Consider the following 48,175-nt stretch of genomic DNA (forward strand, 5'->3'; position numbering starts at 1 on the left):
CGCCCTTGCCGGAAAGTATACCCGGGCCCAGGGACTTTTTTATACCGGCGAAAATGACCCGGACTACAGTCAGGTGCTTGATTTTGACCTGTCGGCCGTAGCCCCTTCGGTAGCCGGACCGGCACGGCCCCAGGACCGGATCGAACTGAAAAACCTCAAAACAGCCTTCGCCGCGCAACTGGCGGCAACTGACACGCAGGCGGCATCGACCGCGTCAGCATCACTGGAAACCAGGCCATCCGTGTGGGATACCACCCATCGCAAAACCTGCCACGTGGATCTTGACGGTCAGGACGTGCGAATCGGAAACGGAAGTATCGTGATCGCCGCCATCACCTCCTGTACCAACACGTCCAACCCGAATGTGGTACTGGGCGCAGGGCTTGTCGCAAAAAATGCCGTCAGAAAAGGTCTGCGCGTCTCCCCCCATGTAAAGACCACCTTTGCCCCCGGTTCCCGGACCGTCGGCAGATACGTTGAGGATGCCGGACTGATGCCTTACCTGGAAGCACTGGGCTTTCATTTGTCCGGATTCGGCTGCGCCACCTGTATCGGAAACAGCGGCGCCCTTCACCCCGGCCTGGAAAAGGCCATCACCGACAACGGACTGACGGTGGCATCGGTTCTTTCCGGAAACCGGAATTTCGAAGCCAGGATACACCAGCGGATCAAGGCAAATTTTCTCATGTCCCCGATGCTGGTCGTGGCCTTTGCCATTGCGGGACGAATCGACATTGATCTGACGACAGAGCCCGTGGGATTTGATCCGAACGGCACCCCGGTTTACTTAAAAGACCTGTGGCCCTCCAACCGGGAAATCCGAAAGCTGGTTCATGACCATGTGACCCGTGACGGGTTTGAAACCGGCTATCATGACATTTTTGCCGGAGACCGCTTCTGGCAGGCGCTTGCCGAAGAAAAAAGCACGACGTTCCCGTGGGATGAGCACTCAACCTATATCAAACACCCGCCATATTTTGAAAATTTCGATCTTCATGTCGGGCCCTGTCCGGATATCCATGAGGCAAAACCGCTCCTGATGCTGGGAGATTCGGTCACAACCGATCATATTTCACCGGCAGGGGCCATCCCGGCGCATTACCCGGCAGGCCAGTACCTGACCGGGCACGGACTGACGCCGGAAGCGTTTAATACCTACGGATCGCGCCGGGGGAATCACGAGGTCATGATGCGCGGCACCTTTGCCAACATCCGGATCAAAAATCAACTGGCGGCCCCGAGCGAAGGCGGCTACACCCGAAAATTTCCTGAAAAGGAAAAGATGTTTATCTTTGACGCGGCGGATCGATACCGGCACGAAGACATCCCGCTGATTGTGCTGGGCGGAAAAGAATACGGTACCGGATCCTCCAGAGACTGGGCGGCCAAAGGCACCCTTCTGCTGGGGATCAAAGCGGTGATCGCAGAAAGCTATGAACGCATCCACCGCAGTAATCTCGTGGGGATGGGGGTGCTTCCGCTGATATTCACCGCCGGGCAAAGCTGGAGGAGCCTCGGGTTGAACGGATCAGAAACCTTTTTTATCGACGGCATCGATACCGTATCTCCGGGAAAAGTGCTGCAGGTTACCGCCGGGAAAACAGACGGCAGCCGAATCCGCTTTGAAGCCATCGCCCGGCTGGATACGCAAATCGATGTGGAATATTTCAAGCACGGCGGCATTCTGCCGTATGTACTGCGGAAACTGATAGCTGAAGACTCACGGCCCACGCCTCACGGCTGAAAATTATGCTTTTAAAAAAGAAAATCTTACTGTCCCATCTGAGTATCATTCTCATAACGGCGTTAACTCTGGGAGTGATCAGTTACGACGTGATGATGGAATCGCTCCGGAAGGTCGAGCGGGACAGAATGCTTCAGACCGCCGCATATGGGGCTAAATCACTGGATTTATTCTTCACCGATACGGTTAAAGTCATGCACCGCCTGTCCGGGGGGAAAGCGGCTTCCGGCTACCCCCCGCAAGATGAAAAAAACACGCTGATTGAGTATTTCTTAAAATTCAGTCAGGTATTTCCACTGATTATATTTGCCGACAAAGAAGGCATCGAGCAGATTAAAGTCCTGAACGAAAAAGCCTTTACCGAACACAATAAAATCAGCTACCCGGTCATTTTCAATAGGGCCATCGGACATCCCAACGAGGTCGTGTTATCCGAAATTCTCCCGATCAGGGAACTGGGAGAACCCGGCCTTTTTTTTGCGATAGCCAGATACGACAATTTTGACAAATTAAGCGATCTGATCCTGGGGGCAGTTCCCCTTTCGAACATCACGAATACTATTTTCAACACCAGCGATACGCCATATGAGGCTTCCTACCTGATCGATCATGACGGCACCCTGATAGCCGCACCCGACCCCGGTCAGGTCATGACCCCAATAACCCTGTCCGCCTTTCCGGAAAGCGACTTTCAGACGTTTCTGAGCCAGGCTGTATCCAGCAAAACCTGGTTCTGCAGAGCCGACATCATGGGCTGTGACAGCCTTATTGCCGGCAGCACTCTGACATATCGCAACTGGGCGGTTCTGGTCACCCTGCCGTACAAGACCTTTATTGCCCCTCTGAATACGTTACGATCTACCGGAATTGCGATTACGCTCTTCATTATTTTAATATCCTCGGTGATCGCCCTGGCCTTATCCGAAAGCATCACCCGGCCCCTGAGCCGGCTGATCCATATTACCGAATCGGTTGCCGGAGGCAATCTGTCCGAACGGCTCACGATCACATCCAAAGACGAACTGGGCGTGTTAAGCCGGTATTTCAACACCATGATCGACGATCTGGATACATCCAGAGCCGACATCATCGAAGCCAAAGACAGGCTGCAGGACATCATCTCCTCCATGATGGAGGCCCTGATCGTTCTGGACCCGGAATTTACCATCAAAATGGTGAATTCCTCGGCATGCAATCTGCTCCACTACACGGAACCGGAGTTGCTGGGAAAGCCCGTCTCCATGATCTTTGCCGCCGGAAATGAGGTCATCAGCGAATTTGCCGGACCGGGCGGCATCCATAATACGGAAAAGACGCTCAGATCCAGGTCCGGCAAGAAAATTGAAACCCTGTTTTCCGGATCGATCATCCGCGATACACGGGGAACCATTCAGGGCATGGTCTGCGTGGCCAGAGACATCACGGACCGTAAAATGATGGAGCAAAAACTGCGGGAATCCGAGCACAAATACCGCAGCCTCCTGGAACGGGCCAACGACGGGATTATCATCCTTCAGGATTCAATCATCGGCTATGCCAACCCCCGGATAACCACCATGCTCGGATACAGCATCGATGACATTCAGGGGGCTCCCATTGACCAGATTATGGCCCCAGAAGAACGAAACCTGCTGATGAATGTTTATTCATACGCGGCAGCCCGTAACAGAACCCTCCCCATACAGGAAACCACGCTGGTTCACAATGACAGCCATACGATTCAGGTTGAAATCAACGCCGGACTCATCAACTTCCGGGACCGGCCTGCATATCTGCTCATCATCCGGAATATTACCGAACGCCTGCAGCTGCAGAAAGAGCAGATGAAAGCCGAAAGGCTCGAGTCCATCGGCATTCTCGCCGGCGGTATTGCCCATGATTTCAACAACATTCTCACCGGTATTCTGGGCAATATCAGCCTGGCAAGGCTATACCTCCCGAAAGGAAACAGAGCACTTGAGAAATTAACCGCATCCGAAGAGGCCGTATCAAAAGCGCAGGACCTTACGTCCCGGCTGAGAACATTTGCAAAAGGCGGGGCTCCTCAAAGGCAGCTGCTTCATATCGGGCATTTAATCAGAGAAACCGCCGAATCCGTATTAAACCAGACCCCTGTCACCGTCCGATATGATACGGCAGACGATCTGTGGCTGACGGAAAGTGATCCGGAGCAGATGCATCTCGTGTTTAAAAATCTGTTCCTCAACGCCACGGAAGCCATGGACAAAGTCGGCGTCATTGACATTTCAATACAAAACATGCCCGCTGCGGATCGGGAATATATTCCGGATAGCTTTATGGATTATATTCAAATTTCCATCACCGATCATGGAAAAGGTATTCCGGCCCATCACATGAACAAACTTTTTGATCCGTATTTCAGCACCAAACAACGGGGGACACAGAAAGGAATGGGGCTCGGCCTGACCATCGTTCATTCGATTATCACCCGGCACGGCGGTACGATCAGGGTCCGGTCCCATGCGGGCATCGGAACGACATTTACGCTGTATCTGCCGGCGATAAAGCCATCGAAACAAACAGACTGACCGGCTCAAACCGGTCGACATTGATCAGGCCCCTGTCCGTAATCTTCAACCGGGGAATCACCGGGAGCGCCAGAAATGACAAGGCCATAAACGGGTCCGCCAACACCGATCCAAACGCTCGGGCAACTTGAATCAGCCGGTTCAACCGTGCTTCCACGCTCAACACCGGCTCATCGGACATCAGACCGGCGATGGGCAGCGCAAGACTGGCCGCAATCCGGCTGCCCCGCGCGGCGACCAGACCTCCCCCCATTTGAATCACACGCGATGCCGCGGCTTTCATGGATTCGTCATCAACGCCCACGACAATGATATTATGGGAATCATGGGCCACGCTCGATGCAAGCGCCCCGTGTTTGAGGCCAAATCCCCTGACAAATGCCCGCCCGGTTCCCGCTCGTCCCGTATAGCGTTCGACCACCGCAATCTTGAGCATATCCCGGTCAGGATCGGATACGGCCAGACCATTTGATATGGCGGCCTCCATGATCCGCTCATCCGTAATCAGCTGCCCGGCAATGATATCGATAACCCGGACCTGCCTGCCTTCGGCCGGAATTGAAAAATCCAGCTGATCCGGCCTCAGGTTCATGGCAGAGGAGACGGCAGCCGACGCCGGCTTTCCGATTTCCGGCCGCATGACGCCATTTTCCGCCACCAGGACCCCGCCACAATACACCTGCCCGATTTTCAGATCGTTCAAATCGGAAAACACGACCATGTCCGCGCGTTTGCCGGGCGCGATGGCCCCGATGTCGCGAAGTCCGAAATACTCAGCCGGATTTAAGGTCGCCATCCGGATGGCAATCACCGGATCGAGCCCGGAGCAGATAGCCTCCCGAACCATGGAATCGATATGCCCCAGCTGCAGAAGATCATGGGGATGACGGTCATCGGTACACCACATCATCCGACGCCACGTCCGTTGATTGACAACCGGCAGCAAATCCTTCAGATTTTTCGCACCCGTGCCCTCCCGGATCATGATATGCATGCCGGCGGCCAGCTTCTCCATGGCCTCGGTCGCTGTAGCGCACTCATGGTCGCTGGTGATGCCCGCGGCGATATAGGCATTCAGATCCCTTCCGGTCAGCCCCGGCGCATGGCCATCCACCGGCTTTCCGACGGCCCGGGCCATCCTGATTTTCCGAAGCACCCCCGCATCTTCGTAAATCACGCCCGGAAAATTCATCATCTCGCCCAGCGCCACGATCCGCTCATGGGCCATGAAGGGTTCGAGCGCCTCCGCATCCAGCACCGCGCCCGAAGTTTCCATATGGGTGGCAGGCACGCATGACGGAAGGCCAAAATACAGGTTCATGGGCTGATGCTCGGCCGAGCGCAGCATATAGTCGATGCCTTCTTTTCCGAGTACATTGGCAATCTCATGCGGATCGGCCACCACGGCGGTCGTGCCCCGGGGGAGCACGGCCCGGACAAATTCGGTGACGCGGGTCATGGCGCTTTCAATGTGAACATGCGCGTCGATAAAACCCGGCGCGACAAACCGGCCGCCCAGATCGATGGTCCGCCCGGCAGGATAGTCCCCCAACCCGGCAATATATCCGCCCGAGATGCCGATCGATGTCGATACGATTTCACCCGAATACACATTGATCACGCGGCCGCCTGTCAGCAGCAGGTCAACCGCCTCCTGCCCCCGCGCCGCCTGTATCCGCTGATTAAGTGTCATGTTGTTGAACCTTTCCATAAAAATAATAGTCGAGAGTCCGTGAGTCGTGAGTCGTGAGTCAGAGGCCAGAAGTCGACTGCCCCCATCCGATCCATCCCCTGCCCCTCTTTTCTGTCCCCTCTTTCCTACCGTATGCCCTATACCTCGTACCCCGCACTTTTTCACTCAGTCCCCAGTTCTCAGCACTCCGTCCTCTTCTTTCCCCTCAGCACGAATCGCTCCGGCAATCCGATTGACGTTTTCCATAATCTCCTCCACATCCAGCGTCAGTACCTGCCGGTTTCTCACCAGAACCCTGCCACCCACGATGACATCCCGCACGTCCGAACCCTTTGCCGCGTAGACAATATGGGATTCGGGATGATACATCGGCACCAGGTGGGGTTTTGCCATATCGAGAATCATCACATCCGCCTGTTTGCCGATCTCGAGCGAACCGGTTTCCCGACCCAACCCGATGGCTTTGGCCCCGCCGGCAGTGGCCATCGTCAGAACGGTGCGGGCATCTGCCGCTACCGGGTCCAGGGTGCTGACCTTGTGCAGCTTGGCGGTCAGGTCCATTTCATGAAGCAGGTCCAGATCATTGTTACTGGCGCAACCGTCGGTTCCCAGGCCCACACAGATCCCGGCGCCTATCAGTTTGGGCAGCGGAGATATCCCGGAAGCCAGCTTCATGTTGCTTTCCGGGTTATGAGATACCCGGGCCCCGGTTCTGGCTATGATGTCAATATCCCCGTCACTGATCCACACGGCATGCACCAGCAGCGTCTTTTCATCCAGAATGCCGATCCGGTCCAGATACGCGATGGGCGAGATGCCGTGATCCGCATAAGACCGGTCCACCTCCCCTCGGGTTTCCGCCACATGGATCTGAAACAGCACCCCGTTTTCATCCGCCGCCTGTTTGGCCGTTTTCAAGGTCTGTTCCGTACAGGTATACGGAGAATGGCAGAAAATGGACGGCCGGATCAATGAAGACCGGGACCGCCATGTGTCAGTAAAATGAACCGCCGCAAGGATGTTCTCTTTCGGATCGGCGACTCCCGGAGCCGGAAAATCAATCACCCCCTGACCCAGGACCGCCCGCATGCCGGATTCAACAACCGCTTCGGCCACCTCATGCTCCAGAAAATACCCGTCACAGCAGCAGGTGGTGCCGGACAGCAGCATTTCGGCACAGGCCAGCCGGCTCGCCCATTTTACGTTTTCCGGATGGATAAAGCGGGCTTCGGCCGGGAAAATATGCTCGTTGAGCCACTGCATCAGCGGAAGATCATCGGCCAGCCCCCGGAACAGGGTCATGGGCAGATGCGTGTGGGTGTTCACCAGCCCGGGCATGACAATGCCGCCCGCCGCATCGATGACCTGCGCTGCCTCAGGCGGGGAAAAACCTTCCGGCTCGGGGCCGACCTGAACCAGTTTCCCGCCGCTGATACAGATACAGCCGTTGCCGATGATTTCAAAACCGGGATTGACCGTGACAATCTGTCCGTTATGAATGACAAGATCAAATGGCATAACTTTTCCTTTGACTGTAAACGGTTGATAATCTGATGGTGACATGTTGTGCTGAACGGTATGTTTTATATCATAATCCAGGGGCAGATACCTGCGAAAAATGGGGTTGTTATTTTTCTTTCAGCTTTTTGCTGATCCTGCGGAAGGGTTATGAAATGTGGCTCACGCAAAGGCGCCAGGGCGCAAAAAGAATATGGTGTCCGAAAATTTAAATCGTACAACGTGTTGTATTTTTATAATATTTTTTTCATCTGAAGTACATGGTGAAACCGGCCGCGCTCATTTATAAACTGTTTGGCCGCTAAAATTTCCAATATATCTATTTCCTTAATTTGACTTGACATTTTATCTGAAAGTAATAAACCGGTAGATGGCCGTCGGGATAAATTCGGAAATTACAGCGCGAACTGACAACCGGCATGAAATTGTCCTACTTTTCATCTATATGTCAATATCAGGGCAAATGTACCGGATAATCAGTGGTTGGGTTCTTTATGAAACGAAGTTTAAACAACCCAAAAATACACCATTATGTGACTCAATCGTATTTAACTCGATTCACTGATAAAAAAGGTTTTCTGCATGTCTTTGATCATTTACCCCGTTCATTTAGAAAACAAAGGCCGAAAGAAGTCATGAAGATCGACTCTTACTATCGCCAAAAATGGTCACTGGCTGGAGTCGACCCAAACATAATAGAAAAAACATTTGGGGAATGGTTCGAGACAAATTCAAAGGATTCAATTAATCAATTGATTAACTGTCCTGCTGAATTGACAGATGACGGCAGCACAACCCTTCTTACCTATATCGAAATGCAACGCATCAGAGTTCCCAGGCAGGCAGGCAGATATGGCTAAAGAGCTAATTCAATCCACCATTCTACGTTTAGCACCACCTGATGCGGGGTCCGAAATTCACGCCGGGAAAGTCTTACTAACAATGAAATACTCTGCTCGATTTGACTACATTCGTATGATCATTGGGGTGCTTTATCCATGGTTTGGACAGATGGAATGGGAGGTTTTTGAGGCAGAAAGCGGCTCCGCATTTATCACAACTGGCAGTCCTGTATCCTTTTATAACCCAGAAGTTCCGCCCCCAGCCGAAGCGGGTCTTGCGCTTGCTGGAACGTTTGTGTTTTTTCCGCTTAGTTATAGTTATGCTCTACTTATGCGACATCATGAATTTCAAAAAAATTCAAATATATCTGCCTTGACCGTGCTGCCTGATCCGCCAAACGAAGATAGCCAGTTATCGATTACCCACGGGGCAGTATGGAACCAAAGGCTTGTTAACAATTTTAACTGGAAAATGGCGCAGCTTTCTGATCGCCTTGTTGTGGGAGAAAGCAAGGACATATTGGAAGCATGTACATCAAGCTAAGCGTTACCATGTAAATGTTGTAGTCAAACTCGGCGCTAAACTCAGCCGGATAGTGCCGGGGCGTTTGAACGGCCGTGTTGTCAACATTCTTTTGGACTTTTCCAGAAGGCCGTGGTTATTAAACCGCCGCTGGTTAGCTCTCAGATAGAAAGCAAACAAATGTTCAGAGTAGACGAAGACGAAATTGACAAATTAGAAATTGAACTGGGAATTCCTAAAGGATTCTTTAATTCACTCCTGGAAGATAACGACTGGGCTTTCGTTGTTAAGTTGCACGCCTTTTTGGAGAGCGCAGTCACTTTTCTTCTGGCTGAAGCAGTTGACCCTAAATTAAAAAGGGTTTTGGGCCAATTAGAAATAAGCAACAAGAAGACGGGGAAGTTAGCATTTTTATCGGCTCTTGAGATTCTGGAATCGCGTAGTTATCGGTTTATTTCAAAACTTTCGGAGCTTCGAAATGAACTGGTTCATAACGTGAAAAACATTTCTTTCAGTCTGCCAGAGTACGTCAACAATATGGACAATCAGCAATTAAAGAGCTTTATGATAAATTATTGCCCTTTTGGGGACGAGGGATTTGAAAAAAAAGATAAGTGGGTCAACTTTGCGAAAACGGAGCCAAGAAAGTACATATTTAACGGTGCCACATACTTATTCACAAGGATCTATAATATAAGGCAAATTTCATTCAATGAAAAAGAGACCGCTCGCCTCATAAAGGAGCTTCCTAACGAGGCTTGATTGTCACTGGTGTCACATCGGGAATAGTGAAATAGCATTATACGAGAATATTATTTCGTTATTTACAGCCATTGCGGGCTTATCAGGGAGATATATGATGGAAAGTATGACAGGCGATGACGAATTGTTTGCGGTCATCAATGAAATATTCAACGAAAAGATCCCGTTCAATAAAGTGCTTGGCCTTAACGTTGATTCGATCAGTTACGGCGGCGTCAAAATTTCATTTGAAATGCGGGACGAACTGATCGGAAATTACATGCGCGGAACATTGCATGGCGGGGTCATTTCATCGGTCATCGATGTGACCGGCGGGCTGGCAACGCTTATGGGCCTCCATGAGAAAATGGCTGGAGAGACGCTGGAAAAAAAACTGGCAAGATTCGGCAGGATAGCCACCATTGATCTGCGTGTGGATTATCTGAGGCCGGGTTTCGGCAAGCGGTTTGTTTGCCGGGGCTGTACGCTGAGAACGGGGAACAAGGTTGCCGTGACAAGGATTGAACTCCATAACGATCAGGATGATCTCATTGCCGTCGGCACCGGCTCCTATGGGGTTTCCTGAACGACAACGCACACACTATCCGGACAGTATCCATATGACTGAAAGCAGAAAATTTCAAATCGGAGATTCCGTCAGGGTTAAGACGGGTACAAAAGACCCTGACTTTGGGATAGATATCAGCGGCTGGCAGGGCAGGATTTCAGAAACAGATGATGACCTTATCTGCATAATCTGGGACAGCATCACCTGTTCATCATTTCCGGAGAAACACATTTTTCAATGCGAAGAAGATGACCTGGATTGGCAGAGAATATATCTGGAAGCAAATGAGGTTGAACCTGCTGGCCCTCGGGATACAGCAAAAAATGTAATTGAAAAAAGCGAAGAAATCCAATCCATACATCGCTGGGACGATTTAGGGGCGTCCGGGAAAAGAATCCAAAAAATTCTGAAAAACGTTGATCCGGCTGATGACCTGGAAGCTTTAAATGTCTGGGAAACGTATCTGACCGATTCGTTATCTTTTCCATTTGAGGCTGAAATATCAGAATGCCTGGACGACGGTCCATTACAGCAGGGGGACAAAATAAGAATCCACGGCATTATGGGAAGTGACGATTGGTACGGTATTATTATCAAACTCAGACTCGGTAGAAAAGTATATCATACGCCCCTGTGTGAGATTGAAGTTTTGGATAAAAAATCAAATAATTATACCCTTGTAGATGATTACATAAACTGGTTTGGCGGTAGATGAATCGGGTTTGGCCATAAAACTTCGGCCACGTTGTCGCAGCTCCCGGTCTGCAGGCCTGCCCAGGCAGACCATTTACAGCCTTTTCGAAAGATGCAGCGCACTGGCCCGGGAATTGCTGCCGTTCATCGCGCTGACTTGCTTTTTAAACCAATAATGATTATGATCCAGCCATTATGAAAAAATATAATGAAAAAATACCGGGCCCCGAGGAACTTGAAAAAGAAATCGGAAATTTTTTAACAAAAAAATTCGGCCAGGGGATAAAGGTTGTCACGCCGGCCGTTTTGCCTCACGCCATGTCCGATGAACAGGAAGAGGCAAAAGCCGGCCACCGCAAATTCTCAATCAATTTTGATTTAAAACCCGAACAGCTGATCGCCTATCTCGATCAATATATCATTAAGCAGGACAGCGCCAAATCCATTCTCGCCACAAAAATCTGCACTCATTTCAACCGGATCAAACGGATTGAACGATCACGTGCGGAACTCAACGACATCGTCGGGCTCATCAAGAACAATATCTTAATGATCGGCCCTACCGGCGTCGGCAAAACCTATATGATCAAATTAATCGCCAGAAAAATCGGTGTTCCGTTCATCAAGGGAGATGCGACCAAGTTCAGCGAGACCGGTTATGTGGGGGGCGATGTGGAAGATCTGGTCCGCGATCTGGTCCGAGAGGCTGACGGAGATATCGAACTGGCTCAGTACGGCATTATTTATATCGATGAAATCGACAAAATTGCTTCAAGCCACAATGTGGTCGGTGCGGATGTATCCAGAACCGGTGTTCAGAGGGCGTTGTTAAAACCGCTGGAAGAAACCGAGGTCGATCTGAAGGTACCGCATGATCCGATCGCCATGATTCAGGAGATCGAACAATACCGGAAAACCGGCAAAAGTGAAAAACGTGCGGTCAACACCAAAAACATCCTGTTTATCGTCAGTGGCGCTTTCAGTGAGCTGGTTCAACTTATCCGAAAACGTATCATCGACAAAGGAATTGGCTTCGGTGCCAGAATTTCTACGGAAGAAGCGCAAAACCATATTCTGCAGCAAGTCAAATCTGAAGATCTGATTCAATACGGATTTGAATCCGAATTTGTCGGACGGCTGCCGGTTCGAGCCGTGTTTGACAAGTTGACCGAAGACGATTTGTACAGCATCCTGAGAAACCCCAACAACCCGATTTTGCTGGGGAAAAAGCTTGACTTTGACGCTTATGGAATCCGGATCAAATTTGAAGACGCCGCGCTGAGAACACTGGCCCGCCAGGCATACATGGAAAATACCGGCGCAAGAGGACTGGTCAGTGCAGTTGAAAAGGCGTTGCTGTATTTTGAAAAAACCCTGCCGTCTATCGATATCCAGCATTTTCCCGTAACCAATGCCATCATTGATGACACAAATAAAACGCTCCGGTCCTTAAACGAACCGGATACCCGCCATCGATGGGAACTCGAATTTGACCGGGTGTGCCGTGAAGAAAAAAAAATCGTCAGACAGTATATAGAATGCAACAAATCAAGACTGGGCGACAAACACAACCTGGCGTTAAATGAATCCCGCATCGACACCATTTCAGATTTTTATTGCAAAAAAATCCTGGATATCGACTATGCGGTCACAACCATAAAATCTTATTATGACCACATCAAGCAGATCGAATTACAGTTTTTCAAAAACCATGATATAAATATCGTTTTTGAAGAAGATGCTATTGATTTTATTATCGAACAACTGATAAATGACAAGGTCACCGTCGATAGCATTTATAATCGACTGACAGGTGACTTTCAGTACGGTCTGAAACTGATTGTTGAAAAAACAGGTAAAAATCGCTTCTTTATCAGTAGAGAAGCCTTGAAATCACCGGAGGCATATATCAATAATATAATCAGAGATGAAATGCGTAAGGATCGCGAAAAACAATAAGTCCGCAACGATCGCGCCGAATTGTGTAATTTATTCTTTTTCGCGAGCCCGAGTCTCACCACTAAATTAAAGGGGCTATGGTAAACCATGATTGGAATTTCAAAACTTTACTGCGGAACGGTAGAACCATCCGATGCGCTGCGATACGGACGCAACTCCTCGGAGCTACCCTCCCACCTGCTCCAGTTCTCCAAAGACAAACGGCCGGTAGTGGTCTGGAACATAACAAAACAGTGCAATTTAAAATGTGTCCACTGTTACGCCCAAGCCAAAAACCTGCCGGCAGTCGGTGAACTGACAACCGAGGAAGGCAAAGCGCTTCTGGATGATCTTTCTCAATTCGGTGTTCCCGTGGTCCTGTTCTCCGGTGGCGAACCCCTGGTGCGAGAGGACCTTCCCGAGCTGGCCGGCTATGCCGTCAAAAAAGGCATGAGAGCGGTGATCTCAACAAACGGCACATTGATCACGCCTGAAATGGCCAGAATTTTAAAAGATATCGGACTGTCATACGTTGGCATCAGCCTTGATGGCATGGAAGAAATTCACGACCGGTTCAGAGGCGTCAAAGGCTCCTTTCAAAAAGCCCTGGAAGGAATTGAAAACTGTAAAGCCGCCGGGATCAAGGTCGGTCTCCGGTTTACCATCAATAAAGCCAATGCAAAAGAAATCCCCGCGATCTTTGATCTGCTCGACAACCTGGATATCCCGCGGGCCTGCTTTTACCACCTTGTCTATGCGGGACGAGGATCCAAACTGGTAAAAGACGATTTAACCCATGAAGCGTCACGACGGGTTGTCGATCAGATCATGGACTTGACGCGTCAGCTGTACGATCAGGGAAAGGAAAAAGAAATTCTGACCGTAGACAATCACGCAGACGGCCCCTACCTCTATCTCAGGATGTTGAAAGAGGATCCTGAACGGGCCGCGGAAGTGCTGGAACTGCTGCAAATGAATGAAGGAAATAATTCCGGCAGGGGTTTTGGATGTATCAGCTGGGATGGCGAAGTGTATGCGGATCAGTTCTGGCGTCATTACAGCTTTGGCAATGTCAGGAAACGTGGTTTCTCGGAAATCTGGTCCGACCTTTCCGAACCGTTAATGGGCAAACTCAAGGAAAAGAAAAAACACGTCACGGGACGATGTGCCACCTGCCGCTGGCTGGACATCTGCGGCGGCAATTTCAGGGTTCGCGCCGAAGCGGTTACCGGCGATGTCTGGGCACCGGACCCGGCCTGTTATTTAACCGATGAGGAAATTGCCCGATAACGCTGTGGCATCTGTTTTACGCTGATTGAAATATTAACATCTATCCGGTGCCCGAACGCAGATCCGGTAATGCTCCAGATTCATGATGGACGAAAATATTTTTCGCAGTGCTACCGAACCCTGTGCTGAGGAGAAAAATCCGAGTCTCCGCAGGAATCGAAACGGTTGACGGTTCTCGTTCAGGCACTGTTCAAGAAAGGACATATGATGCTGTTTCCAGATTACAGGCCCAGGCGATTGCGCCAGAATGAAGCATTCCGGAGAATGATTCGGGAAACCATTCTAACGACAAGCGATCTGATATTGCCTCTGTTTGCCATTGGCGGCAAAAACATACAAAACCCTATCCAGTCAATGCCGGGCCATTATCAGCTGTCCATTGACAACCTGATAAAAACGGCCAGAGAGGCTTATGAGCTGGGCATCCCGGCCATAATGATCTTCGGAATTCCCGATAAAAAAGATGCGCTGGGAACCAGCGCGTATGCGAAAACCGGAATTGTACAGAAAGCCGTTAGTGCCGTAAAACAAAGCCTTCCGGAGCTGGTTGTCATCACGGACGTCTGCCTGTGCCAGTATACCGACCATGGCCATTGCGGTATTGTGGAAGGAAATATAATCGACAACGACTCCACACTTGATCTTCTGGCACGCACTGCCGTATCCCACGCAAAAGCCGGAGCCGATATGGTTGCCCCTTCGGATATGATGGACGGCCGGGTAACGGAAATCCGCAATGCCCTGGATGAAAATAATTTGAGCAATGTTCCGATCATGTCCTATGCCGCCAAGTACTGCTCTGCTTACTACGGACCGTTTCGTCAGGCCGCCGATTCAGCACCGCAGTTCGGGGATCGCCGAACCTATCAGATGGACCCGGCCAACGCGCAGGAAGCCATCCGTGAGGTAACCATGGATATCGAGGAAGGCGCCGATATTATCATGGTCAAACCCGCCCTTGCCTACCTGGACATCATTTGCCGGGTACGGGATGAAATTGACCTTCCGGTTGCGGCCTACAATGTCAGCGGAGAATATTCCATGATCAAAGCCGCTGAAAAAATGGGCTGGATTGACGGCAAGGCCGTCATGATGGAAACACTGACAGCGATCAAACGAGCCGGAGCAGATATGATACTGACATATTTTGCCATTGAAGCCGCCCGGGAGCTGAAGAATCGTTAGCCGCCTGTCAAACAACTCAAGGAAACCCATATATAATGAAACAGCATCATCAATCAGATTCAAACCGCCCCCCCCACCCGCATCATGAAGCAGCGCTTCGCCTGGTCGCCTGGGAAATCACCAGAAACTGCAATCTGTCATGCGTCCACTGCCGGGCAGCCGCAACCATGGGACCCTATCTCGGTGAATTGGACACAAAAGCGGCGTTGCGCCTGCTGGATCAAATTGCCGACGTGGGCGATGCAATCATCATTCTAACCGGTGGAGAACCGTTGCTTCGGTCTGACATTTTTGAAGTCGCCGCCTACGGCACTCAAAAAGGCCTCAAAATGGTTATGGCGCCTAACGGAACGCTCATGACAAAAGAATCTGCCGCCAGGATGGTTGACAGCGGCATCAAACGCATCAGTATCAGTCTGGACGGTGCCTCAAAAGATACTCACGATAAATTCAGGGGGGTGGATGGTGCATTTGATGCCGCACTGAGAGGGATAAAATTTGCAAAAGCGGCCGGGATCGAATTTCAGATCAACACCACCATCACGAAGGCCAATCTTGAACAGATCCCCAAAATCCAGGCCCTTGCCGAAAAACTCGGCGCAGTTGCGCACCATATTTTTCTGCTGGTTCCCACGGGCCGCGGCAAATACATTGTCGATCAGGAAATCACCGCCGATGAATATGAACGCACCCTGAACTGGTTTTATGACCAAAGAGAAAAAACAACCCTTCAGCTGAAAGCCACCTGTGCACCGCATTATTATCGGATTCTCAGGCAGCGGGCCAAACTGGAGGGCAAATCCGTCACCGTTCAAACCCACGGGATGGATGCGGTCACCCGGGGATGTCTGGGAGGCACCAGTTTCTGCTTTATTTCTCATACGGGCATTGTTCAGCCATGCGGATTTCTGGATCTGAACTGCGGAGATGTCACCCAGACCCCATTTCAGGACATCTGGCATCATTCCGAACCGTTTTTATTGCTCCGGGATTTTGATCAATTAAAGGGAAAATGCGGTCGCTGTGAATACAAAAAGGTATGCGGGGGATGCAGAGCCCGTGCCTTCGAGGCCACCGGTGATTTTATGGCCGAAGAGCCTCTGTGCAGTTATCAACCCGTTTCATAGCCACTGACTCCGGGCAGGATTCTGAGACCAGCCGGCAGATTGATCTCCTTTATACACAGAAAGGATGGATACATGAAAATCAGATCCCTGATGATATCCGACCCCATTACGGTTACCGAAAAAGCCACCATCACCGATGCCATGGAAGTGATGAAAAACCATTCGATCCGTCATCTGCCGGTCGTTGGAGAAGGCAATGTTCTTATCGGTTTTTTAACCCTGTCTGACCTGAAACAGGGGTTGATTCCATCTCTTCTGGGGGAAGTATCCCTCGCTGATTTGATGATTAAAAATCCGATTGAGGTGGGTCCGGACGATGATATTGAACTGGCCGCTCAGCTGCTGTACAAATTTAAAATTGGTGGAATGCCGGTTGTTGAAAACCGGAAACTGGTCGGGATCATCACCGAATCGGACATATTGATGACGTTCATAGAAATGATGGGGATTCTAACGTCAAGTTCCCGAATTGATGTGGTAATCAATGACGAACCCGGCGCGCTGGAAAAAGCACTGCAAATTATCCACGGGAGCGGAGGGGAAATTATCAGCATCGGTCAAATCAGCCGGGAAACCGGGAAAAAAATCTTCTTTTTCCGCCTGGCTCCCTGCAAAACCCATCAGATTGTTCAGACCCTCGAACAGCAGGGATTTGAAATCGTCGACACAATGGGCTGACGTCACCGGTTCGAATCCGCATAGCAACCGGCCGCCGCAAGCCCCCTCAAGCAGGGGGCTTTCACATCCGCAGGAAAAGGTCTAATCAAGGCTGAGACCTGATGTCAGTCTGCCCGCGCCACATTGCCCAGTGAATTCAAAAGCAGCGTTATGGGGCGGTCTTCTTCACTTTTACCGGTAAAGCGGATAGGCCCCGGACGCCGGTAATCATCTTCCTGTCCATTGGCCGCCAGCCATTTTTCCCTCAAGGCCTTTGCCACCTGAAACGAGGGAGATTCCAGATTAACGATACATTTTTCCAGCACAAGGGTTAATTTTCCTTTTCGTTCTTCCAGGTGCATCAAGGGCGCAATCGGAATGCCGACCGGTTCCCATTTAGAAAAATCCATTTCCAGATTTTTAATGGCCGCCATCTGTCCGGTCGCGCCGTTGGCAATCAAACTGAACACGGTCTGTCCCAGATTATACGTATAAATGCAGTCAAACCGGGTGGGATCACTGCCCCGGCCGTCATATCCGTAAAAATGGGTCTGGGTTTTGAATTTGGGAACCGTTTTTTCATAAATTTTCTCTATGGACGGTGGAACGGGATCATTTGTCCCGATCACGCCTCCGCTGACCAGCGTCTGCCTGAGGGTTTTCAGCGAGATTATGGAAGACTTTCGAAGCATAAAGCCCTCACTGCTGTAATTTTCGAACATGATCGGGCCAAAATAATCCGGATGCAAGCCTTCCCGTTCAAGAGTTTTTCTGAAATATGCTTTATTGATTCCTAATCGATAGGCGCCTTCTTCCATTAACCGACTCAGATAATCCGTCACCAGCCCCATGATGACCTTGTCGGTTTCCACCTGAGAAAACTGAAAATTGCCATGGCTGTCACGTTCGGTCAACAGCCCCTCCTGAAAAAACTCCGGCAGGTCATTAAACAGGTCATCATCGCGGGTATGCCAGATCTTGAACGACTTATCTTCACGGGAGCGCCGGGCCATCCTTCTCAAGTATTCCCGTTTTTCATCCAGCGCCGGAAAATCCGCGTGAAAATCGGTATCATGCGTCGAATTATACTCTGCGATAATCGAATTCAACTTTATAATAAATATCTGTATTTCGTTAATAAATTCAAGAATGCCCTCTGGAAAGACAATGACACCGAAATTTTTACCCACATCGGCTCTCCGGACAATCCCGTTGCAAATCACTCTGGACAAATGGCGCAACGTCATCCCGTAGGCAGTATAATCAAGCATCTCGGATTTTCCCAGCCGCCTGTAATCCACGTAATCCGCAAGGTCCTCTCCGATAAAAGCCATATTGGCATGGGTCTGCAGGGCCACTTCCAGCGCCAGATGGCTGGCGGCCCTTCCCATCACTTTGCAGATGTGCCAATACTTGACATCCGAGCTGCTGTCCGTACACAGATTGCTGATTTCCTTTGCAAAAGACCTTGCAGCGGTATGGAAGCCAAACGACATGGCGCACAGGATATGCCCGTTGGCATCTTTCACCTGAATATCTCCATCGATGGTTTTGGGAACCCCGATGACCTGCACCCCGTCCTTCAGCATTTCCTGCGCCAGAAATGCCGCATTGGTATTGGAATCATCGCCTCCGATAATAACCAGCGCATCCAGACCCAGCTGTTTGCATGTTTCTCTGGACATGGCCATTTTCTTTTCCGTGTCAATTTTGGCACGGCCGGTTCTAATCATTCCAAACCCGCCCAGATTCCGGTATTGATTTACAAGATCTTCCGTTATTTCAACGACTTCATTTTCAACGATCCCATCCGGCCCCATCAGAAATCCGACTATCCGGGTCTCCGGATTGGCGCGTTTGGCCGCATCGAACAGCCCGGCGATAACATTATGGCCCCCCGGCGCGGGCCCGCCGGAAAAAACGATGCCTATTTTCCGCTTTCGCCCGTACATCTCCTCAAACGCATTTTCGCCGCTTTCACGCCCGATGATCTGCTGGACTTTATTATCGATAATACCGGGCAGCTTCTTTTTGGCTTCCATATCGATATCAAAGCGATACCGGTCATCGTCCCTTAATGCAGTAAAAGGGTTTGCAAACACATTACATCTCGGTGGCTTATATTTTCTCCGTTCGATCAGCTCACTGTTTACATTACTGGTTACTTTCCGAACTTCAGGATGATTCAATATCTCTTCGATGGTTAACGTATCATACGGCATCAGTGCCCTCCGCAAATTTCAACAAGTTGTGGTCCCCAAACGAGCCTCCCCATATATCCTATATTCAGGCATTCGAAAATTTTAATCAACGCATTACAGAACACAGATTGAGAATTAAAATTTAAGTACAGGGTACGTGGGAAAATCGACAGAATTCGTTCAGACACAGGTAAGGTAGTGTGCCCATCCGGTGAAGACCCAATTTATGGATGGACACAGTCTCATGAAAGGCATCAGGCCATTACCACATTATTCCGACCCTTCTTTTTCGCTTCATACATCGCCAGATCCAGTCGCTGGAACACAACATTCTGATCTTTATCATCGGGTCTGATTGTGGTCCCTCCCACGCTGATTGTAATCTTTACAATATCAGATTTATGTATAAACTCAGTTCGTTCTACTACGCTACGTATTTTTTCTGCAACTTCCCCCGCCGCCTTTTCATCCGTTACAGGCAAAATCACAATAAACTCTTCCCCCCCGAAGCGAGCCATGTAATCACTTTCCCTGATCACCTTCTGAACCCGATTGACAATCTCTTTCAGACATTTATCACCCACCGCATGCCCGTAAGCGTCATTAACCTGTTTAAAAAAATCCACATCAAACAACAGCAGAGAAAAAATCTGTTTATAACGCAGATATCGCTGAAATTCCGCTTTCATTTGACGATCATATGCCCGTCGATTATAAATCCCGGTCAACGGATCCAGCATGGCTTCCTTTTCAAGCGTTATGACATGTTGCCGGCTTTCGTCAATTTTAAGTTTCATTTGATCGACAGTCTTCCGAAGAAGTGCAATCTGTTTGTCTGCCTCCGTTTTTCGGTTCGTATTTTCATCATGCTTTTTTTCGATGATCTGCTTGATCGTCGAAAGCCTTGCAAACATGGTTTGTTTCAGTTCCGTCAGCGTCTTGCTGAAATGCACCTTGCTATTCAGCTCATCGATCTGCTGCTTAAGCACAACATTGAACTCGCTCTCGAAGGCATACGCGTCGCTGGCAACCAGCGCCGATTCGATAACATGGTTTTCCATCTCGACAAACCGCTCCCCGATCTCACGGATAAACGCCGATGCCTGCTGCCTTTCATTATATAATGTCAGGATATGCTGGTGCAGAATGAAAATAAAACTGTGCTTCGCCGAGATGTAATCTTCAACGTTTATCATTCGCTTGATCTGGTTTTCAACTGAAAAAATCTTCGATAAATCTTCCTGGAAACAGGTTAACCGAATTTCATCGACCATATTCTGAAAATCGCCTCTGAGGCGTTCCAGCAGTTGGGCTTCGATCGTGTATCGATCTTTTTCGCCCCTGAACGGGTTCAGTCTGCCCTTGAAAAAGGCAAACGGTTTTATTGCGGCGGCAGGCTTTTTCGCTTTATCCGGCGGCTCTTTGATCATTTGATTTTTCAGCTGGTTAAACGCGGCTTCCACTTGATCAAGACCGGATTTGTCTCTGAGACGATTTTTAAACTCGACCAGTGCTTTCAAATCCGAAGATTCTTCTTTACCGCAAAACAGATCGATCAGGCCGGTCAGAACGCTTTTATAAAAGCTGTCGGCTGCCTCGGCATAATGGTCGGACTCATTCAGCTGCTTGATCAGACGCTCTTTTTGAGATACCACCATATCCATATGGGTCTGGATTCGAATTATTTCATCGGCATTGTCCAATGTACCGGAGCCGGTGGCAGTTTGCTGACAGGATTCACTGATCAGGTCCTGAATATTATGGCGCCATAATGAGTTGGAATACAGTGCCTCAGGGGTCAGTTGCTTTCCCTGTCCAGCCAGTTCGATCAATAGTGCTACCGTATTTTTTGAAAACTGTTTAATGATAATATCCAGACTCCGAGTTTTCATAAAGTAATCTGTCCTGATGGGGGTAAAGACTGACAGTCCCGCCTCGGCATCGACTTGACGACAGGCCGTCAAACATTATAGCATTTAATCAAACCGGTTTACAGTTAGTTACCCATCCACTGGTTTTTTATACGCTTATATAAATATCACTATACCGCTATGTCAAGATGATTTCCTGAATTTCGATAACTATTGACGATTTAGCCCCGATCTTTTACCCTGCGTCGCCTTCAGCGGGCGTGATTACCTACAGGCCCCCGGCTGCCATTGCTTCCCCGATCTTGAAAACTGTTGTTGACATATCCGGTTGAAACGAACATATCTTAACTTATTCCATTCATTTTTTTACAAACAAATAGCCGATAAATTTTGTTTCAATCAGGCGCCGGACCTTTTAATCGTAACACCATACAATTTTATAAGCCGGCGCCAAACCATCCGGCTCCATGTTTTATCTTGACAAAATACGGTCTATAATAGTAGTTCGAAGTGTTCGAATAACCCGTAAACAAAGGAGGTCGATATGAAAACATTCAAAATTGCAACTGGTTTATTTGTTATGATCTGTTGTCTGGCAGCTCCATTCAGTGTTGGACCCGCATTATCCGATTCCGTGCCTATCACGGTCACTGCGGCCACCGACGCAACCTGGCCACCGATGGAAATGGTTGATCAAAACAAAAACATTGTTGGATTTGCCATCGACTATTTCACCGCTGCCGCCAGGGAAGCAGGATTCAACATAGAGTTCAAAAACACCGCCTGGGATGGAATCTTTGCAGGAGTCGCCACCGGAAAATACGATGCCGTTATCTCGTCAGTCACGATTACCGACGAACGGAAAAAAACGATGGATTTCTCAGAGCCATACCTGAATGCCGGGCAGATTATTGTAGTCCCCAAAACCACCACACAGGTAGAAACGCTGGCGGATTTAAAAGGGAATAACGTTGGCGCGCAGATTGGCACCACCGGCGCATTTGAAATCAAAAAAGTCGACGGTGTAACCCTGAAAAGCTATGATGAGGTCGGACTGGCATTTGAAGACATGGCGGCAGGACGGATCAGCGGTGTTGTATGTGATACCCCGGTAGCCGCAAATTACGCCCTTCAGAAAGACGAGTACAGGGATAAATTTAAAATTGTCGGCAAACCGTTTACTGATGAATATTACGGCGTAGCGATCAAAAAGGGCAACCAGAAAATAGTAGACCTGTTTAACAAAGGCATTCGTGAGATTAAAGCAAAGGGCATTGATAAACAAATAGAAGAAAAATGGCTCAGATAAATCACTCCCAAAAAACCGTCATTGAAATCTCGGACGGCGGCTCTGTTCCATCTCAAAAAGATTCGGGCCTGTTTACCGCATGGAGAATCGCTTTTTTCGGTGCCATTGGTATAATTGTCTATTTGTGCGTATTTATCCGGGATCCCTATCTGGAGATATTACAATTTTTGCCGGATGGGATCCTGGTCACCTTTATGGTGACAATAGAATCAATTGTTCTTTCACTGATCATCGGGCTTTTTACCGGTCTTGGCAGAATTTCCTCAAACAGATTCATCAATGGAATCGCCTCGCTGTATGTAGAAATTATCCGTGGGATCCCGCTGCTGGTGCAGCTGTTTTACATCTACTTTGCGCTTGGACGAATCGTCAATGTGCCGGCGCTTGCCAGTGCGGTCATTGCGATGTCCGTATGCTACGGCGCTTATATGGGAGAGATATTTCGGGCCGGTATTGAAGCCGTCCCCAAAGGGCAGCGGGAAGCGGCTCAATCTCTCGGAATGACCTCTTCACAAACCATGTTCCATGTCATTTTACCCCAGGCGTTCAAAACGATTCTTCCACCCATCGGAAACGAATTTGTTGCGCTTCTCAAGGATTCATCCCTGGTTTCGATTCTTGCCGTATCGGATTTATTGCGAAGAGGACGTGAATTCGCCTCCGAGTCCTTCACTTATTTTGAGACCTATACCATGGTGGCCTTGATGTATCTCATCATTACCCTGTTTTTTTCAAAGCTTATCAGTATCATGGAGGATCGGATCAATGCCGGGAAATAGTGAGATCATGGTTGAAATAAAAAATATCGTAAAATATTTCGGCCCGCTCAAAGCGCTGGACGATGTCTGCCTGAATGTGCTCGACGGCAAAAAAGTAGTGATTATCGGACCCAGCGGATCCGGGAAAAGCACCCTGCTGCGATCTATCAATCAGCTCGAAACCATCGATTCAGGAAAAATCATCGTCGATGGAATCGATATTTACGCGCCTGGAACCAACATCAGCAAGGTTCGGGAAGAAGTCGGGATGGTATTCCAGTCCTTCAATCTGTTCCCCCATAAATCCGTTCTGGATAACCTGACATTGGCTCAGAGAGTTGTCCGGAAACGTTCCAAAGAAGAATCCGTTAAAAAAGCCATGAGCCTTCTGAAAAAGGTCGGATTGGAGGAAAAAGCCCACGCCTTTCCCAATAAGCTTTCCGGTGGTCAGCGGCAGCGGGTTGCCATTGCCAGAGCCCTGGCAATGGATCCAAAAATCATGTTATTTGACGAACCCACCTCCGCCCTGGATCCTGAAATGATAGGAGAAGTGCTGGATGTAATGAAGGACCTGGCCAAAGAGGGAATGACCATGGTCGTTGTAACTCATGAAATGGGCTTTGCACGGGAAGTGGCAGACACGGTCATATTCATGGATCACGGCGCGATTGTGGAAGAAGGAACCCCCGAGCATTTTTTCACAACCCCTGTACATGATCGGACGAAATTATTTCTAAGTCAGATTCTGTAAAACACCCGCCAGGACCGGGAAGTGACCAGGATGACAGTCAGCTCGGACGGCGCAGGAGCTGTCAAAAAACCGCACGGCCTCCCGGATAAACCGTTTCAGGTTTAAAACACGGTTTATCTATACGCCTGCTGTCACTGAACCCCCCTGAATTCTTTTCCCTTTTTCCCGTTGTTTTTGGGTCTTTCCGTCACGCTCTACCACATGTTGTATCCAGAGCAACCCTTCGCAGAGCTTATGGTGTTTTTTGCTTTACAATCAATGTGTTATCTGATACGGGGTTACAAAAATTTTTGATATTATCACGGCTGCGGACCATTCATGAAAATCAAAAAACTGGAAATCACCGGATTCAAATCCTTTCTGGATAAAACCTGCATTGAATTTTCGCCGGGTATTTCAGCCATTGTGGGGCCAAACGGCTGTGGCAAAAGCAATATCGTCGATGCCTTAAGATGGGCGATGGGAGAGCAGAGTGTCAAGCAGCTGCGCGGCAAAGCCATGGAAGACATCATATTTTCCGGCGCCAGCAATACCTCTCCCGTGAATATAGCTGAAGTTTCGTTAACCCTGTCCAATGATACCGGGACAGCACCTGACGAATTCAAAGACCTGACTGAAATCATGCTGACCCGCCGCCTGTTCCGATCCGGGGAAAGCGCCTATTTTATCAACAAACAGGCCACCCGTCTCAAGGATATTCATGATATTTTTCTGGGCAGCGGAATGGGATCAAAATCCTATGCCGTCATTCAACAGGGCAATATCGGTGCAATCACAGACGCCGGTACCGAAGAACGCCGCATGTTCATTGAGGAGGCAGCCGGGGTAACGCGTTACAAGAACAGGAAAAAAGAAGCCCTTCAAAAAGTCGATCTGATCAATCAGAATCTGCTGCGGGTAAAAGACATCATCTCAGAAATCGAACGTCAGATGAAAAGTCTGAAACGACAGGCCGGAAAAGCGCAGATTTATCAAACCTATAAAGACAACATCCGCAGGCTCGACGTCATTTTGGCCACTTATTATTATGACAATTATTCAAAAGAGATCGAATGCACCGATTCACTGCTCATATCTGTGAAAGACACCGATCTGGGGGATACGACCAAACTTCAGCAATTAAATACGGTGGTGGAAGATATCAAATTAAAACTCATGCAAAAAAAGGAGCAGATATCCAAACAGCAGTCCCGCAGATTTGAACTCCAACGCAATCTTGACAGACTTGAAAATGATCTGTCTCATCTCCAGGCCGATCAGGAACGCTTTTCCAATGAAATTCTCCAGCTTGAACAGGAAAAGCAGGAACTTGAAAAAAAGGACGCAGAAATCCTGCACGAAATCTCTCACCTGCAACACGATCTTCTTCAGAACGTTTCAGATACAAACCGGATTCGGGACTCTCTTGATCAGGAGCATCATGCATCCGGAGCGACGCAAACCCGCCTGACGGATCTAAACCGGCAACTTGAAACGAACAAAACCGGACTGATGGATCTGATAACACAGGAAACCCGTTATAAAAATATCTGCCAGAACGCGGCGACAAACCGTGAAAATCTCAAACGGCGCCTGAAACGAATCGATGAGCAGGAGCTGGTCGGGCGAAAAAAAACGACTCAGCTTGAATCCCAGCACACCCTCATATCCGATCAGCTCGATGAACAACTTCAGAGGCTTGATGAGCTAAAAAACGCCGTCGAACAGGCGAAAACGGATCTGGAGCATGAAAAGCATGAGCTGCAGCATCAGATCAAAATGCTTCAGGCCCTGGAGCTTGAACATGGCAAGCTTAAATCCAAATACACGACGCTGAAAAAAATGGAATCCAGCCTCCAATGGTATAAAGACGGGGTCAAAGCGGTTGTCAGCGCCCCCGAACTCAGCGGAATCATCGGATTGGCAGCCGACATTTTTGAGCCGGAATCTTCCTTTGAAACGGCCATCGAGGCGGTTTTAGGCGAAAGGCTTCAGTACGTTCTGGTTGAAGACCAGCAAAACGCGGAACAGGCCCTGAACTTTTTAAAAATTCAATCCAGAGGCCGGTGCGGATTCATTCCGGCATCCTGCGCCGCACCCGGCAACAGCGATGAGGAGCTTTCCGGTGTTGAGCCGGATCAGTGTCTGATGAACCACGTGGCCATCAGGGCTGGAGGTGAACCGATTGCCGCATTGTGGTTAAAGCATACCTTCGTGGTCGAAACGATCGAAGAGGCCCTCGATCTCAGAAACCAGTTATCAGCCCCCGTTACCGCCCCGTTTACGATTGTTACCAGAGACGGAGATGTAATATCGGATTACGGGGCCATAATCGGCGGCAGCAAAGATACGCTGAGCGGCATTCTGATAAAAAAACAGGAAATCAGGGAACTCGAGTTCCAGCTTGATACGCTCAATCAACAACTGCTGACCAGTCGCCGGATTCTTAAAGAGCAGGAGGCAGCCCTTCGGTCAAGCGAGCAGGCCCTCCAGCAACGGCTGAGCCACAAGGCACAGGCGGATGCTCTGAAAATCGAACTGGAAAAAGACCTGTTCAAGGTTCAGGAGGAAATCAAACATGCCCGACAGCACCTTGAAGGTCTCCAACTGGAACAGGAACAGCTCCAGGGCGAGGAGGATGACCTGGATGATGAAATTCATCAATGCAGTCAACGCGTAACTGCCCTGACGGATCGGATACAGGACACGCATCGAACGGTGACGGAACTGTCCGGTAAAATCGAATCGGTCTCATCAACGATGGCCGGCTATACTCAGAAAATCCTCGATCTGAAACTTGAACTGACCTCCCTCACTGCGAAACATGACAATATAACGTCTACCTTGAAACGCCTCCGGGAATTTCAGGAGGACGGATCCAGCCGGCTCAAACACCTTGCCGAAGAAATCAATAACAAACGCCTGCTCATTGAGCGCTCAACACAAAAAAACGAGGAATCAGCCCACACACTGGCTGAACTGTATGATGAATTAAAAGGCCTTGAACAGGCGCTGGCCCAAAATGAAGCCGCTTTCCGGGAGATCGATACGGCATTGAGGCAAAATAACAACATCATCTCGGATCTTCAGAGCAGACGGGAAAACAGCCTTCAGAAAATCCGCGTGATCGAAATTGAACAGACACAACGGATCTTTAAACGTGACACCCTGGTCAGTCAAATTGAAGACCGCTACCATGAGAGCTTCAAACAGTTGAAAACCCGTGTTGAGGCAACAGGTGAGAATCAACCCGTTGGCATTGATGATGCCGAAAAACAGCTGGCAGAGTATAAGCGTAAAATCATGCGCATCACCGATGTAAACCTCGGTGCCATTAAAGAATATGATCAACTCAAAACCCGGTATGATTTTCTCGTTGAACAGCATGATGATCTGGTCAAGGCCATTGAGGATCTTCACAAAGTGATCAAAAAAATAAACCGGATCACTCAGCAAAAATTTACCGAGACCCTGGATCAGATCAATGAAAAATTAGAAGAGGTATTCCCGCTGCTGTTTGGCGGCGGAACCGCCCGACTGGTGCTCACCGATCCGGACTCTCCCCTGAATTCCGGTGTAGAATTCATGATCCACCCCCCCGGAAAAAAATTAACCCGCTTAAGCCTTCTTTCCGGCGGGGAAAAAGCGCTTTCGGCCATCGCGTTTATTTTTTCGATATTTCTTATAAAGCCATCATCTTTTTGTCTTCTGGATGAAATCGATGCGCCATTGGACGAGGCAAATGTAATCAAATTCAATACCATGCTGAAAAAAATCGGAAAGAAATCTCAAATCATCATGATCACGCATAATAAGCGAAGTATGGAATTTGCGGACATCCTGTTCGGCATTACCATGGAACAAAAAGGCATTTCCAAAATGGTTTCGGTCAATCTGGACGGCTCCACAAAACACCAGGAGGCAAGCTGAAGACAATCGGCAGCAAAAACCTGGAAAGTTCATTCCGTTTAGGCTATCCTTCGAACGATAAACTGCGGCACCGGCGGCTCAACATAGAACGAGCAGACACCCCTCTTCAGTGAAAGGATTTCATATGGCACTTAACTGGTTCAAAAAAAACAAAAAATTTTGTTCAACCGATGCGAACGGTCCGGATACCGAGGTCTTGCTGACATCCGATTTATCAGACGGGCACAATCAAAATCCGCAAACGGAGCAGGAGGAAGACCGTACAACTGCTCCGGCAGAGGCTACAGGCGATTCAAAAAACGGCATTTTCAGCCGGCTCAGGAACCGGTTGAGTAAAACCAGAACCGGTCTGAGCACGGGTCTGAAATCGATCTTTTCCGGCAGAAAGTTTATCGACGATGATGCATTGGAAGATCTTGAGGAACTTCTGATCACATCCGATATCGGCGTTAAGACATCCATGGATCTGATCCGGCGCATTTCAAAAAAAACCTCCGGGATCTCAGATGAAAAACAGCTTAACCGCCTGTTGAAACAGGAAATCATCCAGCTTCTTTCAACACCCGAGCTCGCGGATTCATCCCCCCCCGAGTTTTGCTGCGCCCTTTCAAAGCCCCATGTGATATTAGTTCTGGGGGTAAACGGCGTTGGTAAGACCACCACTATCGGAAAACTGGCGGCAAAATTCACTGCATCCGGTCAAAAGGTGATGATTGCAGCTGCAGATACATTTCGGGCCGCTGCGGTCGAGCAGTTGACCATCTGGGCGGACCGAGCCGGTGCCGACATCGTCAAACATAAGGAAAACGCCGACCCGGCGGCGGTGGCATACGATGCGATTGAAGCTGCCGTGGCCAGAGGCACGGATATCGTTCTGATTGATACCGCCGGAAGGATTCATACGAAAATCAATTTAATGGAAGAGCTCAAAAAAATCAAACGAACGATCTCTAAAATCATTCCGGATGCGCCCCATGAAACGCTCCTGGTTCTGGATGCCACCACCGGCCAGAACGCGTTATCTCAAACCCGGCTGTTTCATGAAGCAGTCGGTGTGACCGGAATTGCGCTGACCAAGCTGGACGGAACCGCCAAAGGGGGAATCGTCATCGGAATTTGTTCCGAAATGAATATCCCATTAAAATATATCGGAATCGGCGAACAGATTGACGACCTTCAGGATTTCGATCCGGTAGCCTTTGCCGATGCATTGTTATAAATATGGATTTATAAAAAATCACCGGGGGAGAAATCAACAAAGCGCTGGCGAATCACTTAATTTTCTTGACATCAGAAATGCTCTGACGTATCAATCGTTGGTAATAAAGCGTTTATACATATCAGCATCGTAAAATAGCATTTTACCGTAATATATGGTTTCATATCAACCTGTGTGTAAACAATGACGGGGGAGAATCAATCGTATGACCAAAGCGGAATTAGTCGAGAAAATGGCCTTGGATGCCGGCATCACAAAAACGGCAGCTGCAACGGCATTGGCATCTTTTATGGACGGCGTTAAAACGGCGTTAAAGAAAAAAGACGGAAAAGTCACGATGGTCGGCTTCGGAACGTTTACCAAAGTCCGTCGTAAAGCCAGAACCGGTCGAAATCCACAGACCGGAGAAGAAATTAAAATCAAAGCTTGCAATGTCGTAAAATTTAAACCCGGAAAAGATCTCAAGAAATCCATATAATCGCAGCGTTAAATTTATGCATGTTTCAGCCCGATTTTATCCAGTCGCTCTGAAACGAACTCAAAAAATCACGTTTTCGGTCAAAAGGGAACTGCCATTCAGACGGCCTGTTCCCTTTTTGACTGAATGGCCGGCCGCCGGCCGTCGTTTTTTTAAGTGCTGACAGCAATCATCAGAACACATCGTACCGGATTTCAAACGAATTCAATTCTCCCGCATACGGCTCCCATTCGATCTCGACATGATGAACGTCCGCATGGGGCGGGCCTTGCCTGCACCATTCAAGAATCCGGAGAACTTTTTCTTCGGCCTCCTCAAACACCGCTTCAACGGTCCCTTCAATCGTATTTCTTACCCAGCCTCTCACCCCGATCCGATCGGCCATCCGCCGGGTTTCCATTCTGAAGCATACGCCTTGAACCCTTCCACTGATGATAACATGAGCCCTGACGGTTTTACTCATAATTTACCTCACGATACCATTTTTTTAAAGGTTTCCTCGTCAAGGATTTCGATCCCCAGTCCTTTTGCCCGATCCAGTTTGGAACCCGGCGACTGGCCGACAACCAGAAAATCCGTATTGCGGCTGATGGAACCGGTGACTGTGCCGCCGGCATGTTCAATCAGCTGTTTTGCCTCTGCCCTTGAAAGGCGCTGCAAACTGCCCGTCAACACAAACACCTTGCCTTCCAGCGCTCCGGCTTTCGAACGGATATTCCGATAAATTTCAACACCGGCATCAAACAGCTGCCGGACAGACGCACGGTTTTCCGCCAGAGAGAAAAAGCTGCTGATGCTTTCAGAGATAACGCCACCAATCCCATCGATGCATTCAACCTCCTCCGGAGCCGATTCCATCAGCGCCGCGAGAGAGTCAAACTTATCAGCCAGGATTCCTGCCACATGTTCCCCGACATTTCGAATGCCCAGGGCATACAGAAATCTCGAAAAACTTATCTTCCTGCTGCTGCGGATTGCCCGGATGAGATTATCAGCCGATTTGGGTCCCAGGCGGTCAAGACCGATCAGCGATTCCCGATCGAGCCGGTAAATGTCCGCGAAGGTTTTCACCAGCCCCCTGCTCACCAGCTGGTCAACTATTTTATCCCCTAATCCATCGATATCAAACGCTTTTTTGGATGCAAAGTGTTTGATACGCTCCTTGATCTGCGAAGAGCAGCTCGAATTGATACACCGGGTAACGGCTTCGCCTTTATCCCTGTTCACCCGTGTCCCGCAGACCGGGCAATTTTTTGGCATAACAAACGGCTTTTCCGATCCGGTTCGTCTGGATTCGATGACCTTGACCACTTCCGGAATCACATCACCGGCTCTGCGTACCAGAACCGTGTCACCGATCCGGACATCTTTTCTTCTTACTTCGTCTTCATTGTGTAATGTGGCCCGGCTGACCATTGCGCCACCCACCTTGACCGGTTCCAGATGCGCAACAGGGGTCAGAGCGCCGGTTCTCCCCACCTGAACCGTGATATCCATCACCCGGGTGGTTTCCTCCTGAGCCTCGAATTTATAGGCGATTGCCCATCTGGGACTGCGGGAGGTTGCGCCCAGTTGAACCTGAAGATCAACCTGGTCGACCTTGATGACCATTCCATCGATATCATAAGGCAACTGATGACGATTCGCACTGAGTTCGCGATAATATTCCAGGACCTGGCTGATCGTGATACGGGGCCGGATGAGGGGATTGACTCTGAACCCGTACCGTTTCAACATCTGCAGCGTCTCCCAGTGCGATTCCGGAACCGTGGCTGAACTCATCCCGACATTGTATAAAAAAATTTCCAGCGGACGTTTTGCCGTTATTCTCGAGTCCAGCTGCCTTAACGAGCCTGCCGCGGCATTTCTCGGATTGGCGAACGGGGGCAGCTGGTCTTTAAGCCGCTGTTCATTGAGCCGCCTGAATCCATCAACCCCGATAAAGACTTCTCCCCGGACCACAAGAATCTCCGGGATCTGCAAATTATCTCCTGCCTGGAGCACCAGCGGAACGGTTCGGATCGTGCGGACATTGTCGGTGATCAATTCACCGGTAGCCCCGTCTCCCCGGGTTGAAGCGGTCGTTAATACGCCGTTTTCATAGACAAGTTCAACGGCCAGACCATCCATTTTCGGCTCAGCCGTGTAAAAAATCTCATCCTCGACGCGAAGTTGACGTTTCACCCGGCGATCAAAATCAAGAATATCCGAATCATCGAAGCCATTATCCAGGCTCAACATGGCAACCGTGTGGGACACGGTCTCAAATCCGGACAATGGCGCAGCCCCGACCCGTGAAGACGGCGAATCAGGACTGTAAAATTGCGGATGCGCCGTCTCCAGCGCTATCAGCTCCCTCATCATCCGGTCATATTGCGCGTCGGATACCTCAGGATCATCCAAGATATAGTACCGGTGGTTATGCTGGTGAAGCTGCGCTCTTAACTGTTCTATTCTCTTGATAACGGCGGGATCTATAGCATCGGACATAGGTTTTTAATGACCTCGCATACGGTTTTTCGGCTTTGCCTGAAGCGCGGATCGCCAAATCCGGGACGCCAGTTCAACGTCGCCAGTTCATCGGAAACCACACAGATACTTCCGAACCGGACGTTACGGAAGACAGCCACACTGCAGAGGGCGGATATTTCCATTTCCACCGCAATCGCGGCTTTTGACTGAAAATATTCAACCCGGTCCGGCGTTTCACGAAAGATGGCATCGGTCGTCCAGATCACGCCCTCGTGCCAAGCAACACCGCAACGGTTCAAAACCTCGGTGGTTGCCCGGTTGATATGAACGGAAGGCCGGGCCGGTATCTGCTCATCGGCCCGATAGTGTTTTGACAGTCCTTCATCGATAAAGGCGCCCGTAGGCACGATAATATCCCCGATACGGATGCGGGGTGAAATGGAGCCGCACCAGCCGAAGAAAACAAATTGACGTGCGCCCCAAGCGATCAGGTTTTCCATAACCAATGCGGCATAGGGAGCGCCGATCATAGGCCCGATCACCGAAATTCGGGATAAACCGGCACCGGCCGTATGCAACCGGCTCATCATCACATTCCGGGCGTTTTCCGGTTTCAGATTCAGACACCGGGCAACGGCATCCAGATCGGCCCTGTTGCTGACCATCACGACCAAACGCCCCGGATCAGGTGAATTTTTCCCTATAGCGGGTTTTACAATCGCTTGATCAACGTCGCCATTTACCACAGCACACTCTCACACATATTTTATTTATTCAGGACGAACCAACCCGGTCAATTCGTCCTTGACCTCATCGATGATCTCATAAAACCACATGAGGTCCTCAATGGTCATTCGTCCGGCTTTCCGCTGCCCCTCACTCCCGTCTTTTTTTAAGACAACCCGGGGGCCGATCTGAAGTTTTGCCTCACCGTCGCCATACTGGTTAATGGAGACGATAAGCCCGGTTTCTTCACAAACCCACTTTTTCAGTACCTTATCCTTTGTTGGATCAAAGGCCATATATCCTCCTGCTTTTATATGCTTAAATTAGCGCCCTGAGGGCGGACAGAGAACCGCTGTCGTTTGAGGAGCACTTCGTTTGAGGCAAAAGATTAGGGGCCGTTACGAAATAACCATTATATTTCTAACCATTCGTTACGGCCCCTTATGCCGGTTACGACATTACAATGTTACAGTTATTTTTGAACAACGGCCAGGAAGCAAGACGCTTTTATCTTATAACATCCTCAAGGAAGCAAAGCTCCCGTCCCTGAAATTGCGCACGATCCGCGTAAATCCGCAAAAAAATCCATACACTATGTAAAAAACACTGCCTTTACAAAGCCAGCAGTATTCGAAAAGCCGTTTTTTTAAATATCTCATGCAAAGGCGGAAAAGCGCAAAAACAAAATAAACATTCGTGTTTTTTCCGGCAAAAACCGATTTTTTTATCCTGTTTGATCCCTGATTTCTGATGTCCCCGCAGCCAGCGGATCAGGTGGTGATTTTGGAAAAATCCGCAAACGTTTCAAACAATGCCGCGATATGGGCCAGCAGCGCCAGCCGGTTATTTTGAACGTCCTGCGCTTCGGCCATCACCAGAACCTTATCAAAAAAGGTATCCACCGAATTTTTTAACGAAGCGATATCCAAAAGCGCCTGATCAAAACGGCCCTGCTCCAGATCGGCCGATACGTTACGTGCTGACTCCTGATACGATTTGTACAGAAGAAATTCTGATTCATCTTCAAACAGCGCCTCATTGACATCCGAAATGCTTTCAGACGCCCGGACCTGACCGGTTTTTTTGATAATATTCACCACCCGTTTAAACGCCGCGGCCAGCGGCTCGAAATCAGGAGCGGATTTAAGGGCTTCCAGTGCACGCACCTTGCGCCATACATCCGGAATATGATCGCCGGACACACTCAGAACGGCGGCAATCACGTCTTTTGAATATCCTTCTTCCGCCAGAAGATAGCCCATCCGGTTCAGCAAAAAGGTGTAGACCGCATCGGTCGTCTGGCTGACTTTCGCAGGGTCGTTTTCCCCGAAAAGGCGAACACTGTGAGTGATCATTTCTCTCAACGGCAAGGCATAATTCTTCTGACACATGATCTGCACAATGCCGATCCCCTGACGCCGGAGCGCGTATGGGTCCGAAGCGCCGGTAGGCACAAGCCCTGCGCTGAAGCAGCCGCAGATGGAATCCAGCTTGTCGGCAAGTGCCACAAGGGCACCGACGGTCGTTTCCGGCAGCGGCCCCCCCGAATAGGTGGGACGGTAATGTTCTTCAATGGCAGCGGCTACCTCGGCCGGTTCTCCTGCAGCGGCTGCATAAACCCTGCCCATAATCCCCTGAAGTTTGGTAAACTCAACAACAACCTGGCTGACAAGATCGGCTTTGCAGAGCCACGCCGCCCGGCTCACCTGCGATTTGACTTCGGTTTCAAACCCGAGTTCATCGGCAAAAAACCGTGCATTTTTCTGTACCCGGGATATTTTATCATACATCGAACCGAGACTGGCCTGAAATAATACCCTTTTGAGCTGCTCAACCCAGTCATCCATGGACTGTTTTAAATCACTTCTGTAAAAAAATTGAGCATCCTCCAGTCTGGCTCTGAGAACCCTTTCGTGCCCTTTGGCCACCAGCGCCAGATCCCGCGCCGGCGTATTGTTTACGGCAATAAAGCAGGGCATCAGTTTTTTCCGGTCGTCCACGACGGCAAAATATTTCTGATGTTCTCGCATGGCCGTAATCAAAACCTCCTCGGGAAGTTCAAGATATTTCGTATCAAATTTACCGGCCACAGGCACCGGAAGTTCTACAATATTTTTAACGATATCAACCAATTCCTCATCGGGCAGAATTTTTCCTCCCAGTTCGCGGGCTGTTTTTTCAATCCCGTTTACCACCATCTGCCTTCGTTCGGCCAGATCTGCGAAAACATTGGCTGCACGAAGTTTATTCACATAGTCTTCGGGTGCATTCACTTCTATTGCGCCAGGATGGGTGAACCGGTGACCGGTGGTAATTTTCCCGCTTTTAATATTTTCAAGAGAAAACGGAATGATCTGACTGCCGAACAAAGCCAGCACGGAATGGACAGGTCTTGCAAACGAGAGCGCCAGTTCCGCCCATTTCATAGTTTTGGGAAACGGGATACTCTGAATAATCTCCGGCAATAAATCTTTTAAGATCATCGTGGTCACCCCGCCGGTTTCGGTCGTAACGGCATACAGATACCGCCCTTTCGGAGTTTCCTTAATGCGAACGTCACTGAGCGGGAGCCCGACTTTCTCAGCAAACTTTTCAGCCGCCACGGTCGGATTGCCGTCCCTGTCAAAGGCTACTTTCTCTGGCGGCCCCATGACTTCCGATGTCAGTGACTCCTGCTTTTCAGCGACCGCCTCAACGATAACGGCCAGCCGCCTCGGAGTGGCAAACGTTTTTGCCTGACCGCATCCAATCCTTGCCTGAGTCAATCGCTGCAGCAATTTTGACGCCAACGCATCCAGTGCAGGCTCAATATACCCTGCCGGTATCTCTTCTGTCCCTATTTCCAGTAATAGACTTTCCATGTTTTCCTCTATCCTGTATTTTCTATTATATAATCATCGGGCTCGATCATAGCTGCGGCCATATTTTCGTTCGCTTAGCCTCGGAGTCCCGTCCGTTGCCGGCGTACGACATTGCACGATCCGGGGAAAAGATGCCGGGTTCAAAACCCAACATTTTTTTCATCCACCGGAACAATCAGAGATTCCGATAAATGTCGTTCAGACACTATTTATATTTACCCATCAGTGGATATCCCAGGGCTTCACGCTGTTTCAGATAGACTTCGGCACCGGCCCTGGCAAGATTTCTGATCCGGGCGATATAGCCGGTTCGCTCCGTCACGCTGATGGCGCCGCGGGCATCCAGCAGATTAAACGTATGGGAACATTTCAGGCAATATTCATAAGTCGGCAGCACCAGCGAGTTTTCAACACTCCTTTTAGCTTCTGCCTCATACTGGTTGAAAAGGTCAAAGAGCATATTCACATCCGCCTTTTCGAAATTATACGTCGACTGTTCCACCTCCTGCTGATGATGAATATCACCGTAGTGCAGATACTCGTTCCACTGAAGGTCATATACGTTGTCGACCCCCTGCAGGTACATGCTGATACGCTCCAGCCCATAGGTAAGCTCCACGGGAATCGGCTGCAGCTCGACACTGCCGGCATGCTGGAAATACGTAAACTGTGTAATTTCCATTCCATCCAGCCAGACCTCCCAGCCCAGACCGGAGGCTCCCAGCGTGGGTGATTCCCAGTCATCCTCGACAAAACGGATATCATGATCCAGCGGATCGATCCCCAGCACTTTCAAACTTTCAAGATATTGTTGCTGCACATCGATCGGAGACGGTTTCAATAGCACCTGAAACTGATAATAATGCTGCAGCCGGTTCGGATTTTCACCGTACCGGCCATCGGTCGGCCGTCGGGAAGGTTGAACATAGGCAACCTTCCACGGCTCGGGTCCAAGCGCTTTCAACAGGGTCGCGGGATGAAAGGTTCCGGCTCCAACCTCCATGTCATAGGGTTGAACCAATACACATCCCTTTTGTGCCCAGAATTTCTGCAATGATAGTATCACATCTTGAAAATACATTCTTTTTCCTCTTATATCGGTGTTTATAGATAAAACGAATCCGCACCTCATCACATTTACCGGTCTTTTACCGGTAAAAGAGCACTCGTCAGACCGTCTGAATCAAGGGTTACATCCAGCAAACGGGCATCGGAGCGTTTGGTTAACATATCCGCCCATACGCCCCTCAACCGGCTGATATCATCCGGCTGCCCAAGCGCCCACAGACATCCGCCCCCTCCGGCGCCCGTGATTCTGGCGCCGCAGTTCAATCGAACAGCCGAATTCACAAGCCTTTCGCCGATATCATCCAGCACATCCGGCGTCATCTGCTTTCGGATGGCCATTTCCCGGTTCATGGCTTCGCAGGCGGTCTGTATGTCCCTGCGGCAGAGCGATTCCACAAATAAATGGGTACATTTCACGATTTCCTCCCAGAGCTCGCGGGTCATACCGGAAAGAAACTGCCTGATCCACTGGTGATTAATCTGACTGGATTCATGCGGAATTCCACAATACGCCAGCAGCAGCCGCTGCTCTAAATAATCAAACTCTCCCGGGGGGAATATGGTTTTTTTCCTGTAGCAGTTCCCGGGTGTTTCCCCGGACCAGTACCAGGCATTGACGCCACCGAAAACCGCCGCAAGCTGATCTTGACGGCCGCATGGAACCCCTGCCACACTGGCCTCAATCGAATGAGCCAGCATTGCGGTCTGATGCCGGAATGCGCTTGTCTGACCGGACGCTTTATCAAAGGCAGTTAAAAACGCCGCGACAAGTGCCGCCGCCGCCGCAGATGATCCGCCCAGCGCACTGCGAGGCGGAGAAGATGACTCGATATCGATATGGATGCCATCGGCTCCGAAATAAGCGGCAATGGCAAACATCAACCCCAGCGGATGATCAAACGGAGCTTTTTTCAGGGGATATTCGGCACTTTCAAACCCCCTGGATGACACTTTCACCACGTTGGAAAGGTAAGGAAGAAGCCTGACCCGGGTCCGCAAATTAATGGCCGCATTGAACGTGCATGGATCAAACCGGCGCAAGGGATAGAACATCGTACTGATATCGAGCGTTCCTCCCATATCTATCCGGCAGGGCGCCGAGGCTTCAACCGTATATGATTTAAAAATCCGATCCAACGTATCTGGCATGAGTCCGTTATTCATGATTATAATTTTGTATAACTTGATGATCCGGTTTTTTTAAAAAAATATTTCTTTTTATACCGCCCGTTCGCTTCGCTTGAGACACAGAGATCGCAGAGATTAAAACCGCTGTTTCGAGGCTCTGCGCTCTCTGAGCCTCAAGCGAAGCGGGCGGTAACTATCCGGCAACGCCTGCCCCGGTCGTTTCACACCGCTTTTCGAATCTGCTGCAGGAATGCGAGGCTGCGCAGTTTTTTCCCCAGATGAAACCTGACGAACGATTCCAGCAATTGCTGACCTTCACCGATCGCCTGCTGCGTTAACCGGATTCTTCCGGCCTTATTAAAATCTCCATGTTCAATCCACAGCAGCTGTTTTATTGTGCTTATAGAAAGGGATACATAATTCAGATGCCCGGAAGAACATCGGGGACATACAATGCTTCCTTTTTTAAGATCAAACTGAACCCGGGGTGTTTTAAACAATTCGACCGGGCACCGACAGTTTCCGCACTGACTCAGATTCGGGCTGAAACCGGCCATGACCATGAAATGAAGCTGAAACAATATGCTTAAAAACTCCGGTGGCGTTATACCGGCATCCAGTGCGGCAAAAACCTGAATCAGCAGATCGAAAACCGACGCCTGCGGCGACCCCTCTTCCATGAATTCATGGACCATTTCGGCCCAGTAGCTGGCATATGCCGTCTTAAGAATATCAAAACCAATGTTGGTAAACGGCCGCTGCAGAATTGCTTCCTGTAGAACAGGCAGTACATTTCGGCGCCCGGGACTGCATACCACCTGTAAATTTGAAAATGGTTCCAGAATACCTGAAAATCGTTTAACGCTTTTTTTTGCTGATTTTGCTATGGCTGAAATCTTACCTTTATGCAAGGTAAAAAACGAGATGATCAGGTCAAAATCGCCGAATTCGATACGCCGCAGTATGACGGCCGATGTGGTAAACGATGTCATGGATTCATATACCAAGGAGCAGTGTCGCAATTTCGAAATAGAAAAAAACGCTGATAATATCAATGGCCGTTGTGACAAACGGACCTGTTGCCACCGCCGGATCAATATTTAATCTGACAAAAATCATCGGCACCAGAGAACCCGCCAATGCCGCAACCGACATGGAACATAAGACCGCAAGCCCGACCGATACACCCAGAATATACCCCTGATGGCGGAACTGAGCCACAAAACCGATCAGGATTCCATAAATAACGCCAAGAAACAAACCGATCAGCAGCTCTTTCATCACGACGGACCAGATATCTCTGACATGCAATCGCCCGGTCGCAAGCCCCCTGACGACGATTGTTGACGATTGAATGCCTATATTCCCGCCCATCCCCATAATGACCGGAATAAAGGCCGCCAGGCAGGTGATCCGGGCCAGGCTCCCCTGGTAAATGCCGATAATAAAGGACGCCAGGATGCCCCCGGCACAGCTGGCCAGAAGCCATGGCAAACGAATTTTTGTATTTTTGAAGACCGACTTGGTTTCAATAAATTCTTCACCGCCCACGCCGGCCATTCTCAGTATATCTTCCGTGGCTTCTTCCCTGATGATATCGATAACGTCGTCAACCGTAATTATTCCAACCAGCCGATTGGTTTCATCAACGACCGGAACGGCAAGGATATCATACCGGGCAACCATTTTTGCCACCTCTTCCTGATCCGTATCGGTTCGAACTGAAAAGATATCCGCCGACATAAATTCTTTAAGAGGCGTTTCGGAAGGAACGACAACGAGCTGCCGCAATGAGCAGACACCGACCAGTTTGCCGTATTCATCCACGACGTACAGATAAAACGGCATTTCAGCATTCATATGCTCCTTCTGGAGGGATTCAATGGCTTTTTTTGCCGTTATGTCTTCCCGAAAGGCGATAAAGTCGGGAACCATAATTCCGCCTGCCGTGTCGTCATCATAGCGGAGCAGGTCTTCAACTTCTTCCGATCCTTCTTTTTCCATTCGCTTGAGGATGGCATCGGATTTTTCATCCGGCAGCCTTCCGATGATATCGGCAACATCGTCCGAAGGCATGTGTTCAAGGATGTGAACAATGCTGTCCAGCTCAATACCGTCGATCAGACACATGAAGGCATCCTCGTCCATCTCACTGAACAGCATGCCCTTTTTCTCCGTATCTTCAATCATATGAAAGAGCGTGCGCTGGTTCGGAACCGATAAGGACCGAAACACTACCGTCAGATCTGCCGCATGGGTTTTATTCACCATCTTTTTAAGATGGGAGGTCGCACCTCGCCGCAGCAATCTCCGGATGCTTTCCAGCAATATTTTATTTCGATCGCTCAACATCTGCTATAACAACATAACGGGATATCCATACGGAAAAAAACGGGAACAGCGCTCAAACTTCCTGCGATGCCCTCAGTTTATAATTTTTATATGAGACTGCTGATGAAGTTTTTCCAGCCACGCGTTGAATGTTTCATCCACCTTTTCCTTATAAATTTTGTCCTGAATCTCTGTCGAGGCTTCTTCGAAGGTTTTATCGGGTGTCTTGACAATTTCTTCTATGAAAAAGATCTGATACCCTTGATCCGTATCGACAACAGGTGAAATTTCTCCAGCCTGCATTCCTTTAAAAATGTCCTGAAGCCGTGGCGAAAAGTCTTCAAAATCAAAAAAACCAAGATCCCCTCCGTCAGAGCCCATCGCCGATTCGGAATAAATTTTGGCCATCAATTCAAACGGTTGGTTTTTATTCAGTTTATCCAGAACCTCTTCAATTTTATTACGAATCTCTTTTTTCGCAGCTTCACTGGCTTCCGGGTCGACTTTCAGCAGGATATTTCTGAGATGATACCGCTGGTCCCCGGTGAATTCATCCGGATGAGACACATAATACGCTTTGACATCCTCTTTGGTAACCACAATCTTCGATTTAACTTCACGGTTCACCAATTTTGTACGAAGAATCTGCTCTTTGACACCATTTCTGTACGCTTCGAAGCTCATTCCCTCAGCTTTTAATTTTTGTCTCAGATTCTCGTCGGTAAAAAAATTAGTTTTCTTAATCTGCTCGATCGTTTCATTGATTTCATTTTCGGTTACCGTAAGTTTTAACCGGTTGATCTGTTGTTCAGTCAATTTTTTATCGATGAGGCCGGCAAGCATTTCCTGACGAATCTTAAATAAAATTTCTTTCTGGTTACCGGAATATCCGGTGGCCATGGCTCTTGCCACATACGGATTCATCATCTCATTGAGTTCGGAAAGGGTAATAATGTCGTCATTGACTTCCGCTACAATCCGGTCCACTATCTCAGCGCCTTGGACACGAGAAAGCGATACGCTACCAGACAGGCAAATTGCCAAGAACACGAAAAAAATGATCTTGAAATGATTGAAACTAAGGTTGGATTGCATTTGCATAGTATATTTTCCGTTTCCTTATCGCAATGTTGTCTATTCTGTGCCTCGACAGGCACTAATCATCAATCGGCTGATCAACCGCGCAGCGGCCGGGAAGAAAGGGGCTGGCATTCGTTGTTGATTGCAGCGGTAAAAATATCATGAATTGACAAGCTTTTCCCAGAGCGCTTTGTTTACCTCAATTCCATATTTTATTCGAAGCTTATTCAGCCACCGTGTATACCTTTTCTCGGCTTCCTCCCGACGCAGACGCAACGCAATCTTCGCCCGGATTTCTTCCGATTCGTCAGACGCAGCGTCCGGTTCAAGCCCCTGACTTTCGCAGTACTGCAGATAATCAGCAGATATGGCTTCAGATGATATTTGAATTTTATCTTCCAAATCTGTTTTGATCACCTTGTCAATCAATATCCGTCGCCGGAGTCTCTGGCTCCACGCCTTATATGAAACGGCACTGGTCAGCAGCATGTCTTCAAACTCATCATCCGGATAATCCTTCTTTATCTCGTCCGCAGCCTGCCGGACCTGTGCCTCTCTGATATCAATACCGAGTTCACTGGCCCGCTCTCTGATGACGGCCTCTTCACTCAGCTGGTTCAAAACCCGATGCCTGATGTCAATTACATATTGTCTCTGGTGAACCACATCGGCCGGGTATGAACTGAGCGAGGCCTCAAAAGCCTTTTTAAAATCCTCAGCCGTCACAACGGTGCTGCCAACCCGAATCAAACAGAACGATTTCTGATCTGAATCCATGCTGAAACAGCCTGAGGCAACAACGCAGGTAAATAAAAAAAACAGGGCCGATACCGCCGCACGTATCCTCATCCGCTTAACCGGATTTGCATTGAAGCGGCTGAAACGGCCCAGGCCCCTGGCATTCATGGCGCATCTTTGACTGAACCGCTCGTTTTGCAATGCCAGACCATCCGTACATTATTCATAGCCATTTGCATGAGCCCCTCAGTCCGAACAGGTTAAGTTAATATTTCAAGCATGATATCTTGTAGAAAACATAGATTGAAGCTAACGAGTTAAAGTCTTCAGGCGTTAACACGTTGCATGATTTCTTTCAAGATGTTTTTGACCTCCGCCAGTTGCCCCAACGGCGTTCGTTTAAACAGCCGGGCTTTCAATACATAATCAGGGGTAAATTCATACCGCCGTTGATCGGTTCCCAGCATATCAATAATGCCAAACGGATTTTTCTGATGGATATCGGAAAAAGAGAGGGAAAGCAAATTTCCGTTCATATCAAGCCGCCGGACCCCTGCTTTGATACATAATACCTTCAGCATAATTTTCAAAAGCAAATTATCTGCCTCCTCCGGCAATTCGCCAAACCGGTCTTTTATCTCCTCCCTGAAATCCGAAATTTCCTTCAGGTCTCTCATCCTTGCCAGACGGCGATAGTTTGACAGACGTTGGTCAATATCTGACATATACGTTTCCGGGAAAAAACCCGATATTGTCAGATTTATTTCAGGCTCCAACTCCTCCTGAACCGGTTCCCCTTTCAATTCGGATACGGCCTCTTCCATCAGTTTAAGAAACATGTCATAGCCGACAGCGGCAATACGTCCCGACTGGGAGGAGCCCAGAATCGTACCCCCGCCGCGTATCCGCATATCGTTCATGGCGATCTGAAATCCGGAGCCTAAATCACTGTGTTCAATCAGGACTTTCAACCGCTTCTGCGCATCCCGGGTCAGTGCAGTATCCCTGGGAACGAACAGATACGCATAGGCCTGCTCATCCGAACGCCCCACCCGCCCGCGCAACTGATACATCTGTGCCAGCCCGAAACGGTCCGCCCTGTTAACGATGATGGTATTGGCAGACGGAATATCCAGACCGGATTCAATGATGGTCGTACACAGCAGCATATCAATCTCCTTGTGCACAAACTGCAACATTACCTGCTCCAGTTCTTTCTCATCCAGTCGACCGTGAGCCACTCCGATCCGGAGCTCCGGTACCAGCTGCTGCACATAATCAGCCATTGATCCGATGGTATTGATATTATTATGGACAAAAAACATCTGCCCGTTTCGCTTCAATTCTTTGCCAACGGCCTCTTTGATCAGGGCATCATCAAATTCGGAAATATACGTAATAATCGACTGTCGCTGTTCCGGCGGAGTCGAAATAATACTGATATCCCGCACCCCCATCAACGACATGTGAAGGGTTCGCGGAATGGGCGTTGCCGATAAAGCCAGAACATCCACGGTGTGTCTGATCTGTTTCAGTTTTTCTTTATGTCGGACCCCAAACCGCTGTTCCTCGTCAATCACCAGGAGTCCGAGATCTTTAAATTCAATGCCTTTCTGCAACAACCGGTGAGTACCGATAATTACATCCGTCTTACCGGTTTTAAGATTTTCTATTATCCGGCGCTGCTGCTCAGGCGTTCGGAATCTGCTCAGGCACTCAACCGTTACCGGATAATGTTTATATCGTTCCTGAAATGTGGAAAAATGCTGTTCGGCGAGCACGGTCGTGGGAACCAGCACCGCAACCTGTTTGCCACCGTTTACCGCCATAAACGATGCCCGCAGAGCGACTTCTGTTTTCCCGTATCCCACATCACCACAAATCAGCCGGTCCATGGAATTGGGCGATTCCATATCACGCAGAACATCGTCGATGGCTTTGAGCTGGTCATCGGTTTCCTCATATGGAAAACCGGCTTCAAATTCCCTGAAATAACTGTCCATCTTCGAAAACGAATGCCCCTGCTTGACCTTTCGGGCGGCATAGAGTTTAAGCAGCTCACCGGCTATCTTTTCAACTGACTTTTTGACCTTCTGTTTCACACGGTCCCAGGATTTGCCCCCCATTTTATCCAGCAGTGGCTCAATGCCCTCAACTCCCATGTATTTTTGCACCATATTCATATGATCGACCGGCAGGTACAGCTTATCATCGTCTTTATAGACAAGCAGGAGAAAATCATTTGCGGTGCCGTTCAGTGCAAGTTTAACCAGGCCTTTATAGCGTCCGATTCCATGTTCCGTATGAACGACAAGGTCATCTGTTTTAAGCTCATTGAATGACAACAGCTCCGTCTGAATCTTTCTTCGGGACGGCCTTCTTCTTCGATGTCTGACGCCGAATATTTCATCTTCCGTAATAATGGCCAATGCTTCATCCGGCCATACAAATCCGGTAGATATCACGCCAAGGCTTATGGATACCGAGCTTTTACTGTGCGCTGGCCTTTGAAATCCATCGATCAGATCCGGTTCGATACCATAGGGCATGATAAGCGATTTCATCCGTTCTGCCTGGGTACGGCTGTTGCAAACCAGCAGCGTGTGCCACCCGGAATGCTGCTGATTCCTGATTTGGGCCGCCAGAGGTAAAAAAAGGTTTTCCTTTTCTTTGTGAATCGTCAATTCCGTTGTCAACAGGCTGTTGTCGCTGACAGAAAAAGGAACCTGCAGGCATTCAGGCCTGCGCGTACGCTCCCCGCTGACCAGTGGAAGGGCAGTGAACGCGATGGGATTGTACCGTGACAGGCACCGGCTGACCTCATTCCAATCCAGATACAACTCATCCGGATCAATACAAATCCGGTCTTTTTTTTCTTTTACGGAAATAATATTTTTTTCTATGGTTTCCCTGAACGCCCTCGCTGTTTTTTCCAGTTTGTCCGGCTCGATCAATATCATCTGACATTGCTCCGGGATATAATCAAACAAAGTATCCAGTCCCTGATATATCAATGAAATCAGGCTTTCAATTCCGGGGAAGATTCCCTCTGCCCTGATCCGATCCACAATGTTCCGGAGACTGGTTATCGGCAGCTCCTGTTCAGCGGCCTGCGCTCTGATCCGACTCAGGATCCGGGCCATATCTGCTTTCTCCAGAATGGCTTCTCTGGCCGGCAATATGACCGCTTCCTGCACCTGTTGTTTGGTTCTTTGATTTTCGGCTGAAAAAAACCGAATCGACTCTACGGTATCACCCAAAAATTCAATCCTCAGCGGATCGGGATACAGCGGAGATAAAATATCCAGTATCCCTCCCCGGACGCAAAAATCACCGGATTCTTCGACGATCATGGATCTCACATAGCCACCGGAAATGAGTTTTTCAATAAAACAGTCTCTATCCAGTTCTTCATCGACCATGATCAACTCGGCGTAACGGCTGAGCGCCTCTCTGGGAATCAATTTCTGCAAAAGGGCATTAACCGTCGTAACGATTACCGGCGCTTTTTCCCACGCTACCATCTGGTACAAACTTCGGATTCTCGATGCGGCCGTTTCATTATGGTAAGGCATGAACGTGAACGGCATCACATTATATACGGGAAAATGAATGATCGGGCAGTCGGATGGCAAAAAATATTTCAAATCAGTGGCAACGATTTCACATTCCTCTACCGAGGATAATACAACCGTAACCGGGCCTTTGAGCTGCTGATATATTTTAGACACCAGATACGATCGTTCAGAGCCTGATAGTCCGCTGCATTCAATCGGACATTTATTGTGAGCGGCTTCGGATATCAGACGCTGAGTTAAATTTTTATCTTGATTTTGGTTTTTAAACAAAGTATTTATCTCGCATTGTCAGGCCGGCGTAGCTCAGTTGGTAGAGCAGCTGATTCGTAATCAGCAGGTCAGCGGTTCAAATCCGCTCGCCGGCTTCACTTTAAATGGTTCAAAAGACATAAGGATTTTTCAGTATCTGATATTCTGAAAAATCCTTATTTTTTTCAATCGGGCACAATCATTTTATAGGATGATGAAATGGAACACTCATCCCGTAAAGGATATTTTGAGGATTTCGCATTTATCTGACATTGAATAACGCCGTCATACAGATCAAAATACTATAAATTGAAACATTATCAAAAAACAGCATGAAACATCAATGCTGTTTTTTGATTTATTGAACACGGTTCGGGATGGTAAAGCAGGGATTTTCTGATTATCACCGCCATGCAACTTGACATAAGGCGTCTGACTGTATATTAGTATCGAATTTAAATCAGGTGTCCTTTGGGTACACCTGATTTAATTAAAAATACAAAACAGTTTCAGGGCTTGATCATAATTGCGGCCATATTTCTTTTAGGTGTAGTTTCGAAGTCCCGGCCGGTCCCCCCGTATCGTGCTGGAGAAGCCGGAAACGGCCGGGACGGTTCTCACGACGTTATGGCCGCAGTTATGCTGCAAGCCCCAGTTTCACGAAGAGCGCAAGCTCAACCTGTAACCATCAGTGGTGCTTTCATGGATACCATCCATACAGTTGAAGCGGTTGTAAAATCCATCATATCCGGTCTCTTTGAATCAATCACCGGAAACAATCCTGACGATACGGAATATATTCTGAGCGTAAAAACCGTTATTCAGGCTACCGAAAATTTTATTCAACAAAACAGCCAACTTGCAGCTCAATGGCCGCCCCTTAAAACCGCATTATATTCCCATTCAAAGCAATTATGGCTGAACCATATTAAAAACCTGAAAAAAAACGAACCCGAAGCAAATGAAAAATCCACGGATGAGACTGAGGAATATTTTGAATACTGTTTCGATCATATCTATGAATACGGCAGCTATCCATCTTAAGCCGTATCCACATCAACCCGCATATGGAGATTTTTTATATGGATGAAGAACTCGAATCAAAATTGAAAGGCGAAATTGAAGACATCATGGATCAGGTGGATGCTATTTTAAAAAAAATTGAGACATCAGATGCTGCGGGCAACAAAGGAAGTGACGAATAGGCAGTGCCCTCTCATAACTTCTGATCCCATGATCATATAGATTATAACGTGAGGTTACAAATACGTATCGTATTCTGCCGCAATAAAATTGCCCGCTCCAAACCCGGCGCAAAACGCAACGTTTTTAAACACATTTTTTTTGGCGCATTGCGTGAAAATCATTCTGTTTCCGGCTTGACTGGATCAAACAGGGTTTTAAACAGCTGCGCCTTAAAAATTATCACATTATGTCAGTTAGTGTCTGTCCAAAAAGGCAGCATGGCTGTTTAAACTTAAAAAAAAATTTTAACCACAAAAATACATGGCGTATTTAGAAGATTAAAATCTACGACTGACACACATGGAAAAGACAGACTGTGGATGGACAAGTAGTTGTCCATCGAGTTGTAATCAGGAGGTATCATGACATTAACGAAGAATGAAATAGTTGCTCAAGTACATGAAATGGGATTCACCCAAAAAAAATCGGTGGATATAATTGAATCGTTACTCGAAATTATTAAGCGGACACTTCAACAAGGGGAGGATATCCTTATTTCCGGATTTGGAAAATTCTGCATAAAAAGTAAACGCAAACGCCGTGGACGAAATCCGGCTACCGGAGATGATCTTATGCTCAAAGAAAAAACTGTAGTAACATTTAAATGTTCCGGAAGATTAAGAGATACAATTAATGAGGGATGTTAATTGTCCGTTGATTTATCCGGATGCAGGAGGGGCAACGGGCCGATGAACCTGACCGTTTTAATAATCCTGTCTCCACGATAGTCCCCCGCTTAGAAGCTCCTCCAGTTGTTCAGTCAATTGACAGACGCAGTAAGCGCCCTTCCCGTCCCCGATACAGATGAGATAACACCATCGGTGTGATTGATTATTTTGTCTGCAATCCCATTTGACCGGAAGCACCTGTGGATTCTGAAATCCGGAAGAAATTTTTTTCAAACAAAACAAATATGATGGCCTTGTAAAAAGTCATAAAACAAAAACACCGCGGGAATGACGGATGTGGATACTTTTTACGAGTTCATCATATATTAATAAAATATTAATAAAAAAACCCGGTGGTCAGTTAAGCCCACCGGGTTTGATATAAAGATTTTTCGGCGGCGACCTACTCTCCCACTCAGCTGCCCGAGCAGTACCATCGGCGCTGAAGAGCTTAACTTCCGTGTTCG

General features: G+C 48.7%; 37 protein-coding genes and 1 tRNA gene. 22 read left to right on the forward strand and 16 right to left on the reverse strand.

Going from position 1 to position 48,175, the window contains the following annotated elements; genetic code table 11:
• A partial coding sequence (gene acnA / locus PHQ97_05185) for an aconitate hydratase AcnA (GenBank protein ID MDD4392130.1) occupies window positions 1-1,744 on the forward strand: 1,744 nt, incomplete at its 5' end.
• A 5-nt stretch (window positions 1,745-1,749) separates the two neighbouring features.
• On the forward strand, window positions 1,750-4,293 hold the full coding sequence (locus PHQ97_05190) for a PAS domain S-box protein (GenBank protein ID MDD4392131.1): 2,544 nt from the start codon (window positions 1,750-1,752) through the stop codon (window positions 4,291-4,293).
• Here PHQ97_05190 and ade read toward each other — a convergent pair.
• Both ade and PHQ97_05200 read right to left on the reverse strand, forming a co-directional pair.
• Entirely contained in the window at window positions 4,247-5,986 is a 1,740-nt protein-coding gene (ade, locus tag PHQ97_05195; GenBank protein MDD4392132.1) for an adenine deaminase, read from the reverse strand. The genes PHQ97_05190 and ade overlap by 47 nt on opposite strands.
• 165 nt (window positions 5,987-6,151) lie before the next feature.
• Window positions 6,152-7,504, reverse strand: coding sequence for an amidohydrolase (locus PHQ97_05200; GenBank protein MDD4392133.1), 1,353 nt, complete (start codon window positions 7,502-7,504; stop codon window positions 6,152-6,154).
• Window positions 7,505-7,998: 494 nt separating this feature from the next.
• Between PHQ97_05200 and PHQ97_05205 the strand changes: the two genes are divergently transcribed.
• From PHQ97_05205 to PHQ97_05250, 10 genes are all read left to right on the forward strand, one after another.
• Window positions 7,999-8,364: a DUF4238 domain-containing protein gene (locus PHQ97_05205; GenBank protein MDD4392134.1), complete on the forward strand. Its 366-nt coding sequence runs from the start codon at window positions 7,999-8,001 to the stop codon at window positions 8,362-8,364.
• A complete protein-coding gene (locus PHQ97_05210; protein MDD4392135.1) occupies window positions 8,357-8,890 on the forward strand; it encodes a DUF4238 domain-containing protein in 534 nt (177 codons plus the stop codon). Before PHQ97_05205 ends, PHQ97_05210 begins: the two co-directional genes overlap by 8 nt.
• Window positions 8,891-9,049: 159 nt before the next feature.
• Window positions 9,050-9,631 carry a hypothetical protein gene (locus PHQ97_05215; protein MDD4392136.1) on the forward strand — a complete coding sequence of 194 codons (582 nt, stop codon included), beginning with the start codon at window positions 9,050-9,052 and terminating at the stop codon, window positions 9,629-9,631.
• Window positions 9,632-9,725: 94 nt separating this feature from the next.
• The gene (locus PHQ97_05220) at window positions 9,726-10,196 is read left to right on the forward strand and encodes a thioesterase family protein (protein MDD4392137.1); all 471 of its coding nucleotides are present in this window, start codon (window positions 9,726-9,728) and stop codon (window positions 10,194-10,196) included.
• Window positions 10,197-10,230: 34 nt separating this feature from the next.
• Complete coding sequence (locus PHQ97_05225; GenBank protein MDD4392138.1) at window positions 10,231-10,893, forward strand: calcium-binding protein; 663 nt, start codon at window positions 10,231-10,233, stop codon at window positions 10,891-10,893.
• Window positions 10,894-11,066: 173 nt separating this feature from the next.
• Window positions 11,067-12,830 carry an AAA family ATPase gene (locus PHQ97_05230; GenBank protein MDD4392139.1) on the forward strand — a complete coding sequence of 588 codons (1,764 nt, stop codon included), beginning with the start codon at window positions 11,067-11,069 and terminating at the stop codon, window positions 12,828-12,830.
• Window positions 12,831-12,917: 87 nt separating this feature from the next.
• On the forward strand, window positions 12,918-14,099 hold the full coding sequence (gene ahbC, locus PHQ97_05235; GenBank protein MDD4392140.1) for a 12,18-didecarboxysiroheme deacetylase: 1,182 nt from the start codon (window positions 12,918-12,920) through the stop codon (window positions 14,097-14,099).
• A gap of 207 nt (window positions 14,100-14,306) precedes the next feature.
• Entirely contained in the window at window positions 14,307-15,284 is a 978-nt protein-coding gene (gene hemB / locus PHQ97_05240) for a porphobilinogen synthase (protein ID MDD4392141.1), read from the forward strand.
• 35 nt (window positions 15,285-15,319) lie between these two features.
• Window positions 15,320-16,411 carry a heme b synthase gene (ahbD, locus tag PHQ97_05245; protein ID MDD4392142.1) on the forward strand — a complete coding sequence of 364 codons (1,092 nt, stop codon included), beginning with the start codon at window positions 15,320-15,322 and terminating at the stop codon, window positions 16,409-16,411.
• 72 nt (window positions 16,412-16,483) lie between these two features.
• On the forward strand, window positions 16,484-17,089 hold the full coding sequence (locus PHQ97_05250; GenBank protein ID MDD4392143.1) for a CBS and ACT domain-containing protein: 606 nt from the start codon (window positions 16,484-16,486) through the stop codon (window positions 17,087-17,089).
• Window positions 17,090-17,193: 104 nt separating this feature from the next.
• Here PHQ97_05250 and PHQ97_05255 read toward each other — a convergent pair whose 3' ends face one another.
• Both PHQ97_05255 and PHQ97_05260 read right to left on the reverse strand, forming a co-directional pair.
• Entirely contained in the window at window positions 17,194-19,290 is a 2,097-nt protein-coding gene (locus PHQ97_05255; GenBank protein ID MDD4392144.1) for a 6-phosphofructokinase, read from the reverse strand.
• Window positions 19,291-19,523: 233 nt separating this feature from the next.
• A complete protein-coding gene (locus PHQ97_05260; GenBank protein ID MDD4392145.1) occupies window positions 19,524-21,161 on the reverse strand; it encodes a GGDEF domain-containing protein in 1,638 nt (545 codons plus the stop codon).
• Window positions 21,162-21,684: 523 nt separating this feature from the next.
• Here PHQ97_05260 and PHQ97_05265 point away from each other — a divergent pair.
• The 6 genes from PHQ97_05265 (at window position 21,685) to PHQ97_05290 (ending at window position 29,564) form a co-directional block, all read left to right on the forward strand.
• Entirely contained in the window at window positions 21,685-22,449 is a 765-nt protein-coding gene (locus tag PHQ97_05265) for a basic amino acid ABC transporter substrate-binding protein (protein ID MDD4392146.1), read from the forward strand.
• Window positions 22,437-23,228, forward strand: a complete 792-nt coding sequence (locus tag PHQ97_05270; protein ID MDD4392147.1) for an amino acid ABC transporter permease — start codon at window positions 22,437-22,439, stop codon at window positions 23,226-23,228. The genes PHQ97_05265 and PHQ97_05270 overlap by 13 nt, the downstream gene beginning before the upstream one ends.
• Before the next feature lie 7 nt (window positions 23,229-23,235).
• On the forward strand, window positions 23,236-23,958 hold the full coding sequence (locus tag PHQ97_05275; GenBank protein ID MDD4392148.1) for an amino acid ABC transporter ATP-binding protein: 723 nt from the start codon (window positions 23,236-23,238) through the stop codon (window positions 23,956-23,958).
• Window positions 23,959-24,276: 318 nt separating this feature from the next.
• Window positions 24,277-27,867: a chromosome segregation protein SMC gene (smc, locus tag PHQ97_05280; GenBank protein ID MDD4392149.1), complete on the forward strand. Its 3,591-nt coding sequence runs from the start codon at window positions 24,277-24,279 to the stop codon at window positions 27,865-27,867.
• Between the two features lie 124 nt (window positions 27,868-27,991).
• A complete protein-coding gene (ftsY, locus tag PHQ97_05285) occupies window positions 27,992-29,086 on the forward strand; it encodes a signal recognition particle-docking protein FtsY (GenBank protein ID MDD4392150.1) in 1,095 nt (364 codons plus the stop codon).
• A 205-nt stretch (window positions 29,087-29,291) separates the two neighbouring features.
• Entirely contained in the window at window positions 29,292-29,564 is a 273-nt protein-coding gene (locus PHQ97_05290) for an HU family DNA-binding protein (GenBank protein ID MDD4392151.1), read from the forward strand.
• 172 nt (window positions 29,565-29,736) lie between these two features.
• On the opposite strand, the gene PHQ97_05295 is transcribed toward PHQ97_05290, so the two are convergent.
• The 12 genes from PHQ97_05295 to mfd all read right to left on the reverse strand — a co-directional run bounded on the left by PHQ97_05295 (window position 29,737) and on the right by mfd (window position 45,699).
• Entirely contained in the window at window positions 29,737-30,027 is a 291-nt protein-coding gene (locus PHQ97_05295) for an acylphosphatase (protein ID MDD4392152.1), read from the reverse strand.
• A gap of 8 nt (window positions 30,028-30,035) precedes the next feature.
• Complete coding sequence (gene ligA, locus PHQ97_05300) at window positions 30,036-32,054, reverse strand: NAD-dependent DNA ligase LigA (protein ID MDD4392153.1); 2,019 nt, start codon at window positions 32,052-32,054, stop codon at window positions 30,036-30,038.
• Window positions 32,039-32,782 carry a nucleoside phosphorylase gene (locus PHQ97_05305; protein ID MDD4392154.1) on the reverse strand — a complete coding sequence of 248 codons (744 nt, stop codon included), beginning with the start codon at window positions 32,780-32,782 and terminating at the stop codon, window positions 32,039-32,041. Before PHQ97_05305 ends, ligA begins: the two co-directional genes overlap by 16 nt.
• A gap of 24 nt (window positions 32,783-32,806) precedes the next feature.
• Window positions 32,807-33,058 carry a hypothetical protein gene (locus PHQ97_05310; GenBank protein MDD4392155.1) on the reverse strand — a complete coding sequence of 84 codons (252 nt, stop codon included), beginning with the start codon at window positions 33,056-33,058 and terminating at the stop codon, window positions 32,807-32,809.
• Window positions 33,059-33,532: 474 nt separating this feature from the next.
• Window positions 33,533-35,623, reverse strand: coding sequence for a glycine--tRNA ligase subunit beta (gene glyS, locus PHQ97_05315; GenBank protein MDD4392156.1), 2,091 nt, complete (start codon window positions 35,621-35,623; stop codon window positions 33,533-33,535).
• A 205-nt stretch (window positions 35,624-35,828) separates the two neighbouring features.
• On the reverse strand, window positions 35,829-36,704 hold the full coding sequence (gene glyQ / locus PHQ97_05320; protein MDD4392157.1) for a glycine--tRNA ligase subunit alpha: 876 nt from the start codon (window positions 36,702-36,704) through the stop codon (window positions 35,829-35,831).
• A gap of 56 nt (window positions 36,705-36,760) precedes the next feature.
• On the reverse strand, window positions 36,761-37,840 hold the full coding sequence (locus PHQ97_05325; protein MDD4392158.1) for a galactokinase: 1,080 nt from the start codon (window positions 37,838-37,840) through the stop codon (window positions 36,761-36,763).
• 200 nt (window positions 37,841-38,040) lie between these two features.
• Window positions 38,041-38,811 (reverse strand): DNA repair protein RecO, encoded by a 771-nt coding sequence (gene recO / locus PHQ97_05330; GenBank protein MDD4392159.1) that lies wholly within the window; start codon window positions 38,809-38,811, stop codon window positions 38,041-38,043.
• Window positions 38,812-38,815: 4 nt separating this feature from the next.
• Window positions 38,816-40,171, reverse strand: a complete 1,356-nt coding sequence (mgtE, locus tag PHQ97_05335) for a magnesium transporter (protein ID MDD4392160.1) — start codon at window positions 40,169-40,171, stop codon at window positions 38,816-38,818.
• A gap of 72 nt (window positions 40,172-40,243) precedes the next feature.
• Window positions 40,244-41,245, reverse strand: a complete 1,002-nt coding sequence (locus tag PHQ97_05340) for a SurA N-terminal domain-containing protein (GenBank protein ID MDD4392161.1) — start codon at window positions 41,243-41,245, stop codon at window positions 40,244-40,246.
• Between the two features lie 144 nt (window positions 41,246-41,389).
• Window positions 41,390-42,136, reverse strand: coding sequence for a SurA N-terminal domain-containing protein (locus tag PHQ97_05345; protein ID MDD4392162.1), 747 nt, complete (start codon window positions 42,134-42,136; stop codon window positions 41,390-41,392).
• Between the two features lie 158 nt (window positions 42,137-42,294).
• Window positions 42,295-45,699, reverse strand: coding sequence for a transcription-repair coupling factor (mfd, locus tag PHQ97_05350; protein ID MDD4392163.1), 3,405 nt, complete (start codon window positions 45,697-45,699; stop codon window positions 42,295-42,297).
• Between the two features lie 139 nt (window positions 45,700-45,838).
• Between mfd and PHQ97_05355 the strand changes: the two genes are divergently transcribed.
• From PHQ97_05355 to PHQ97_05370, 4 genes are all read left to right on the forward strand, one after another.
• Window positions 45,839-45,911, forward strand: a tRNA-Thr gene (locus tag PHQ97_05355).
• A gap of 523 nt (window positions 45,912-46,434) precedes the next feature.
• On the forward strand, window positions 46,435-46,839 hold the full coding sequence (locus PHQ97_05360) for a hypothetical protein (GenBank protein ID MDD4392164.1): 405 nt from the start codon (window positions 46,435-46,437) through the stop codon (window positions 46,837-46,839).
• Between the two features lie 38 nt (window positions 46,840-46,877).
• Window positions 46,878-47,000 carry a hypothetical protein gene (locus tag PHQ97_05365; GenBank protein MDD4392165.1) on the forward strand — a complete coding sequence of 41 codons (123 nt, stop codon included), beginning with the start codon at window positions 46,878-46,880 and terminating at the stop codon, window positions 46,998-47,000.
• Between the two features lie 402 nt (window positions 47,001-47,402).
• Window positions 47,403-47,687 (forward strand): integration host factor subunit alpha, encoded by a 285-nt coding sequence (locus PHQ97_05370; protein MDD4392166.1) that lies wholly within the window; start codon window positions 47,403-47,405, stop codon window positions 47,685-47,687.
• Window positions 47,688-48,175: the final 488 nt, after the last annotated feature.

It is taken from the genome of Desulfobacterales bacterium (genome assembly GCA_028704555.1).
Taxonomy (GTDB): Bacteria; Desulfobacterota; Desulfobacteria; order Desulfobacterales; family JAQWFD01; genus JAQWFD01.

Bases quoted from the DNA above. Each gene is read 5' to 3' on its own strand.
- PHQ97_05190 (MDD4392131.1), top strand. From the start codon at position 1,750: ATGCTTTTAAAAAAGAAAATCTTACTGTCCCATCTGAGTATCATTCTC.
- ade (MDD4392132.1), bottom strand. From the start codon at position 5,986: ATGACACTTAATCAGCGGATACAGGCGGCGCGGGGGCAGGAGGCGGTT.
- PHQ97_05200 (MDD4392133.1), bottom strand. From the start codon at position 7,504: ATGCCATTTGATCTTGTCATTCATAACGGACAGATTGTCACGGTCAAT.
- PHQ97_05205 (MDD4392134.1), top strand. From the start codon at position 7,999: ATGAAACGAAGTTTAAACAACCCAAAAATACACCATTATGTGACTCAA.
- PHQ97_05210 (MDD4392135.1), top strand. From the start codon at position 8,357: ATGGCTAAAGAGCTAATTCAATCCACCATTCTACGTTTAGCACCACCT.
- PHQ97_05215 (MDD4392136.1), top strand. From the start codon at position 9,050: ATGTTCAGAGTAGACGAAGACGAAATTGACAAATTAGAAATTGAACTG.
- PHQ97_05220 (MDD4392137.1), top strand. From the start codon at position 9,726: ATGATGGAAAGTATGACAGGCGATGACGAATTGTTTGCGGTCATCAAT.
- PHQ97_05225 (MDD4392138.1), top strand. From the start codon at position 10,231: ATGACTGAAAGCAGAAAATTTCAAATCGGAGATTCCGTCAGGGTTAAG.
- PHQ97_05230 (MDD4392139.1), top strand. From the start codon at position 11,067: ATGAAAAAATATAATGAAAAAATACCGGGCCCCGAGGAACTTGAAAAA.
- ahbC (MDD4392140.1), top strand. From the start codon at position 12,918: ATGATTGGAATTTCAAAACTTTACTGCGGAACGGTAGAACCATCCGAT.
- hemB (MDD4392141.1), top strand. From the start codon at position 14,307: ATGCTGTTTCCAGATTACAGGCCCAGGCGATTGCGCCAGAATGAAGCA.
- ahbD (MDD4392142.1), top strand. From the start codon at position 15,320: ATGAAACAGCATCATCAATCAGATTCAAACCGCCCCCCCCACCCGCAT.
- PHQ97_05250 (MDD4392143.1), top strand. From the start codon at position 16,484: ATGAAAATCAGATCCCTGATGATATCCGACCCCATTACGGTTACCGAA.
- PHQ97_05255 (MDD4392144.1), bottom strand. From the start codon at position 19,290: ATGCCGTATGATACGTTAACCATCGAAGAGATATTGAATCATCCTGAA.
- PHQ97_05260 (MDD4392145.1), bottom strand. From the start codon at position 21,161: ATGAAAACTCGGAGTCTGGATATTATCATTAAACAGTTTTCAAAAAAT.
- PHQ97_05265 (MDD4392146.1), top strand. From the start codon at position 21,685: ATGAAAACATTCAAAATTGCAACTGGTTTATTTGTTATGATCTGTTGT.
- PHQ97_05270 (MDD4392147.1), top strand. From the start codon at position 22,437: ATGGCTCAGATAAATCACTCCCAAAAAACCGTCATTGAAATCTCGGAC.
- PHQ97_05275 (MDD4392148.1), top strand. From the start codon at position 23,236: ATGGTTGAAATAAAAAATATCGTAAAATATTTCGGCCCGCTCAAAGCG.
- smc (MDD4392149.1), top strand. From the start codon at position 24,277: ATGAAAATCAAAAAACTGGAAATCACCGGATTCAAATCCTTTCTGGAT.
- ftsY (MDD4392150.1), top strand. From the start codon at position 27,992: ATGGCACTTAACTGGTTCAAAAAAAACAAAAAATTTTGTTCAACCGAT.
- PHQ97_05290 (MDD4392151.1), top strand. From the start codon at position 29,292: ATGACCAAAGCGGAATTAGTCGAGAAAATGGCCTTGGATGCCGGCATC.
- PHQ97_05295 (MDD4392152.1), bottom strand. From the start codon at position 30,027: ATGAGTAAAACCGTCAGGGCTCATGTTATCATCAGTGGAAGGGTTCAA.
- ligA (MDD4392153.1), bottom strand. From the start codon at position 32,054: ATGTCCGATGCTATAGATCCCGCCGTTATCAAGAGAATAGAACAGTTA.
- PHQ97_05310 (MDD4392155.1), bottom strand. From the start codon at position 33,058: ATGGCCTTTGATCCAACAAAGGATAAGGTACTGAAAAAGTGGGTTTGT.
- glyS (MDD4392156.1), bottom strand. From the start codon at position 35,623: ATGGAAAGTCTATTACTGGAAATAGGGACAGAAGAGATACCGGCAGGG.
- glyQ (MDD4392157.1), bottom strand. From the start codon at position 36,704: ATGTATTTTCAAGATGTGATACTATCATTGCAGAAATTCTGGGCACAA.
- PHQ97_05325 (MDD4392158.1), bottom strand. From the start codon at position 37,840: ATGCCAGATACGTTGGATCGGATTTTTAAATCATATACGGTTGAAGCC.
- recO (MDD4392159.1), bottom strand. From the start codon at position 38,811: ATGACATCGTTTACCACATCGGCCGTCATACTGCGGCGTATCGAATTC.
- mgtE (MDD4392160.1), bottom strand. From the start codon at position 40,171: ATGTTGAGCGATCGAAATAAAATATTGCTGGAAAGCATCCGGAGATTG.
- PHQ97_05340 (MDD4392161.1), bottom strand. From the start codon at position 41,245: ATGCAATCCAACCTTAGTTTCAATCATTTCAAGATCATTTTTTTCGTG.
- PHQ97_05345 (MDD4392162.1), bottom strand. From the start codon at position 42,136: ATGAATGCCAGGGGCCTGGGCCGTTTCAGCCGCTTCAATGCAAATCCG.
- PHQ97_05360 (MDD4392164.1), top strand. From the start codon at position 46,435: ATGCTGCAAGCCCCAGTTTCACGAAGAGCGCAAGCTCAACCTGTAACC.
- PHQ97_05365 (MDD4392165.1), top strand. From the start codon at position 46,878: ATGGATGAAGAACTCGAATCAAAATTGAAAGGCGAAATTGAAGACATC.
- PHQ97_05370 (MDD4392166.1), top strand. From the start codon at position 47,403: ATGACATTAACGAAGAATGAAATAGTTGCTCAAGTACATGAAATGGGA.